Source organism: Litoribacter ruber (assembly GCF_018500185.1).
Taxonomy (GTDB): Bacteria; Bacteroidota; Bacteroidia; order Cytophagales; family Cyclobacteriaceae; genus Litoribacter; species Litoribacter ruber.
Genome location: NZ_JAHBGI010000004.1, coordinates 172192 through 229862, shown reverse-complemented (window position 1 = coordinate 229862; position 57671 = coordinate 172192). Strand labels below are relative to the sequence as shown.

Below are 57671 nucleotides of genomic sequence, written 5' to 3'. Positions count from 1 at the left end.
GCGTAAAGCCTTTTTTCTCAGGGAAGGTCTCCATATGCAAAGTCTGCGTAGGGAAGGCGAACCTTACCCCGATTTTGTTGGCCAACTTCACCGTCTGGATCAACAGGTCATGTCTGCCCTGCAATTCCTCCTGCCAGGTGCCCACTTCAAAAAACACATAGAACATCACATCAAGACTATAGGCTGAAAGGTTGTTGAAGTAAATGTTATAGTAATCTTTTCGTGTAGATGGATGCTTGACCACCATCTCCCTCAATCCCTGCACAAACATATCCACCAGCTCAGGCGGAGTGTCGTAGGTAATGGTCAGGGTAGTATTAAACCTGCGGTACTTCCTAAGCCCATGGTTGTCAATGGTCATATCGGCCAGTTTTCCGTTAGGGACATATACCAGGGAATTCCGGAAGGTCCTCACGCGGGTAGAGCGGAAACCGACTTCCTCCACAGTCCCGTCAATATCCCCGCTGCTGATCCAATCCCCCACCTGAAAAGGCTTGTCGATAAAAATCATCACCGATCCGAAGAAGTTTTTGATGGTATCCTGCGCGGCAAGGGCAAAAGCCAAACCACCAATGGACAAACCTGTAAGGAACGGCACAATATCCACCTGAAGGCCATCTTTCAAAATAAACAAGACCCCGATGACCACCACAAAGGCCTTCATGGTTTTTCGAACCAAAGGAACCAGCTGGTCATCCAGCGTAGACTCCGTCTTAAGAGCCAACTTCTCCAGATAGAGCGAAATAATATCTACCAGCTTGTAGAAAATAATAGTTACAATGAAAGGCTTGGCAGCATTCAGCAGCAGTACCACCCATGAAACCACCTCTATTGGCAACTGTAGGACTCGGATAAAGATCGCCAACAGCACCACAATCAAATAAATACTCACTAACCTGGCTACGGGCAGCAGGTATTTTTCGGCTACTTCCCCATAACCTGATTTCTGCAACACAAAGAAAAGCACCCTATCCACAATAAAGGTGAATGCTTTGTGGGCTGTAAAAATCAACAGGATGAGAAGGAATAGGCCTATCAATTGCCAAAGCTGCAAGCCAACATACTGTTTTTCGCCTAATTGGGGAAGTACATTCAGTAAAGTTGCTGTGCCCAAAGGATAGGTCTCCGCATGTAGCTCCTCGATATGCTCGACCGTGAAGCGGGAAAACTTCCATTCGTCGTCCACCTTTTCCAGGAAAACCCTTGGTAAGCGGTGGGTATCAAAAAAGAACTTTGCTTCTTGGTTATGCAGGCTGTCTCGGAAATCAGCTTGTGTTGGGATTTCTCCCATCCTTACCAGCACACCGTTTCCATCAAAAATCTGCTTTAGCTTAATGGCCAAATCTTGGGCGTCCTTATGCGGTACGCTACCCGTTTCCAAAGCTCTTGCCGCAACCTCCGGCCGGAATGTATCCTGCTGCAGGTTATATAAAAACGTCAGCGTGGTATTATAAGGAGTAGATAAGTTGTCATATTCTGCCGGGTCCACCGGCAACATGGACTGATCGGAAAATACCTGCCCCTGTCCTTGATGCACAATCAATGCTGATACAATCAGACTGAAAAGCAAACATTTCAATAATCTCATTACTTAATTCTTTTAGGCAACTGCCTTAGTACGGCATTCTAAATTCGAAGAATGTTTTTTCGTGGATATTATAGATCCTGTATTCGTTTCGGCTCGATGAAAAACGGATATCGACGGGACTGCCTCCACTCAACGGCTTGGTGTTCAACAGTTCCCCCTTTAAGTTATACAGGTAGATGAATTCCTGATTTCCATCGATGACCACAAAGATATTCTTATCCCCTCCAAAAGAAAACAGTTGAAACTTCAATTCTGGCGAGGAAAGGTTTTTCTCAAACAGCACATTGGTTTCGGTATCCATCACCGTCACCTTGTTGTAATCATGCACCACAAATAAATATCGGTCAGCCGCCTGGTCTTTCACCAAATGAAAGGAACTGCTTCTGTCGGGTCTTAGAAGTTGTTTTCGGTCGGTAAATTCCCCTTTAAAGTTCACCCGGATCACCTCACCCTCATCGGTGACGGTGACCAATTGGCTTTCAGATGTCCGGCCGCGCTGCTGAAGGACATAATTAGTATTCACACCCGAACCCAGTTGCAGAGGCTCCCCAAATTGGTTTTCCCCTTTTCTATTGAACATATGCAATTGTCCGTTTTGATTCAAAGCCACCATAAAATCCCCCATAGCTGGAATGGTGTGATGAGCTGGTTTGCTGGACAAGGGCCCAGAGGTATTTCTGGGTGACCAGCCGTCTAAAATCTCACCATGCTTGTCAAAAAGGTATAGCCCCCCACTTGTAGAGGATGCAAATATCCTGTAATCCCGAGTGTTTTCATAATCCAAAAGGTTGACGAATTGAATCGCTTGGGCATTGGGAAGCTCAAAGGGAAAATTGGGCAAAGGATTGCCAAGACGGTCCAGTCCATATATGTATCTATCTGTGGCGAAAACCATCTGGAGCTTTCCGTTTTTATAATAATCCATCTGGAAAATCTCCGTCTTGATTGGGCCATCAATCCGCTGGCTGAAGACCAAATCCCCATCATGGGTTACCAAATGCACCCTGTCCCATTCATCCTGCACCAAAAATTCCACGTTGCCGTCCGTGAAATTACGTTGGACTTTGGGTCCGTAGGTTAGGTCTGCATTAAAAGTAACAGACAGGTTTTCCTCCAAGAATATATCCTTACTTGCCCTGACGGGTGCCAAACCATATCCCAACTGAATCTGTATGTCTTGGTTTTTTCCTTTGTCCTCCAGCTTAACGGAAAGTACGTCGAAGGCCTTGATCTGGGGGGCGAATTTCTGAAGGGTGGATGACCAAGAAGGGGATGCGTGGTGAAGCAGGCCATTCCAAACCCGCTGAACATTGGCCACAAAGTTATAACCGTAGCTTTTATCCACAGCTTCCATTATCCTTTTCTGGGACAAGGTTTTGCCCCAGGTATTATCATTCTCCAGATCATCCAAAAACCTGCGTACGGCTTGGATATTATTGCCCCAAACCAGAACGTCTTCATGAAAGGTCACGAAGGTGTTTGGGAACCCTATGAATTGTCCCTCGAAAAGATGAGCCGGAAACTCCTCATCCCGAATAGCGAAGATTTCCTTATTTCTATGATAGTCATATACACTGCTAACGGAATTTGTAGCCGAAAAATCCTTCAGGTGCTGGAGCTGAACGGGCATTTCCTTTGTTTTCAACAGTAATATTTTATCACCTGAACCTACACCAGTCTCCTCCATATGAAGAAAAGCCACTTCACCGGTAAGATTCTGGAAGAATTGCTCTTTCGAAAAGCTCTTATCTATATCCCCCGCCAGCGTACTTTTTGCATCAAATGCCTTGTTAGAAATATCATGGATCTGTCGGGGATCATTTACTTTATATTGGGTAAAAAGTGCCGTGCGGTTTGGTGTGATAGCACCAAATACATGTTGCCTATTGCCTTCCAGCCTTGGGAATTTCACCTTGTTTCCTCCCTGATACAAGCTCAGCCCATGAAGATTGATGGCACCGTCGCTGAAACTCACATTCAGGTTGGCGGACATCTTGTTCTTTTGAAACACCTCTACCACATCCATACTTCCATCACGGTTTACGGCTTGGATAAGCCTAGCCAGTCCGGGCGTCCCTAGCCTCAACAAACCAGCGCCATCAGCTGTAGCTTTGGAGTCATACAATTCGCTGAATTCTTCTTTAAAGCTTTTTTGCTCACTGGAACGGGCCCGCCTGATGGCATCTTCTACCAAAAATGAGGTATAGCTGGCTACCAAGGTATTATTGATAAATGCCAGGGAAATGGTCCTGTCCTCTTCCAGCCTATGCTCAAAAATCCTCACTCCGCTATAGGCGCGGGAATTTTTGGTGATATTTTCCAAAAAGCTGTCTTCGAGATTGGAAAGGAATTTTTCACGGTCACTGGTGTTTTTGAAGGCAAGCCCGAAGAGCACGCCCAAATCCTCCCTACCCACGGCATGTAGGGAAAGCCCGAGTTGGCTCCCTTTCAGCGAGCGGTCCAGTTGTCCACCACCACCCAAGAGGCTGTCCAAGGACACGAGTTGGGATTCAAGTTTCTTGAGTGATTCTATTTCGGAAAGTCTTGCCCATATGGGCTGATCCACAAGTTGGTTCCAGGCATGGATGGGGTCAGTGGACTCATAAAGCAAGATGGCATCTGCGGGGACAAGTTCCTCAAAGCGGTAGTTCTTTTTGTGGCTTGAAAAACCAACGTAAAAGACACCGCCGGCAACGATGACCAAAAGACAAAAAGCAAGCAGCAACTTGGCAGTTTTCACTGGTAGGAAAGGTTAGGATTCTGTGAAATTAAAACTGGGAAAAGCCTCTGAAATTATACCCAGCTGCAAATAAATAAAAATTCCCGACCTAATCGGCCGGGAATCCATTAATTTATAGGAATTTGACCTTATTTCTTAGCCAAATTGTCCAACACCTCCATCACTTCTTTCACGTGAGTTCTAGAAGTTTCCAAAAGCGCTTTCTCGTCTTCGTTCAGGTCAAGTTCGATTACTTTCTCGATACCGTTTTTACCCAAGATCACTGGTACACCTAGGTAGCAGTCATCGATCCCGTACTCGCCGTCAAGCTTGATACAAACCGGGAATACTCTTTTTTGGTTTTTGACGATTGATTCCACCATCTGGGCGGCAGCAGAACCTGGCGCATACCATGCAGAAGTACCCATCAATTTCACCAATTCACCGCCACCAAACTTGGTTCTTTCGATGATGGCATCCAATTTATCTTTTGCGATCAATTCCGTAACCGGGATTCCGGCAACTGTAGTGTATCTAGGAAGAGGCACCATGGTATCGCCGTGACCACCCATTAGGATCGCCTGGATTTCTTTTGGTGAAATGTTCAATTCTTCAGCGATAAAAGCTCTGTAACGGGCAGTATCCAAGATACCTGCCATACCCATCACTTTTGTTCTTGGCATATTTGAAGTGATGTGAGCCTGGTAAGTCATCACGTCCAAAGGATTGGAAACCACGATGATGATGGCATCTGGAGAATGCTTGATCACATTTTCGGTTACAGACTTCACAATACCGGCATTGGTTTCGATCAAATCATCTCTGGTCATCCCCGGTTTTCTAGGAAGACCTGAAGTGATTACCACCACATCAGAGTTAGCAGTTTTGCTATAATCATTCGTGCTTCCTACAGTCCTGCTATCATAGACATTGATAGGAGCTTTCTGCCAAATATCCAAAGCCTTGCCTTCCGCAACGCCTTCTTTGATATCTACCAATACGATTTCTTCGGCAATTTCTCTATAAGCCAATACATCGGCACAGGTTGCACCAACATTACCAGCTCCAACTACGGTTACTTTAGTCATATTATATGTTATGGATTAATTTGTTAAAAACTTGAAATGCTCCGCTAAGATATTAAAGAATGCCTGCTTTTTAAAGTTTTCAGAAGAATAGTTGGCGGATAAGTGCCTTACTTTTAAATGAAAAAACATTTTCTCTTCAAAACAGAAATCATCACTCAAACATTTGGGAAAGATTAAAAAAGCCAAAGGAAGATTTGTAGGATTTGAACATCCTTAAATTGTTGTCATTATAGTATTCTGCCAAAGAGGTAATCATTTTCGATTTTATCTGTGAGTTGTTGGCAAAAACCTCTTGGATCGCATAGCTAGGAAACACCATCAGTTCGGCCTGCTCAGAGGCAATGATTGCCGTATAGAGCCGCTTTTTATCCTCCAGGAGGGCATTTTCCCCAAAACAGGCAGGCTCCTCCAGATTCATGATGGTCTCAAAGTCATCCTTGATATCAATGGTCAGCTTAACCTTACCCTGCTTGATGATATAAATTGCCCCGCTCGGGTCATTGCTGAAAAAAACCACTTCATCCTTCACATACTTGCGGTAATGGATAGCCGGCAGAAATCGCTCCAATTCACTATGACTCAACCCTTCAAAGTAGCGAACGTTGGACAAAAAGTCAAAAACTTCCAACTCAGACTCGGTGTATTTTTTCTTAAACGGGTTTAGCATGGTTACTCTTTTTCAGTTTTTTTGATGTGCAATACAGTTTTGCTCCCTTTTTCAACTTTGTAGCGGTCATCCACACGGTAACCTACCACCCACATGACCTCCCCACGGGAGCACAGTACTTTTACCTGACTTTTGTAAATAAGGGGAACTTTCAAATCTATTAAAAAATCACTGATTTTCTTAAAATTCTTCATGCCCAAGGGTCTAAATCTCTCCCCTTCCCGCCAGTTTCTCAACTCCAGAGGAAATTCAACCTTATCCAGGTCAAACATCCCGCTGCTGGGCCTGGTATCCAGCTGGGTGAAAGGTGTAAGCGACATTTCAAACATCTCTCCATTTATCTCAAAACCCTGGTCGGAGGCTGCAATAAGCTGGCTTTCCTTCGAGCTTTCTCGTTTTTTGCCAAGGATCAAAAACTCCCTATCGATATTCAAAACCGCTTGCGAAGAATGGAAACTCCCCCCGGTATTTCTATTGCGTATAGCCTGGGCCAAATCTTCTACCTGAAAATAATTGAACCCAAAATCCCTTAACCAGTAAAAAAGCACACTTTTAAATCCAGGGATCTTCAGCAAGTCAGGTATGGACAACTTTTGGAACGCCCCTTCACTTTGCAAGTGACCCTTCAGCCATTCATTTTGAAAATGAAAATAGGCCCTACCGGTATCTTTCACCCTTCCGAAACTCCTGATCATTACTTCCATGGCAGCAGGATCTTCCTCTGTCAGCAATGGCAGCACTTTATTCCTCAAGAAATTCCTTTTATAGTCGCTGTCCTGATTGGAACTGTCCTCCCTCCAAGAAAGGCCTTCCTGCTGGGCGAAGTCCAGTAATTGCTGTTTGGAAAAAGCCAGAAGTGGCCTAATCAATTCACCTTTTACTTCAGCCATTCCATAAAGCCCTTCAATCCCCGTCCCCCGTAGCAAGTTCAGCATGATGGTTTCCACTTGGTCGTCCAAATGGTGGGCAACGACCGTACCGGCCAGTTTTTGCTCTTCGACTAGGGAATCAAACCAGCCATATCTGAGATCCCTGGCGGCCATCTGGGTGGAAATGCCGTTTTCGTATGCGTAGCCCTTTGTGTTGAAATGCTGCACAAATATTTCTTTTCCCAATTTGGCGGCAAAATCCCTGACGAACTGCTCGTCACCGTCGCTTTCCTTTCCCCGAAGGCCAAAATTACAATGGGCCAAAATGAATTTTATTTTGGCCATTTGCATTAGGTAGGTTAAAACTACGGAATCCAACCCGCCACTTATAGCAATAAGATAGGTTTTGTTGGAATCCAAAAGGTTTTTTTCCCGTATATGACGGATAAAATGGTCAAGCATAAACCAAAAATACCATTTTCTATTAAATTTGGCGTTTAGTCTCAAGAAATGATCATAAAGAATATATTCCTCTGCTGTATATTAATCCTCGCCGCCCTGCCCCAAGCCTGGGCACAAGGCAATAACCAGCTTGAAATCCTGAACGCCGAAAACCTTTACGGTGGCAAAGGAGTGGAGAGATTGCTCGGCGATGTGAGGATGAAGCATCAGAATTCCCTTATCTACTGCGACTCGGCCCATTTCTACAGCCAGGACAATTTTGCCCGGTTATATGGGAAGGTGCGCATCGTGGATCAACAGGACCCTGTGACTACCACCAGCCGCTATGCCGAGTACGATGGGAATACCCGTATCGCCAAACTTAGAAACAATGTGGTTTTCAAAAATGAGGAAACCACCCTTTATACCGACTACCTGGATTACGACCGCTCTACCGGGGTGGCCAATTATTTCAACTTTGGCCGGGTGATCGATGATATGAACGTCCTGACCAGCGACAAGGGCGTTTATGAAACCCAGATTGAGAAAATTACCTTTACCGATGACGTGGAGCTGGTAAATCCGGATTATACCCTGCGTTCAAACATCCTATTCTATTACACCATTCCAAAAACCGCCGAGACGGTGGACATCACCAACATCGTCTCCATCGAAGGAGACAAGCTCAATGCCCGAAAAGGCAGTTTTTACGACACCCAAAACAAGAAGTTCAGGTTCTACGAGGGAGATGTGGAAAATGAGACCAGTATTATTTCCGGGGACATCCTGTATTTTGACGAGGAGGAGCAGTATTACGAAGCCCAGCGGAATGTGAGCATTTACAACAAGGAAAGGAAAATGGAGGTCTTCGGCGAAGAAGGCAAATATTGGGAAAACCGGAAATATTCCAAAGTTTACGGCAACGCCTTGGTGATGAAATATTTCGAGGCAGACACCATGTATCTGATTGCCGATACGCTCATTTCCCAAGACAGCGAGATAGACGCCGAGCGGTACATGACAGCCTTTAAAAACGTAAGGTTGATCAAGGGGGAGCTCTCCGGAAGATCAGATTCCCTGGCCTACATCTATTCGGATTCCACCATCTACCTGTATGATGACCCCTTGCTTTGGAATGACAAAAGCCAGATTAAAGCGGACAGCATCCATTTTACCATTGCCAATGAAAACATTGACCGCGCATACCTGCGCAGGAATACCTTTGCCATCACCAAAGACACCCTCTCCAACTTCAACCAGATAAAAGGGCGAAAGATGACCGGGTTCTTTCTCGACGGCGAAATGCACAAACTCGACGTAGAAGGCAACGGGCAATCCCTCTATTATGCGCTGGAAAAGGACACTTTACTAAAGGGGCTCAACAACCTGCTTTGTGGACGTATTATGATGCATTTTCAGCAGGGGCAGATACAAAGGATCAACCATGCCGGCAAGCCGGAGGCCAATTTCAAACCGCCCCATTTGTTCAAAAAAGAGGATGAGCGCCTGGAGGGCTTTGTTTGGCGGGAAGACGAGCGCCCAACTATGGACATGATGATGGCCTGGAGGACTCCTATCTTCCGAAACAGGGAGGATGAAATCAATTACTTCGAAGAGTATGATATTAGACTTCCATACCCGACCGATGAGATGATACAGCCATATTTGATTCAGGAAATCCCGTTAAACATCCCGATAAGAAGGGACGAATAGCGCTATCTGCCCGCAACGAGCATGTTGCAAATAAATTTCATAGAGGTTAACGAAATTTAACCGATAATGCTTTAAAAGTACAAACCTTCTCAGTAGTTTTATAGTATATATTACTTAGCAACACTATTGATTATCAGGCTTATCGATTAAACTTTACATGAACCGTCTCTGTGTTTTCCTCTGCATGCTTTTAATGCTTGTGCAGTACCCTGCCGAAGCCAGACAGGTACGTGTGCTCAATGATGCCATTGAGTTTACTGGACCGATCAATACTATCCAGCGAAAATCCCTCCTCCTTCAAAACGAATCTAGCTCAGACAAAACTTATACGCTTAAGTTTCTCCGCGGCAACATTGGCTCGAGCCAAAACCTCAAACTTTGCATCGGCGACAACTGCTACAACCTGAAAAAGGATGTGGGAAAAATCAATTTGAACTTAAAAGCCGGCGAGTTGATTACAGACTTATACTTGGAGTTTGAATTGGGCATCACCGAAACCAAAGGCACTTTCGACCTGCACTTCAGCAACGTGGGCAACCCACGGGATGTCTTTATCCTGGAGGCAGTCTACAACGTGATCAATGGCGACAGTGGCAATGAGGTACAGCATAAGGATATCGCCATCGGAGCGGCCTACCCTAACCCAAGCAACAACATTGCACAGATAGATTACGAATTGAAAAACCCGAACGCGCATGCACGTATTGTTGTCAACAGCTTTATTGGTAATCCAGTTTATGACTTTTTGCTGGACCCTAGGCAAAACAGCCTTGTCATCAATGTGGCCGACCTCAATCCGGGGGTATATTTCTACACCTTAATTGTGGATAACAAAAATATTGTCACCAAGAAGCTCGTTGTGAAAAAATAGGACCCGCCAAGCACCTGCCTAGAAATTTGATACAGAATTAAAATCCGCTATATTTGCAGTTTAAATTATGATGAAAAGAGTATCTTTATATATAATCGCTTTACTTATTACCGCAACCGTGAGTTCCTGTGGGAAATTCTACAAACTGGAGAAAAGCACCGATTGGGACAAACTGTATAGTGCCGCTAATGAGTACTATGAAAAAGGTGATTATAATAAAGCAATTATCCTTTACGACAAGGTGTTGCCGGTAATCAGAGGGAGTGAAAGGTCAGAATTGGCGGAATTCAATTATGCGTACTCCCACTTCAGAATCAAGCGCTACATAGAGGCAGCTGGTTATTTCAAAAGCTTTTATGACACCTATAACCGAAGCCCGATGGCTGAAGAGGCGTTGTTTATGAACGCTTATGCACTTTACTTGGACGCTCCAGATTTCAACTTGGACCAGAGAAGTAGCCGTGATGCGGTAAATGCCATTCAGCTTTTCATCAACCGTTTTCCTCAGTCTGACTCATACGAGCGGGCCATGACCATGATCGATGACCTTCAGAGGAGATTTGAGGAGAAAGCTTACCAGGAGTCCAAAATGTACTACAGACTTACCGAAGGGCTTTTCCCAGGTGAGTTTTACAGAGCATGTATCATCAACTTCCAGAATTTTGCTAAAAGCTATCCTGATAGCAAATACAACGAGGAGCTTGCCTACAAACTAGTGGAAGTGAGTGCCGCATATGCCGAAAGAAGTGTCTTCAACAAGAAAGAAGAGAGGCTTAACCAATCCATTAATTTTGCCGACACTTTTAAAAGAAGATACCCCAACAGCGAATTCGGAAAAAAGGTAGAAAATCTATTTACCAAAACCCAGTCAGAGCTAGTGGCCCACCAGAAGCTTAAAAAAGAATACGATGCGCGCACGGCCGCTGCCAAGGAAGCCGCTGAAGAGGAAAAAAGAAACAAAGAGGCTACTGAAGCCCTTAGAAACGCAGATAATCAAGGAAATTAACAAAACAGATAATATGGCCATTAATCCTTCAATTGTAACCAGAGATTTAGAGAAAATCGCAGAAAAGACTGGAAATCTTTACGAATCCCTTCACGTGGTATCTCAAAGAGCCAAGCAGATTTCTTCCGCACAGAAGGAAGAGCTTAACAACAAACTTTCCGAGTTTGCCTCTACAGTAGACAACCTCGAGGAAGTTTTTGAAAACAAAGAACAGATTGAAATCTCCAAGTTCTACGAAAGAATGCCAAAGCCTACTACATTGGCAATGGAGGAGTTTATGGAAGGAAAAGTATATTTCAGAAAAGTAGAAACTCCTGAAGAGTAAGCATGCAATTGCAAGGTAAAAGGATACTATTGGGCGTCACCGGCAGCATTGCTGCATACAAGGCCGCCCATCTTACCAGGTTATTAGTAAAGGAAGGGGCAGAAGTACAGATTATCATGAGTACTTCTGCTCTTGATTTTATTACCCCCCTGACTTTGGCTACCCTATCCAAGAAACCGGTATTGGAGGCATTCTACGACCGCAAAAGCGGTGAATGGAGCAACCATGTTGACCTTGGGCTTTGGGCCGACCTTTTCCTTGTGGCGCCAATCAGCGCCAACACCCTGAGTAAATTTGCCAACGGCGGATGCGACAACCTGCTTACGGCTACCTATCTTTCCGCACGCTGCCCGGTGATGGTGGCTCCTGCCATGGATCTGGACATGTACCAGCATCCATCCGTAAAGGCCAACCTCGACAAAATCGCCTCATTTGGCAACATTATCCTGGAAGCTGAAAGCGGGGAATTGGCAAGTGGCCTAATGGGGCAAGGTAGACTGATGGAGCCCGAACACATTGTGGAGCGGGTCATTGAGCATTTCAGTGCCCAGCAGGACTTTAAAGGAAAAACCGTTCTGATTACAGCCGGTCCTACCCATGAGGCCATAGATCCAGTGAGATTTATTGGAAATCATAGCAGTGGAAAAATGGGAATTGCGCTGGCCAATGCACTTGCACAGCGCGGAGCTGATGTGAAGCTGGTATTGGGCCCCAGTAGCCTTTCCGCTTCCCACGACAACATTACGACCATCCCAGTTAAAAGTGCCGAGCAGATGTTTGAGGCATGCAAAAAGCACCACCCCATGTCTGACTACTGTATTTTTGCTGCAGCAGTAGCTGACTATACCCCTGAAGAGGTCGCCACCCAAAAAATCAAGAAAGACGATGATGACATGGTCATCCGACTCAAAAAGAACGTGGACATCGCTTCCACGCTGGGGAAACAGAAAAAAGAACATCAAGTGCATATAGGTTTCGCTCTGGAAACCAACCAAGAAGAAGAAAATGCCTTGGGCAAGCTCACCCGCAAGAATTTTGACATGGTCGTGCTCAACAGCATGAACGATAACGGGGCGGGATTTCAGCACGACACCAACAAGGTAACTTTCTACTTCAAAGACGGACATAAAGAGCCATTGATGCTTTTGCCCAAAACAGAAGTGGCCACCCAGATCATCCAGGCGATTAAAAAAATCAGTTCGAAAAATTGATTTGACCATATTTCGTTATCTTTAATGAGATTTGAGCCATCACGGGCTCCTGTTAGCTGGCATCCATGAAACACACCTTTCTCATATTGATCTTCTTTTTCTTGGCAAACCAATTGTTTGCCCAAGAGCTGAACTTTACCGTCACCATCAACAGTGACCGGGCAAGGACGCAGGAAAGGGAGATTTTTGAGACCATGAAAAACACCTTTGAGCAATTCCTCAATGGCAGAAACTGGACAGATGATGAGTTCAGGCCGGCAGAAAGGATAAAAGGCAACATGCTTATCACCATCAACGACATGCCCCAGGTGGGGCTTTTCAACGCCACCGTACAGGTGCAGACCGTCAGACCGATCTACGGCACCAATTATGAGAGCCTGATCTTCAATTTTGCAGACCGTAGCTGGACCTTCGAATTTCTGGATTCCCAGCCCCTTGAATTTAACCGAAATACATTTCTCAACAACATTACCTCCCTCCTAGCCTATTATGCCTACGTTGCTATAGGGGTGGATTATGATTCTTTTTCCCCTCGAGGAGGAGACCCCTATTTTGAAATTGCGTCAAACATCGTATCCAATGCCCAGCAATCCCCTCGCCCTGGATGGAGCCAAAGTCCAAGCGATCGAAGAAACCGCTACTGGCTTTCCGACCAGCTTTACACCTCCCAGGTGATGGTTCCGGTTAGGGATGCCTACTATCTCTACCACAGAAAAGGATTGGACTTGTTAGGCAACAAGCCTGAAGAAGCTTACAAAAACATGCTGGAGGCCATCAAAAAGGTCGCCTCGGCTAACGATGCCCAGCCCAACAGTATTTTGGCGATCACCTTTATGGATGCCAAGTCCGATGAGATCAGCAAAGTCTTCAAAAATGCCCCCATGGATATCCGCAAGGAGGCTGTGGACGTTTTGCTCAAAGTGGACCCCAACAATTCAAGAAAGTACAACGATATTTTAAAAGGTTAGTCTCTGCATGCTTACAAATCTTAGCATTTCCAATTATGCCCTTATTGAATCCTTAGAAATGACGCCTGACCCTAGGCTGAATATGATAACCGGGGAAACCGGCGCAGGTAAATCCATCATGCTCGGGGCAGTGGGACTTCTACTTGGCAACCGGGCAGATGTAAAGTCCCTTTTTGATGAGGAAAGGAAATGTGTGATCGAGGGACAATTTCTGATTGAAGAATATGGCCTGAATGACTTTTTTGATGCCAACGATTTGGACTATGAGCGCCACTGCATCATCCGTAGGGAAATAGCCCCTTCCGGAAAATCCCGCGCCTTTATCAATGACACCCCGGTAAAACTCGAAGCCTTAAAGACTTTGGGCAAAGCCTTGATGGACGTGCATTCGCAACATGACACTTTGCTACTCGGCGCCAATGAATACCAGCTTTCCCTATTGGATGCTTTTGCCCAAAACCAGGAAATAAAAACCCAATATTCACAAAGTTACAAGTCCTTTCAAAAAGCCAAAAAGTCTTATGAAAACATTTCAGCCCAGGCTTTTGAGCTAAAAAAAGAAGCAGAATTCAACAAGTTTCTCTTGGAAGAACTTTCAACCCTCCAGTTAAAAGAAAACGAGCAGCAGGAACTGGAAGAGCAACAGGAAATCCTCGACAACGCCGAGGAAATCAAGTCTAAAATCCACGAATCACTGCAAATCTTCAACGGTGAGGAAATGGGCTTGCAAAATCTTATCAGCCAACTCCAACAGCAGCTTAACCAACTTTCCAAGTTTGGGCAGCGCTTTGGGGAGCTGAAGGAAAGGTTCCAGAGCGTAGCCATCGAGGCTATAGACATAGCCGCCACCTTGGAAGATGAGGACGGCAAGATTGAGGTGGATTTTGACCAGTTGGAGACCATCAGAGAAAGGCTTAGCAAGATCTATCACCTGCAGCAAAAGCATGGGGTGGATTCCGTAGAAGCGCTTATGGCGATAGAAAGTGACCTTGCTGACAAGGTGCTCAAAGTGGAGAACCTGGATGACGAGCTGGAAAAGCTTAAATCAGAATTGGAACAGGCAAGAAAGCAGCTTTTTGCCCAGGGGGAAAAGCTTAGCAAATCCAGGCAAAGCATCTTCAAACCTTTTGCCGATGAGGTAACTGGCCTGCTGGCAGGACTGGGCATGGAAAATGCCAAAATTGAAGTAAACCGCAGCGGCATCGACCCCGCCAGTTCCGGCATGGACGAGGTGGAAATCCTCTTTTCAGCCAACAAGGGTGTGAAACCACAGCCCATCAGGCAGGTGGCCTCTGGAGGGGAGTTCAGCAGGTTGATGTTTGCCATCAAATATATCATGGCCGACAAGATGGCTCTGCCGACGCTTATTTTTGACGAAATTGATACGGGAATTTCCGGAGAGGTGGCCCTTCAGATGGTCAAGATGATGCAGGAAATTGCCCTGAAGCACCAAGTTATTTGCATCAGCCATTTGCCACAAGTTGCTGCAAAAGGAGAAAAACATTATTTCGTCTACAAAGACAACAGTACAAACCGCACGATCAGTAAAATCCGCCTTTTGGAAAACGAGGAGAGGATCCAGGAAATCGCCAAGATGATCGCCGGTTCCAACCCTTCGGCCACGGCCTTTGAAAATGCCAAAGAATTGCTCAGCCTGTAAGGGTTAACTTTTATAACTACCTTATTCTCAGATTTATTTTGCCATTTATCGGTGAGTTTCCACTACTTTGTTATGGGTAGAATAGTGGGTTTAAGTTAAAATTATTTAATTTTGCCCTTCATTCAGAACCACCAAATTTAGATATACGATGTCTGAGAATTTATTGAAAGGAAAAAGAGGAATCATCACCGGCGCCTTGGACGAAAACTCCATCGCCTGGAAGACCGCCCTTAAAGCCAAGGAGCAAGGTGCAAAATTCGTTTTGACCAATGCCCCTATCGCCATGCGAATGGGTGCTATCCAAGACTTGGCCAAGGAATGTGACACCATCGTGGTGCCAGCGGATGCCACCTCTGTTGAAGATATTGAGAAGCTTTACGCAGAAGCAAAGGAATTTTTGGGCGGAAACTTTGATTTTCTCCTGCACTCTATCGGCATGTCACCCAACGTAAGAAAAGGTAGAGAGTACGGCGACCTGAATTATGACTGGGTTCAGAAGTCATGGGATGTATCTGCGCTATCATTTCACAAAATGATGCAGGTGGCAGAAAAGCAGGACGTGATGAACGAGTGGGGTTCCATTATCGGCCTTTCCTACATCGCCGCCCAGCGTGTATATCCATTCTACAGCGACATGGCTGAGGCCAAGGCTATATTGGAAAGCATCGCCAGAAGCTACGGTTACCGATTCGGGAAACTAAAAAACGTAAGGGTCAACACCATCTCCCAGTCGCCTACCAAAACTACGGCTGGCACGGGTATCGGAGGATTTGATGCCTTCTACAACTATGCCGAGGCCCTTTCCCCACTTGGAAACGCCCCATCTGAAGCCTGCGCGGACTATATCATCGCCATGTTTTCAGACCTCACCCGCTTTGTGAACATGCAGAACCTCTTCCATGACGGCGGCTATTCCTGCACCGGTATCACAGAGGAAATCGTGGAGAAGTTCAGCGATAAAAAATAAGCCACTTCGCCGATACAAATTGGCCACGAAGGACACAAAGTAAAAAATAAGTTCCACTAAGGCTTCTTCGCGGAGAAGGTTTGGAATAAAATAGGGCATAAAGTCCAAATGAATTTTAAAGAAGTCGCACAAAGGGAATCCTTTATGCGGCTTCTTTTTTTATTGCCCCTCCTCACTTTGTGCCCTTCAAATCCTTCGTGCCCATTGTGCCCTCTATTTAACCTCGTCGCCTATTTAAACTTTGTGTGACTTATTTAAAACTTCGAGAGACTTTGTGACCAATTTACTTTGCGACCAATTTAAGCGACGTTTACTTAAACACCACTTCATGCATTACCAGGCCTTGGGCGGGGACGGAGAAGCTCAGCGGGTTGATTAGCTCACTTTTCAGCGCTTCCTCAACATCTTCCAAACCCAATTTTCCCATGCCCACTTCCACCAAGGCTCCCATCATTTGCCGGATTTGGTGGGTGAGGAAACCGGTGCCCTTCACTTTGTAATAAAATACCTGTTTAGGAGCGAAATACCCCATGGGCTGCTCCAGTGGGTGGATGGATGATTCCAGGATCAGTCTGCGGTAGTTCTCCACCTTTTTCCTGACACAAAACCGTCTGAAATCATGTTCGCCCTGAAATAGGTTCGCGGCTTTTCCCATCATCTCCACGTCCAGTTGCCCCTCGAAATTGACAATATGGGCGGCATTGAAAGGGTGGGGTTTTTCGCCAAGGGAGAAGTAATAGCGGTATTCCTTGTGGGCTACATCCTGGATCACATTAAAAGTGAGGGGTACGGGCTCGATGGCCAAGATCCGGATATCCAACGGCAGGTAATCATTGAGCAACTTAAGAAAGGACTCGGGATCAATGGGCTCGACGGTGAAAAGCTCAAAAGCCCCCCTTTCACAGGACACCCCCGCATCTGTCCGCCCGGCTGGCAGGATGGAGAAATCATCGTGGCCCAAAGTCCTGCCTAAAGTGCGTTCCAACTGCCCCTGAAGGGTTTTCACGCCATTTTGTTTCTGCCAGCCGTGGTATCTATAGCCAAGGTACTGGATCCAAAAAAGGTAGGTATGGGAGCGTCTTTGCATGGGATAAAGGTAAGATTTTAATAAAAGTGCAGTCCTATTTTCAGCGGAAAAATACTAAGGCGGAACGGCAAAACACGAAAAAAATCAATCAAAGCAGATTTTACAATAGTTTTAATATACATAAATAGGTAATATATAATTTTAACATACAGAATTTTTTATACATTTTATTTGGTGTGAAATGCATTTTAACTTAAATTTACATAACTGCAATTAACAATTTTTATGAAACACACAACCAAATTTACTAGGTGGCAGAACCAGGTTCTGGCCCTAGTGTCCGCTGTGCTACTCTTTTCATGTAGCCATTTAGAGCCCTTTCAGATGGAGGGGGATGATGCGTTGAGGACCGGATTCGAATCCTGCGAATTAATCTCTGACCCAGAATTTGGAGAAAATTTCCCTCCAGGACAAGGAGGTGGAGGTAATGTTGCCTGTTCTGATGATTATGAAGAGTCCACGGGAAAGATTGATTATATGATTAAGGTTAATGGTATTGAAATTATTAACCCCAATTTTAAATCTGACTTTGAAAAACAAGGATTTGAAATTGAAGTCTGTGAAGGCAAGATAGTTAGTTATAGGTATCTCGGAGAGGAATGCTTAGGTGATGTTGCAATTATTGTAAAAGGAGGTAGTAACCCAGCCAATGTATTTCTTTTTGCAGGCAATGAAGGTTCTGGCTTTTATCCACCCAATAATGACGGTGGTAAAATGGCTGGTCTTAGTAACTTAACTATATGTTACAATTTTGTTCCTTGTGAAGATGAACCACCTTGCGAAGGATCAGGAGAGTCTGCCACAGGTTCAGGTGATCCTTATAAAGGCAATAATAATTGGTTCCTACATTCTAAGTTTAAGGGGGAAGAAGTTAAGTTAGTATATGGCAGAAATCACCAGCCAATTGGTACAGTTTCTTTTGATGATATCCCTAACTCTTCTAAAATTTTGGTAACGGTAAAACTATCTGATAACGCGATTTTTAATGAAGAATCAGGAGGAGACTTTAAATATCGTTTATTTACAAGTGAAGACTTAAAAGTCGGTGATGTAAGAGGCTTTAGAGGCTGGACAAAGGTTCCGAATGACAATCCAAAGGAAATTTCATTTGAGGTGGATAAGAAAATTAGTGGAAAACCTGTTCTTCGTATAGGCTTACACGCTGAAGTTACTGTTTTTGATTGTGAAAATGATAATGATGAATAATTTAGAGCAAAACATTTAAAACTTTATCGAGTAAACTGCAATTATCCATATCAAAAGGGGGAGCCTATGGCTCCCCCTTTTCTTTTTATGCTTCTGTTTTTTGCAGGACTCTCGCGGCAAGCCAGTCGCCCACTTCGGAGGTTCCGTGGGAATTCCCATCATCCGCAATATCCTCGGTCACAAAACCTTCCTCCAAAGATGCATTCACCGCATCACTGACCACTTGCGCCTCTTCCTTCAGATCAAAGGCATATTCAAACATCATCGCTGCGGACAGCACCATGGCCAAGGGGTTGGCAATGTTTTTCCCGGCTGCCTGGGGATAGGAGCCGTGGATGGGTTCGAAGAGTTTGTTTTCGGTCCCCAATGAAGCCGAAGGCATCAACCCCATAGAACCGCTGATCACGGAAGCCTCATCGGTCAGGATATCCCCGAACAGGTTTTCGGTAATTAGCACATCATAAGCCTTTGGCCATTGCACCAAACGCATGGCCACGGCGTCTACGAACTCATATTCCACCTTCACATCAGGGTATTCCGGAGCCAAGCGTTGGACGGTCTCCCTCCACAACCTGGAAGTGGCCAGGACATTGGCCTTGTCCACGCATGTGAGCAGTTTTCTCCTTTTCTGGGCAAACTCAAACCCCATCCTGGCGAGCCGCTCAATTTCCTCCACGGAATACACGCAGCTGTCAAAAGCCACAGTACCCTGCTCGTTTCGGCCTCGGGGCTCCCCAAAGTATATCCCACCGGTGAGCTCTCTCAGGAACACCAAATCAGTCCCCTCAATTCTTTCCTGCTTCAGCGGTGATTTTTGCAAAAGGGATGGAAAGGTGAAAGTAGGCCTCACATTGGAAAAAAGGCCAAGCTTTTTCCTCATCAGCAGGAGTCCCTGCTCGGGTCTTACCTTTGCTTTTGGGTCATTATCATATCTCGGGTCACCGATGGCGCCAAATAGAATTGCGTCAGCATCTAGGCATACTTGATGGGTTTCATCGGGGTAAGGCAGGCCAGTGGCATCTATGGCCGCAGCTCCCACTTTGGCCTCTTGATAGGTAATCTTATGCCCAAACCGCTCCGCAACTGCATTGACAACTTTTACTGCTTGGTCCATCACCTCCGGACCTATGCCATCACCTGGCAATAAGGCTATTTTCAATTCCATCTTTAATGTCGTTTTTATTGTTTTCGGATCCCAACTGCTCCAATATGTTCAGCATCTTTTCGGTTGCTTTCATAGCGGCCACGGTTTGGTCCCCGTCCAGTCCTTTTGTTTTGAATATTTTATGCGTCTGCCAGGTAATGACAGTTTCCACCAACGCGTCAGTTCTTCCCCCAGGGGGGATAGTAACATGAAAGTCCGTCAGTTTGGGCAGCTCTTTGCCCAAGGATTTGTAGATTTTCTTCAGCGCTTTCATGAAGGAATCATACTGCCCTATTCCTGAAGCATAACTTTCGTAATACTTTCCGTAAATGTTCAATTTAAGCTGCACAGTAGGCTTAAGGTCTTTTGAATGCGTCATGTGATACCCTTCAATCTTGATGTCATGCCGAATGGACTCCTGCTGCAAAACATCCGAAATGATATAAGGCAAATCCTCCGGGGTAATCTTTTCCTTCTGATCGCCAAGCTCGATTACCTTTTGGGTGACCTTTTTAAGCTCAACAGGATTCAAGGAAATGCCAAGCTCACTAATGTTTTTCAGGATATTGGCCTTTCCCGAGGTCTTGCCAAGGGCATATTTTCTGGTTCTCCCAAATCTTTCCGGCAGCAGGTCGCTGAAATACAGGTTCCTCTTTTGGTCCCCATCAGCATGGATCCCCGCCGTTTGGGTAAACACATTCTCCCCAACCACCGGCTTGTTCACGGGGATCCGCAAACCGGCAAATTGTTCCACCAACTTGCTGACCCTGTATATTTTCTTCTCCTCAACAGTCAACTTATGTTGGCCGAAATCATTCAGGGCAGCCACTATACTTTCCAAAGGTGTGTTCCCTGCCCTTTCACCCAAGCCGTTTACAGTGGTGTGAATTCCCTTGGCGCCTGACCTCACCGCATCCAGCGTATTGGCTACTGCAAGGTCATAATCGTTATGTGCATGAAAATCAAAGTGGGCTTCAGGATACTTTCTAGTCAGCTGGCCTATAAAAGTCCTCACCTCTTTCGGCTCCAAAAGGCCTAAGGTATCTGGAAGCATGATTCTTTTGACAGGTAAACCCAGAAGAAAATCAATCAACCCTAAGGTGTAGCTCTTGGAATTTCGCATCCCATTGCTCCAGTCTTCAAGATAGACATTAACCGCTAACCCTTTCTGGATAGCATAATTCACGACTTCCCTGATTTCCTCAAAATGTTCGCCAGGCGTTTTTTTAAGCTGGTGCTCAAGATGATTGAGAGAACCCTTGGTGAGGAGGTTGATTACTTTGGCACCCGCCGAGGCTATCCAGTCTACGGAGACAGGCGTGTCCACAAAGCCAAGCACCTCCACTTTGTCCAACAAACCTTTATCTGCTGCCCAGGAGGTGATTTTGCGCACTCCCTCCAGCTCCCCGTCTGACACACGGGCAGAGGCCACTTCTATCCTATCTACCTGCAGCTCCTCCAGTAGCAACTTGGCAACCTGGAGCTTTTCAGCAGGTAGAAAAGATACCCCTGAGGTCTGTTCACCATCCCTCAGTGTCGTATCCATGATCTCTATTTTGTTGTTAACTGCCATAATATAATTACCAAAGAACCAGTCCCGAAAAGCGAAAGCGAATCGGGAGTCTCAGAGAGTGCTTAGCAAAAGGCTAAAACTCTGTCCCCTTTGCGTCTCTGCGGTTTAATTTTTACCTGCTTTTTTCAAAATCCACTATCTCCTCCTTCAAATTGAGCAGGTAATCAATGTCATCAAACCCATTTTGCATATTGGCTTTCTTATAGGGATTGATGTCAAAAGATTCGCTTTTTCCGGTCGCAAGTAGGGTAATCGTCTGCCGCTTTAGATCTACCTCAAGATTTGTATTCGGGTCTTTTTCAACCGCCTCGAAGATTTCGTCCAAAAACTCCGGGCTCACCGTCACCGGCAAAATCCCCACATTCAAAGCGTTGTTTTTAAAAATATCGGCAAAGAAACTGGAGACCACACACCTGAACCCATAGTCATATATGGCCCATGCGGCATGCTCACGGCTGGAGCCCGAACCGAAGTTTTTCCCAGCAACCAGTATTTTGCCCTGGTAGGTGGGGTCATTTAGCACAAAACCTTTCTTGGGTTGCCCTTCCGAATCGTAACGCCAATCCCTAAAGAGATTATCCCCAAAACCTTCCCTTTCGGTAGCCTTTAGGAATCGGGCGGGTATTATCTGGTCTGTATCCACGTTTTCTGTAGGAAGTGGGACCACCGTACTGGAAAGCACATTAAATTTATCGTAAGCCATCTTAATTAAATTTTAGAACTCAAACATCAAACCCCGGCATAATCCGCCACGGCCAATTCTCTCGGATCGGTAATCACGCCGGTGATCGCTACTGCCGCCACAGTGAGCGGACTGGCCAGCAGAGTCCTGGCACCGGGCCCCTGCCTACCTTCAAAATTCCGGTTTGAGGTAGAAACGGCGTATTTTCCAGCAGGAATCTTGTCATCATTCATAGCCAGACAAGCCGAGCAACCAGGTTGCCTCAATTCAAAACCTGCGGCCTTGAGAATATCAACCAAGCCCTCCTCATGGGCCAGTTTTTCAACCTCCTTGGAGCCAGGCACTATCCAAGCAGTGATGTTTTCAGCTTTTTGTTTTCCTTTGACAAAATTGGCCACGGCACGAATATCCTCAATCCGCCCATTGGTACAGCTACCCACAAAGACATAGTCGACTTTCTTACCTTTGATCGGTTCTCCCGCTTGAAAGCCCATGTAATCCAAAGCCTGCTGATAGGATTTCTTATTGCTGCCCAACAGGTCAGCCCCAGTTGGTATGTTTTCTTTGATCTTGATGCCCATTCCCGGATTGGTGCCGTAGGTAATCATCGGTTCTATATCTGCAGCATCAAAATGGTGCTCCACTTCAAAATCCGCTCCTTCGTCAGTTTTGAGGCTTTTCCAATAAGCCACGGCATCATCCCAAGCTTTTCCCGAAGGGGAATATTTCTTTCCTTTCAAATAGGCAAAGGTGGTTTCGTCGGGAGCGATCAAGCCGCCTCTGGCGCCCATTTCTATACTCATGTTGCAGATGGTCATGCGGGCTTCCATGCTCAGGGAAGTAATGGCCGAACCGGCGTATTCCAGAAAATACCCCGTACCGCCACTGGCTGAGATTTTGGAAATCACATAAAGTATGATATCCTTGGATGTAACGCCTTCACCAAGTTCTCCATCAATGGTGATCCGCATCTTCTTGGGCTTTGCCTGCATGATGCATTGGCTGGCAAAAACCATCTCCACTTCACTGGTCCCAATCCCAAAAGCAATGGCGCCGAAAGCCCCATGCGTGGAAGTGTGACTATCACCGCAAACGATCGTCATCCCTGGTTGCGTCACACCCAATTCGGGTCCGATCACATGGACAATTCCGTGGTGCTCAGAACCGAGGTCATGGAGTTCAATTCCATATTTCCGGCAGTTTTCCCTGAGCCTTTCCACCTGCATCCTGGAAAGTTTGTCCTTGATAGTTTGCTCCTGCCCTTCGGTAGGCACATTGTGATCCGGAGTGGCAATGGTCCTTTCAGGAAAAAGCACCGAATTTCCTCTTTTCTCCAAATTCAGAAAAGCTACCGGACTGGTGACTTCGTGTATAAAATGCTTGTCAATAAACAGGACGTCCGGGCCTTTTTCCACGGATTTCACCACATGGGCATCCCATATTTTATCGAACAATGTCTTTTTTTCCATAATTTAAAGGGTCACTTGTTGTTTGACGGGTAATTTGTTTAGGGCATCCACAAATGCCTGGGCCGAGGCAATGACTATATCCGTATGCGAGGAAAATCCATGATAGGGCTTCTTCTCACACATCAGGCGCATATGCACCTTGCATACATCATCGCTCCCTTTGGCCATGGATTGGATCAGAAATTCATCCAGCTCCACTTCTTGGTCAACATGCTGCTTAATGGCCTTAATGACTGCATCCACCGGTCCGTTTCCTTCAGCAGTTGCCACCGTGGACTTATCTCCGACCTTTAGCTCAACTTTTGAATTGACGGTGGTGCCGTATTCATAACTGACTTTGCCCAGTTCCACAAAGCCTGACTCATCCACATACTCACCTAGCAATTGGTAGAGGTCTTTTCGGCCTATATCTCTTTTCACGTCAGCCAACTGGAGGAAGTCCTGATAGATTTTCTCCAGCTTCTCCCCTTCACAGATAAAACCAAGAAGCTCCAGGTGATGTTTCAATGCTGCTCTGCCGCTCCGTGCAGTCAAAACGATGGAGGACTCCTCCACCCCAACTTCTTGGGGATCCATTATTTCATAGTTCTCACGGTGTTTCAACACACCATCCTGATGGATTCCCGAGGAATGGGCAAAAGCATTTCTTCCCACAATTGCCTTATTGGGCTGAACTGGCATGTTCATCAGTTTGGAAACCAAGCGGCTGGTTTCATAAATCTTGGGTGTTTGAATGCTAGTTTGTACGGGAATGGATTGGTGACACTTGATGGCCATCACCACTTCCTCTAGACTGGTGTTGCCGGCCCGCTCCCCGATGCCGTTCATTGTCACTTCCACCTGCCTTGCGCCGTGCTGCACACCTGCGATGGTATTGGCAGTGGCCATCCCCAAATCATTGTGGCAATGCGTGGCGATGATGGCTTGGTCTATGTTGCGTACGTTTTCTTTCAGAAACCTGATCTTATCTGCATATTGCTCAGGAAGGCAATATCCGGTGGTGTCGGGAATGTTGACCACTGTGGCGCCAGCCTTGATGGCCGCCTCCACGATCCTGGCCAGGTATTCATTTTCGGATCGGCCTGCATCTTCTGCATAAAACTCCACATCCTCCACATATCGCTTGGCAAATTTGACTGCCTGCACAGCTCTTTCAATAACAGCCTCAGGGGTAGACCTCAACTTGTGGTGGATATGATAAGGAGAAACCCCTATCCCGGTGTGAATCCTGGCTTTTTTGGCATATTTCAACGCATCCGCGGCGACTTCGATATCCTTTTCTACCGCTCTGGAAAGGGCGCAGATAATGGGATTGCTCACCGCTTTGGAAATTTCCACAACAGAATTAAAATCTCCCGGGCTGGAAATGGGGAATCCAGCCTCAATCACATCCACTCCCAAAGACTCCAATGCCTGGGCCACCACGATTTTTTCGCGGGTGTTCAACTGGCAGCCGGGAACTTGCTCCCCGTCTCTTAAGGTGGTGTCAAAAATCCATAATTTCTCCATGGTATCAGTTGTTTTCAGGTCTTAACTTACGGACGACAGCCCCGGCTTGCCACATCTCCGACTCCCTCAATTCCTGAAGCTCTCCTTCCAATTTTGCTCTATAATCATCCTTACTATTCGAATCAATCGACTTCACCGCCTCTTTTCCTTCTTTCACACTGCTATACAGTTCTTCAAAAACCGGCTTGGTCGCATCCCTAAATGGCTTCCACCAATCCAACGCACCCCTTTGTGCGGTAGTGGAACAGTTGGCATACATCCAATCCATCCCATTTTCGGCGACTAGAGGCATCAAACTTTGAGTTAACTCCTCCACGGTTTCATTGAAGGCTTCTGAAGGAGTGTGACCATTGGCGCGCAATACTTCATATTGGGCAGCAAAGATCCCTTGGATGGCACCCATCAAGGTCCCTCTTTCTCCGGTAAGATCAGAGGTTACCTCACGGTAGAAATCTGTTTCGAAAAGGTAGCCGGAGCCGACTCCTATCCCTAGCGCGACTACACGATCTTTGGCCTTGCCGGTGGCATCTTGATAAATGGCATAAGAGGAATTCAACCCCCGGCCTTCCACAAACATCCGCCTTAGCGATGTGCCAGACCCTTTAGGTGCGACTAGGATCACATCCACATCTGAAGGAGGTACGATTCCGGTTTTGTCTTTATAGGTTACCCCAAATCCGTGAGAAAAATAAAGGGCTTTGCCAGACGTCAAGTGATTCTTTACCGTAGGCCAAAGGGCGATCTGTCCGGCATCAGACAGCAAATATTGCAGGATTGTGCCCCTCTGGGCAGCTTCTTCAAGTTCAAAAAGTGTTTCCCCTGGCACCCAACCATCTTCCACGGCCTTGTCCCAGGTTTTAGAATTTTTCCTTTGACCAACAATCACATTAAAACCATTATCCTTTAGGTTCAGGGCCTGTCCTGGCCCCTGCACCCCGTAACCCAATACGGCGATTACTTCATCCTTTAATGTTTCCTTAGCTTTCTCCAGGGGAAATTCCTCTCTGGTTACTACGTTCTCTTCAACTGTTCCGAATTTAAGCTTCATAGTTTTGATGGTTTGATTATTGTAAATATTGATCTAAAGTTTGCATGGGTTTGGACACCGCTACTCTTCCGGAGCGTGCAAATTCCATGATGTTGAATTTCTTTAATATGCCCAGCAGCTCCTGGGTATCTTCCTTATGGCCGGTCATTTCAATGACCACAAAGTCCTTCTCAGCTGAAATGATGCGGGCATTGTACTGCCTGATCACCTTTTCCAAGCCTGGATCCAGGCTGCTCACTGGAAGTTTATAAAGTGCTATTTCTTGAAAAACCACCTGGTCATCTTTGTAATAAAATGCTTTGATTACATCGATTATCCTTTCTATCTGATTGACCAGCTGAACGATCTGCTCATCAGTACTAGTCACCTCTATGGTCAATCTATAAATACCGTCCTCCCTACTTTCTGAGGCGGTGATTCCGTTGATATTGACTCCCCTTCGGGTAAAGATGATGGTGATGCGATTGAGTATTCCGATGAAATTTTCGGTGAATACTGAAATGGTGAATTTTTTCATACGCTTAGCTTAACCTGATTTCGTCTACCGAACAGCCGGTGGCTACCATTGGAAAGACATTGTCCTCTTTGGCCACCACTACCTCGAGAAAATATGGTCCTTCATGCAAAAACATGTCTGCTACCGCTTCGCTCAAATCTTCCCTTTGCTCTACTTTGCTACTTTTAATTTTATAAGCCTCTGCGATTTTGATGAAATCTGGGTTTTCAAGCTCCGTGAAACTGTACCTTTTATCGAAGAACATCTGTTGCCATTGGCGCACCATGCCCAGGTAATTGTTGTTGAGCAGGATGATTTTAACTGGCGCCTTGGTCTGCATGATGGTGCCCAATTCCTGTACAGTCATTTGAATGCCTCCATCCCCGACCACACAGATTACTTGCCTTGAAGGATTGTGCAATTGGGCACCAAGTGCGGCCGGAAGACCGAATCCCATCGTACCTAGCCCACCAGAAGTGACTTGGGTCCGGCTGTTTTTGAAATCAAAATACCTCCAGGCAATCATTTGGTGCTGCCCTACATCGGTGACCAAAACAGCATCATCATCCTTGAACTCATTCACATATCGGATCACCTCCCCCATGGTAAGGCCGGTTTTGGTAGGTGAAAGGTCCCGGGCAACTACTGAGGCCTTTTCCTCCTGCTCCAGCTGCCTAAATTCATTTAGCCATTCATGGTGCGAACTGGGATGAACCTGGTCAATCAAAAGCGAAAGGCTTTCTTTGCAATTGCCCAACACAGGCGCATCAGCCTTCACGTTTTTGTTTATCTCCACAGGATCCAGTTCCAAATGGACCACCTTGGCTTGGGTGGCATAGCGGGACAGATCGCCGGTCACCCGGTCATCAAATCTCATCCCGATAGCAATCAACACATCGCATTGATTGGTCAGGATATTTGGTGCATAGTTTCCATGCATCCCAAGCTTTCCAACATACAGTGGATGGTCCTCCGAAAACGCCCCCGATCCCAGCAGGGTGCATGCAGCGGGAATACCCGTTTTCTCCAAAAAGGCCCTCAATTCCTCTTCAGCCTTTGCCATCAGTACTCCTTGGCCGAATAGGACAAATGGTTTCTTTGCACCGTTGATCAATTCAGCGGCTTTTTCCACCATTTTGGAATTTACTGGAGGATAAGGTTTGTATGAACGCACGCTAAAAGTCGGGGCATAAGTAAATTCCCCAAGGGCAAATTGTGCATCTTTAGTGATGTCGATAAGCACCGGGCCGGGCCTGCCCGAACGGGCAATATGGAAGCCTTTACTGATGGCAGGTGCTATATCCTCCACCCTTCTTACCTGAATGTTCCATTTGGTGCCTGGCATGGAAAACCCCACCACGTCAGTTTCCTGAAAAGCATCTGTCCCCAGTAGGTGGGACGCAACCTGCCCGGTGATGCATACCAGAGGAGTGCTGTCTATGAGCGCATCGGCCAGGCCGGTGATCAGGTTGGTTGCCCCAGGACCCGAGGTCACCATGCATACGCCCACCTTCCCCGAAACCCGGGCAAATCCTTGGGCGGCATGGATAGCGCCTTGCTCATGTCGAGTGAGCACATGGTCCACTTGATCAATATAGTCGTAAAGGGCATCATACACCGGCATGATGGCCCCACCTGGGTATCCAAACAAGGTGGTCACTTTTTCGGCCACCAAAGACTTGATTACAATCTCCGCTCCTCTGATTCTGGTATCGTTCATAGCTTTTGGATGAGGTTGGTTTAACTTATCTGTCCGTCACGCAGCCTTCAGAAGCTGATGACACTAGGGTTTGATATTTTTTCAAGGTTCCCTGAAGAGGGCTTTTCTTTGGAGCTTTCCACACTCCCTTTCGCTTATCTAATTCTTCTTGGGAAAGTTTAACCTCAATAGAGTGGGTTGCTGCATCAATGGTGATTTTGTCGCCGTTCTTTAATAAGCCTATCGGCCCCCCTTCATAGGCTTCGGGTGTCACGTGCCCTACCACAAAGCCATGCGTACCGCCAGAGAACCGGCCATCAGTAATGAGCGCGACATCAGCGCCCAGTCCAGCCCCTATGATCATGGATGTAGGCTTCAGCATTTCCGGCATTCCGGGACCGCCTTTGGGGCCCACATAACGGATGACTACCACGTGGCCCTTTTCGATTTTCCCATCCCGGATGGCATGATTGGCTTCTTTTTCACTGTCGTAAACTTTGGCTGTGCCAGAAAAAGAGCTTCCTTCCTTCCCAGAAATCTTCGCCACGGATCCCTTTGGCGCCAAATTGCCATGTAGAATGCAAAGGTGGCCAGTTGGTTGGAGCGGCTGCTCAAGGGGGTGGATCACGTTGATTTTGGAAGCAACAATTGGGGCAACATCGGCAAGGTTTTCAGCAAGCGTTTTGCCCGTCACGGTCAAGCAATCCCCGTGAAGTAAACCTTCGTTTAGTAAGTATTTCATAAAGGCAGGCAAGCCGCCCTGCTCGTGCAGATCCTCCATAAGGAATTTTCCGCTTGGCTTGAAGTCGCCCACTACCGGTGTACCATCATTTATCCGCTTGAAATCCTCCAGCCCGAACGCCACTCCTGCTGTTTTGGCAATGGCCAAAAGGTGAAGCACCGCATTGGTACTTCCACCCAAGGCCACCACAACTCGCACGGCATTTTCGAGGCTTTTTCTGGTGATTATTTTCTTTGGAGTAAGGTCTTTTTCTAGAAGTATCGCTATGTATTCGGCTGCCTGCTGGCACTCAATGGCTTTTTCAGGGGATTTGGCGGGATTGCTAGCGCTGTGGGGAAGGGACATCCCCATTGCCTCTATGGCTGATGACATGGTGTTGGCGGTGTACATCCCACCGCAGGCCCCGGCTCCCGGGCAAGAGCTTTTAATCACCCCCATGTAATCCTCATCTGTCAGCAAGCCTTTCACCCTTTTGCCGTAGGCTTCAAATGCGGAAACCACGTTTAGTTTTTCCCCCAAATAATTTCCTGAGCTGATCGTGCCGCCATATACCAAGATGGCCGGGCGGTCCACTCTGAGCATCCCCATGATGGCCCCGGGCATATTTTTATCACAACCTGCCACTGCCACGACGGCGTCGAAGGAATGTCCCAGTATGAATGCCTCAATGGAGTCGGCAATGATCTCACGGGAAGGCAGGCTGTAATGCATTCCTGAAGTGCCCATGGATATGCCGTCACTAATTCCGATGGTGTTAAATTTAAGCCCTGTAAGTTTTTGCTTATCCATCCCAGCCTTGATTTGCTCAGCAAAACCATCCAAGTGCATGTTACAAGGATTGCTTTCGTATCCGCAACTGGCCACTCCCACAAAGGGTTGCTTCATCTTCTGATCCGAAAGGCCAGTGGCGTAGAGCATGGCCATTCCCGCAGGATGCTCCTGATTGTCACTAACTTCCCAACTGTGTTTTTTAAGCTTATTCATAGGTTTGGTTGATAGAGGGGTATAAAAAAAAGTGCCTTATGGATGAGGCACTTCATTTAAGTTAATAGTATAGGGCTGCCTCATCTGCTATTGAAATAGAGAATAATAAAAATAAAGAAACCAAATAGGGCTTTTGCGTGAGACATTACTGTGTTTTACTGTTTGACATTACAATCTTAAACATCATTTCTCAAACAACCAATATTAAATTCTTAATACAGACATTTTGTCAAAATATATTATTTCCTTATTTCCATATTTTCCTAAAATAATTTAGCAAGGATGTACATTGGCAAAACCGCAATTATTAAAACCCATCAAAAAATAGCAAAGGCCAAAATTTTCTACTAATTTAAAAAAACAGCAAAAATCTAAATCGGTATGATTTTTATTTTCAAAAAACACCCCATTTTTTTGCTTAAACAACAAAGAAGATAATTCCCAAATAAACCCAACTTCATGACTATTTTCCTGATTATGGCTGGAATGTTCCGGTTATCTGCCTTTGTCTTTCATTTTAACTTCCTCCAAAGAATTAAATGTTGCTGGTGGCATCATTCAGGATAATCCCATAGCTTTGACACTTGGTAGAAAAAATTAACAGAACAGATGCTAAGTTTTCCAAATGCAAAAATCAATTTAGGCCTTCATGTTACCGGCAAGCGTAAAGATGGCTATCATGAAATCGAGACCTGCATGGTGCCTATTCCATTGTTTGATGCATTAGAAATCATACCTGGCAAAAAGACCGAATTCCAGTCTACTGGCCTGCCCATACCCGGAAAAGAAGCGGACAACCTCATTCTAAAAGGACTTAAATTGATGCGGAAAGACTTCAATGACCTGCCCCACGTCCACATCCATTTGCACAAAAACATCCCGATGGGCGCAGGCCTCGGCGGAGGCTCGGCTGATGGTGCATATGCGCTGAATTCCTTCAACACACTTTTTGACCTACATTTGGAAAGCTGGTTTTTGGAAGACTATGCGGCACAACTAGGAAGTGACTGCCCGTTCTTTATAGAAAACACGCCAAAAATTGCCACAGGAAGAGGCGAAATCCTGGAGCCTGCGGATGTGGATCTGAAAGGAAAGTGGATCCTCTTGATCAACCCTAGTATCCACATAGGAACCAAAGAAGCCTATCAGGGCTTGACTCCCCAAAAACCAGTAAAGTCATTAAAGGATGTTTTACAAGACAGATCAACTTGGAAGGAAAATTTAGTGAATGATTTCGAAAGAAGTATATTTGAGAAATACCCCCAAATAAAAGAAATCAAGGACAAGCTCTATGGACAGGGCGCATTTTATTCAGCCATGTCGGGTTCGGGAGCTACAGTTTTCGGCTTGTTTGAAACTGAGCCGACTATTGTCACATGGCCAGAGGATTACTTCACTTTCAAAGCCCAGCTTTGATTATTGCAAACGAAGCAGCTGTTTGGTTTTTCTTCTTTTGTGGAAATAATTGAACACGGGATATAGGCATACGGAGAGCAAAATGATGCCTGTTCCCACATAAAAACCAGAAGTCATTTTCTCGCTTTCGCCGAAAATCATAAAGGCCAAAATGATTCCATACACTGGTTCCATATTTACCGTGAGGTTGATGGCATACGCGGTCAACCTTTTCATCAGCTCAACAGAAGCCGAAAAGGCATATACAGTACAAACTCCAGCCATCAGAATCAGCCACAACCAATCAAGCCCCTGCCATCCTAGCTGCAACCCATTATCAGTCAAAAATGTGGTGTAAATTGGAAAAAGCATCAGGGTGAAAAGACAAGCGCCGCCCATCTCATAAAAGGTCAAGATATAAGGACTGTGCTTTTTGGTAAACTTGCTATTGATAATAGTGAAAACTGCCCCCAGAAAACCTGAACCAACTGCCATGGTCAAGCCCACCCAGTACCCAAACTCAAATCTGAAGATCACATAAAGTCCTGCAATCACCATCAGCCCTAATACCAACTCGTACCATTTCACCCTTGACTTATTGGCCAGCGGTTCCAAAAAAGCTGTCCAGAGGCTACATGTGGCAAATCCGGCCAATGCCACCGAGACATTCGATATCCTGGCAGCCCAGAAAAATAGTATCCAGTGCATGGAGATAATAAAACCGGTGCTGACTATGGATATCAAGGTTTTTGGAGGCAATCTAAACTGTGCTTTTCTATACCAAAGGATGGCTCCCATGATTAGACAGGCCAGAAAAGTCCTGTAAAAAACAATCTCCACAGCTGGAAATGAGAGAAGCACGCCCAAAATTGCTGTAAATCCCCAAATTAACACCACTAGGTGCAATTTCAGATAATCCTTTACCGAGGACTCCATTTACCTAGGAACGGTTTTATACATCACAAAACCCGTAACCATAAATACCAGGTTTGGTAACCAAACGGTGAGGAGGGGATATTGGGATCCTGATTCCGCGAAAGTTCTGGAAAGCAGGAAAAGAATAATATACACAAACGCCAACCCAAAACCCATGGCTATCTTGAATCCGGATCCTCCACGGGTCTTTTTGGAAGACACAATCACCCCAATAAATGTCAGGATCACAGCGGCAAAAGGCGACATAAACCGTACATACCGTTCGATCCTATAAAAATTGACGTTATCGGCACCTCTTTCTTCCAGGATTACAATCTGTTTGGAAAGCTCTGGCAGAATCAGGGTTTCATGATGGTTTTTGGGCAGGTCAAAATCTTTAGGCGTAATTGAAAGCACCGTATCCATGTTTTCTCCTACGGAGTACTCCTCTTTCATATCCCGCAACTCCCTAAGTCTCCAGTTTTTCACCGTCCAAGCCCTCTTGGCTGTATCCCACACAATCCGGTCGGCAGAAAGTTTTTTCAATAATTGCCCATCTTCAACCTGCTCCATGGTAAACGAATAACCAATGTTTCCCGATGTATAATACCTAGAAAGGTAAGCATAGGTGTCTGGAGAAATCTTGATGTGGATATTTTGCTTATCAAAGGTTCTGTTATCCTCTAGATACTCTGCCTTGAAATTATAAACCCCGGCGGTGGCGATGGGCAGCACCCAGCCGTTCAGCAGAAAACTGGCCACACCGATCAAAACGGCAGAAGCCAAGAAAGGCACCAGCATGCGGGTAAAACTGACACCAGAACTCAAGATGGCAATAATCTCGGTCCTCCCGGCCATTTTGGAGGTGATGAAAATAACTGAAATAAACACCGTAATGGGAGTCAGAAGGTTATTGAGGTACAGCCCATAATTGAGCATGTATTTCAATATCTCGTTTCCTGGCACGTTGTGACGGATAAATGCATCATTTTTCTCGGTAAAATCCAGTACCAAGACAATCAGAATCAACATCAACACCACAAAAAAGTAGGTCTTGAGAAAATCCTTAATGATCAGTTTATCGAGTAATTTCATTCAGTTTGGGGGATTCACTATAACTCAACGCATTAAAAGCAAAAACAATCACTTTTGCAATCAATGTCCAAATTTCAAAATTAGTTTCACTTATCTACAACCTCCTGCTCACTTTCTCCACCATCATATTTTTCCAGGTGGCAAATTCCCCAGACTTGATTTTTTCCCTTGCCTGGCCGACCAGCCATAAGTAAAAACTTAAATTGTGGATACTGGCAATCTGGGCCGCCAGTATTTCCTTACTGATCACCAAATGTCTTAAGTATGCCTTGGTATAAAAGTTACTCACATAACTGTTAAAGCCGCTGTCAATGGGAGAAAAATCATCCTTCCACTTTTCATTCCGCATATTGATAATGCCTTCAGTGGTGAAGAGCATGCCGTTTCGGGCATTCCGGGTTGGCATTACGCAGTCAAACATATCCACGCCCAAAGCGATGCCTTCTAGGATATTGGCTGGGGTACCCACTCCCATAAGGTATCTGGGCTTATCCGTAGGCAGTATCTCCGTAACCAGCTCTGTCATTTCATACATCATTTCCGCAGGTTCTCCAACTGAAAGCCCACCGATTGCGTTGCCCTCTCTGCCGCATGAAGCTATGAATTCCGCCGACTGCTTCCTTAAATCCTTATACACACTGCCCTGAACAATCGGGAACAGGGTCTGGCTGTAACCGTACTTTCCTTCTGTACTATCAAATCGGTCAATGCATCTTTTCAGCCATCTATGCGTCATTTCCATGGAATTGCGCGCATAGCCAAAGTCACATGGATATGGGGTACATTCGTCAAAAGCCATCATAATGTCCGCCCCAATTGTCCGCTGAATATCCATGACACCCTCCGGAGTAAAATTGTGCTTGGAGCCGTCTATATGGGATTTGAACATAACGCCTTTCTCGGTGATCTTGCGAGTTCCCGAAAGGGAAAACACCTGATACCCCCCACTGTCGGTAAGGATAGGCTTGGACCAGCCGTTGAATTTGTGCAACCCACCCGCCTTCTCCAAGACATCCAATCCCGGCCTAAGGTAGAGGTGATAGGTGTTGCCAAGGATAATCTGGGCCTTCACATCATAGGTAAGCTCCCGCTGATGCACGGCCTTCACGGATCCGGCAGTACCCACAGGCATAAAAATAGGTGTTTCTATATCTCCATGATCCGTTTTCACCACTCCGGCTCTCGCCTTGCTTTTCGGATCTGTATTTTCAAGTATAAATTTCATAATCTTTTTAACCAATCCTGCCCTGCCCTTTAATGTCCTAAATGATAAATTGTTGGGACAGGGGTCTTTTCCTCACAGATTTGTAAGCCACAAAAATATAAGCTTATACTTAAAAGAGTTGTGGAAATTGATTTTATATTTACGCTTTATCCATTAACAACATGATCTTTCAGGTTTTGGGGTTACTTTTCCTAACCGCGCTTTTATTTCAGTTTATCTACCTAGTCTGCATTTATGGACGTTTGGCCTTCTTTTTCCGTCCTGTAAAGGAAAACCTGAATGATGCCAACCCAGAAGCAGTCACTATGCTGATAGTAGCCAGAAATGAATATCAAAACCTTCAAAAGCTGATCCCTGAATTGGCCAAGCAGGACTATCCGAAGTTTGAGCTTATGGTGGTGAATGACCAATCCACTGACCAGACTGCTGAGCTACTGGAGGAATTTATGGAAATCTATCCAAACCTGCGCACGGTAACCGTCAACTATACCCCCGCCCATGTCACGCCCAAGAAATACGCCCTTACCTTGGGCATCAAGGTAGCCAAGCATGATGTAATTCTTCTCACTGATGCAGACTGCACCCCTGCATCCAAAAACTGGGCAAAACTGATGACTGCCCCGGTAAGGCTCCAAAACAAAACATTCGCAATCGGCTATGGGGCTTACCGCAAGGATAAAGGCTTTCTCAATTGGCTCATCCAGTACGAAACGGTTTTCACGGCATTGCAGTACTTCTCTTTTGGGCTTTGGAAATCCCCCTACATGGCAGTGGGGAGAAACCTTTGCTACCGCAAAAGCTTTTTTATGGAGAAGAAAGCTTTTAAGAACTTTTGGCATATATTGGGTGGTGACGATGATCTTTTCGTCAACCAGTACGCCAACAGTTCGAACACCAGCATGGTCATAGACCCCGAAAGCATCACCGTTTCGGAACCTAAAAGGACTTTTAGTTCTTATAATATTCAGAAGAAAAGACATTTCCAGGCAGGGAAATATTACAAGACCTTGGATAAACTCAAAATCGGTCTCTTTGCATTTAGCCACCTGTTGTTTTGGGCATCAGGAATTGCATTGATGGCCGTTTCAAAGGACCCGATGATGATTGCCGGCATCGGGGCACTGTTCTTAATCAGGACAACCATCGCCTACGGGGTGTTCCGTGGCGCATATCGGAAATTGGAAGGCCAAACCAAAGTGTTTTGGACCATATTTTTCGATTTGATCTATTTGGGTTATTTTTGGGTCATGGGTACCAAAGGATACCTATCAAAAACAGTTAGATGGAAATAAACGAAAGAGGTTTCTCAGATAAAGCACTAGAAGATTTTGAACTGATCGACAGGGCTGTCGGGCAAAAGGACCAGCAGGCCTTTGCCACTCTGATGAAAAGATACAAGAAAGCAGTTTACTTCATGATCCTCAAAATGATCAGGGACGCCGACGATGCCGACGACCTGACCATGGAGGCTTTTGCCAAGGCATTCAAAAATCTGCATAAATTCAAAAAGGACTACACCTTCAGTACCTGGCTGTTCCGGATTGCTACCAATAATACCATTGACTTCATCCGGAAAAAGAAGCTGAAAACCATGAGTCTTAACAACACCCTGACCGATGATGGCGGAAACAGCGTCAATATCGACGTGGAAGACGATGAGAATAACCCTCAGGATGAATTCATCAAATCCCAAAGGATTGAAATGGTCAGGATTTTTGTGGACAAATTGCCGGCTAAGTATCGGAAATTGGTTCAGCTGAGATATTTCGACGAGCTTTCTTATGACGAGATTGCCGAAGAGTTGGACAAACCGCTCGGCACGGTCAAAGCCCAACTGCATAGATCCCGTGAGCTACTTTACGAAATCGCTCAGGGGAAAAACAAGCATATATAAAAAAAGTAACCACAGAGGACCAGAGGACATAAAGAATTTGGGTATAAGTTCTGCGGTTTCTAAACACACATATAATTAAATTTAAATAACCACAGAGGACCAGAGTACACAGAGATTTAAAATTTTGTACCTCTGTGCCCTTTGCGCCTCTGCGGTTTCTTTTTCTATGAATTCACAATTAGAAACTATATTCAAATACTTCCCAAACCTCACCGATAAGCAAAAGCAGCAGTTTGAACAACTGGAGGAACTGTATGAGGACTGGAACAGCAAAATCAATGTGATTAGCCGCAAGGATTTTGAGAACTTTTACACCAAGCACGTATTGCATTCCTTGGGAATAGCCAAAGTGATGGAGTTTCAACCTGGCACCAAGGTGCTGGACATCGGTACGGGTGGAGGCTTTCCGGGCATCCCGCTGGCGATCATGTTTCCCGACACGCACTTTCACCTGGTCGATTCCATCGGAAAAAAGATCACGGTGGTAAAGGACGTCGTAAAACAACTGGGACTACAAAATGTGGAAGCTCAGCAAACCCGGGCAGAAGGCCTTGTCCGCCGCTATGACTTTATCATCAGCCGTGCTGTTACCAGATTTGCCAATTTTTACCCTTGGGTAAAGGGCAAGTTCAAAAAAGAGGATATCAACGAATACCAAAACGGCATCTTTTACCTCAAAGGAGGTGACGTCGATGAAGAAATGGAAGAAGTCCACTGCTCCTATGTAACTTACCACTTGGAAGATTATTTCGAAGACGAATTCTTCGAAACCAAAAAGGTGGTATATGTGCCATGGGAGGGGAAGCGGTAATTTGTGTACTAAGTACGATGTACTATGTACTAAGTAGGATTTTAGGTTGTCCCGAGGCTGTGCCTCGGGACCATTAAATTTGATGCTTTGCCTCATTTCATTCCTGCTTTCCCCCATTTTTTTGTATTTTAGCTATCTCAGCTGATTTTTTCCTCATGCTATCTCAGTTGACCTGATCCTACGCTAATTATTCATGCATGCTAATGGATAATGTAAAACAAAACAAGACTACCCCAGGCACCCATAAAAGTCCTTTTGGGGATATCCATTATGAACTTTTGCAGAGTGAGGATAAACCCATGGTGGTTTTTATTCATGGTGTGGGAATGGACCACAGGACCTTCGATTTGCAGGTCAAAGCACTCCAATCGGACTATAGTGTTCTGGTTTGGGATTTGCCCGGGCATGGCAAGTCTACACTGAAAAATTACAACAAGCGGTTTACAAGACTGTCAGCAGAATGCCTGAATGGGCTAATAGAAGAACTTAAGATACCTAAAGCATTTTTTGTGGGGCAATCCTTGGGCAGCATGATTGTCCAGCATTTTGAAAGGATGTATCCGGAAAAAGGTGCAGCCACCATCCATGTGCCTGGCATCAGATTGAAGTCGCATATTGGACCTTGGGCGAAAAAACTTGTGCCTTCGCTGATGTTCATGCTTAAGCTAATCCCCGCAAATATGTTTTATTCGGCTTTCGGCAAACACCGGGCTGAAAAGAAAGAGGTTCAGGACTATCTGTCGGAAACCATGAGGAGAACCGGTAAAAAACTGGCCTTGAAAATTACTGAGGACATGGTTTATGACTTGATAGACCAATCCCCCGCCCCTCAGAATTCCCCGTCCCTTATCACTTATGGCAAAAAAGACCTGTTTTTTATAAGAAACGCGGCCGAACAGTGGCACAAGGAGGCCCCAGGCAGCAAGTGTGTCGAGATCCAAAGTGCCAACCACATTGCCAATCAGGATAATCCTGAAGCGTTCAACAAGGCATTGATTGGTTTTTTAAAAAGCCTTACCATTGCAAACAAATAAATATGTTTATCCAAATAAACAATTCACCCTTATTTTTGTATATTTGAATAAACAATGAACCCCCTGTATAATAAATATCGTTCGCTTCTAAACACTATCAAGCTTAACTTTAAGCGCTCCCTGATTGGTGAAATCAACTGGCAGAGCAGGGGCATCTGCATTACCGGGGCCCGGGGGACGGGGAAATCCACCTTGATGCTCCAATATATCAAAGAGAACCTCTCTCCTAGTGAAGCTTTATACCTATCCTTGGACGACCTTTACTTTAAGCAACACAGTTTGGTTGAGGTAGCCGAAAGCTTTATCCAACAGGGCGGAAAATATTTGTTTCTGGATGAAGTCCATAAGTATGATGACTGGCAATTAGCAGTGAAAAATATTTATGACTTTAATCCAGAGTTAAAACTTATCCTCTCGGGCTCCTCCATCTTGGCCCTCCAAAAATCTGTGGCGGATCTCAGCCGAAGGTTGGTCTATTATGAGCTTCCTGAACTCTCCTTAAGGGAATATATTGCAATAAAAAGCAATCTGGGACTCCCCCGTTATTCCATTGCGGATATTTTGACCCATCATATGGAAATATCCAATGAGCTTTCGTCCAAAGTACCTTTGCCATTGGCTGAACTTGCAAAACATCTTCAATTTGGAGCCTATCCCTTTTTCTTGGAGGGGGAGCAGGATTTTTTTGCTAAGATAACCCAGCTGATCAACTTGATTATCGACTATGATCTGCCTTTCGGGAAAGATATAACCGTAGCCACCCAGTCAAAACTGAAGAAGCTCCTTTATATCCTTTCCACTTCCGTTCCTTTTACGCCCAACATTTCCAAACTTGCGGAAAAGACCGAGACCACCAGGTTACAATTGTTGGAATTTCTTCATCTTCTTGAAGCCTCCCGGTTGGTCAGAAACTTAAGGAGCTCAACCGTCGGGGTCAGCATGATGAACAAGCCGGACAAAATTTACCTGCACAATACCAGCCTTATCCATGCGCTGGCAGAAGGCACACCCGAAAAAGGCAACATCAGGGAAACTTTTACCATGGCACAGTTACAGAATGCAGGCCTGAAAATAACCTTTCCAAAAAACGGAGATTTCCTGGTCAATGGGAAATACCTTTTCGAAGTCGGGGGCAAACAGAAAAACCAAAAGCAGATCCACGCAGAGAAGGATATCTATATCATCGCAGATGACCTTGTCCATGGTTATGGAAATAAAGTACCGATGTATCTATTGGGCTTCCTATATTAATTCCCCAAAACCTTTCATTTCCACCTTGAAGGATATATCAATGCTCACCCCACCCTGTTGCTATTGAAACTAAAAACGTCTATTTTGTATGGAATTCCCCATAAATGGTATAAAAATGAAACAAACGCTTTTTTTGGTTTGCTTATTGGGCCTTTTAAACCAGGTTGGTTTTGCCCAGGATTTTGACAGAGAGAAGTTGGACCGTTATTTTGAAGCCCTTGAGCAAAACGACAAGTTTATGGGCAGTGTGGCCGTGTCACAAAACGGTGAGCTCATTTACACCAAATCTGTTGGGTTTTGCGACTTGGAAAACAATGAAAAACCGGATCAAGATTCCAAATATCGCATAGGCTCCATATCAAAGACATTTACGGCAGTATTGACGCTATTGGCGGTAGAGCATGATAGACTGCAACTCGACCAGACTCTGGATGATTTTTTCACCACCATACCCAACGCTGACCGCATTACCATCACCAACCTATTGAACCATCGGAGCGGCATCCATAATTTTACCAGTGACCCGGATTACCTCACTTGGCTTACTGAAGCCAAAACAGAACAGGAAATGGTGGAGATTATCACCAATGCAGGAAGCGATTTTGAGCCCGGCAGGCGGGCAGCGTACAGCAACTCCAATTATGTGCTGCTTTCCTATATCCTGGAGAAAGCCTTCGAGCAATCTTATGAAAATATTTTAACGGAATATATCACCAGGCCTGTTGGTTTGGAAAATACTTTTTTAGGTGGAAAAATCAACCCCAAAAACAATGAATGCAATTCTTATCGCTTTGCCAACAGTTGGAAAATTGAACCCGAGACGGATATTTCCATTCCATTGGGTGCAGGAGGGATCGTTTCTACTCCAAGCGATTTGGTAAAGTTTAGTGATGCTTTATTTGCGGGTAAAATACTTCGGGAAGAAAGCCTTGAGAAGATGAAAACTATAGAGGACAATTTTGGGAGGGGGCTTTACCAGATGCCCTTCAACGGCAGAACGGGACTGGGGCACAGTGGGGTAATAGACGGATTTTCATCCACATTTATCCATTATACTGATGGTGGGATATCCTACGCGATGATTTCCAATGGCACAAGTTACAAAAACAATAACATATCCATTGCCGTATTGAGAGCAGTCTATGGAATGCCTTTTACCGTTCCTGAGTTTAAGGCTTTTGATGTCAGTCCCGAAGAGCTCGACCAGTATGTGGGGACCTATACCTCCTCTCAATTCCCTTTGGATATCACCATCACCAAAGAAGATGGGGTATTGAAAGGCCAAGCCACCGGTCAATCTGCCTTCCCTCTTGAAGCAACCGCAAAAGACAAATTTGAAAATAGCCAACTCGTTTTGGTATTGGAATTTAATCCAGAAGAAGAAAAGATGGTGCTCAAACAGGGCGGCGCGGAGTTTGAAATGAAAAGGGAGAATTAACATTAAAATGAGGCGGACTTAATAACCCCGGAAAAAGCATGACTACAGTTAAAAAATTTGGATTATATTTTTTATTTTCCTATATTTTATTAAACACTTTACTTTTCCCGCTAGAACTCTTACCCTATTTGGATATAGTAAATGTATGGTTAAACTACCCAATAGAGCAATTATCTAAAATTTTATGGGTAGACACCTCGTATATGGACAATAAATTTGACTTAGAAGAAGTAGATATTAGTGATAGCTTTTCAAATTACTTACATTGGATAACAAAAATTTCACTGGCACTTTTCTTAAGCATATTCTTATTGTTTATTAAGATTCCACATTCAATACCCTCAAATGCCCAAAGTTTTCTGTTCACGTATATAAGATACTATTTAGCCTTTTACATGATTACCTATGGATTGGCTAAAATCTTTCTTATTCAATTTTTCTCCTTAAATCTGACTAGCTATATAGTGCCAATAGGAGACTATTCTCCATATGGGTTGCTGTGGGCATTTATGGAAATATCCGAGCCATACCAGATTATTGGAGGAATTCTTGAATTTTTAGGAGGTATTTTGCTCTTTTTCAGAAGAACCACGCTCATTGGGGGTCTAATTATTCTGGGAGTTATGTCCAACGTAGTAATGTTTAACCTTTTCTATGGGTTACCGGTGAAAATTATTTCGGTAAATTACCTTTTCATGACATTTATTTTAATCTCCTATAATGCTGATAAATTATTCAATTTCTTTATTTCAAAAAAACAGGTATATTTAAAAGAAATACCTGCTATAAATAATCTAATTTCTAAATCTAAAATTTACTTCCCTCTAAAGTCTTTATTAGTAATTTATTTGCTATACTTTTCATTGCATAATTCATACAGCAATTATGAATTTCTAAAATTAAATAAAGAGGAGCCTGTTATTTCTGGAATCTATCGAATAGAGTCAACTTTTAAAAATGGTCAAGACATTTCTAACCTAATTGATGAGTCAAGAAATTATAAATACTTGATATTTGATCTGAATTATTTAGGAAATATCTATATGCAAGCCACCAATTATCAGGATGAGAGTTCAAACTACTATATAAACAAACCTGACGAAACAAGTTTTGATTGGACTAGTAAAAAAGACAGCACCAATCAATTTGCCTTTGACTTCAATATTGAACAAGAGAAAATTTACCTTATAGGGATTTGGCAATCTGATACATTGAGGATTTCTGGTAGAAAATTAGGCAAAGATAATTTCCCTCTTATGGATAGGAAAATCCGTCTGTTAAGAGGTGATTGAATTGAGAATAGGATAGAGGATATAATAAAAATGAATTTAGACATCAAAGTTTTAACCCCAGCCGACCTAGGGACTTTTCAGGAGCTTTTGGATGTGTTTGACCATGTCTTTGAGTATAAGCCTTACACCCGCCCAGATTCCAATTACCTCGTAGAAGTACTAAGGAAAGATGGGTTTATAGCAGTAGTAGCCACTGTTGATAACCAAACCGTCGCCGGGCTAACCGCCTACGTGCTTACCCAGTACCATTCCACTAAGCCCCTCCTGTATATCCATGACTTGGCGGTGTTCCAGCCCTTCCAGAGAAAGGGGATCGGCAGCAGGTTGTTGGAATTTTTAAAAGAGCATTGCGTAAGAAATGGCTTCCAGGAGATGTACCTTCAGGCCGAACTCGAAGACAAATATGCTCTTGACTTCTACCGGAGCACCGGTCCAAGCGATGAACTCCAGGCGGTGAATTTTAATTACATGACAACAGAAGATTAACTGCCATTAGAAATTAACCACAAAGTCTCAGATGTTCAAAAAAGTAACACACAGTATAATTGGATACACCCTACTTTACCCGATCGAACACCTCATCCAAATCCAATTTAAATCCTTTTATACAAGATGACTCTATTACATCTCCTGTGGTATACAACTTTGAGGCTTTGTAATATCCATGATGAAGAGTGTAAATCAAAAAATTCTGTGTTTCAGGTTGTATAACCCAATATTCCTTAACTCCACTTTCCTGGTAAACCTCATATTTGTCCTTTAGCTCTTTGCGATTGTCTCCGGGAGAAAGGATTTCCACCACTAAATCAGGAGCCCCTATGCAACCTGCATCATCCAGTTTACCTGGATCGCATATCACGCAAATGTCAGGTTGCACAACAGTGGTAATGTCCTCGTTCTTTTTAGACCCAAAGGGCAATCGAACATCAAATGGCGCGACATAAACTTGGCAGGTACCTCGATCCAAGTAATTATAAAGGGGCATAGAAACCTCCCTTGAAATTTCTTGATGTATCCTCTTTGGTGCCGAAGGCTGCCGAAAAACCTTCCCCTTTATCAACTCTACCATGCCGTCAATCTCCCAAGTCAGGTAATCTGCATAAGTGTACCTCCCACATTCGGAAAACGGCTCCTCTAACTGACTGTTTTTCTCCCCCTTTTCCATCTTTTCCTTACCCTTTATATAAAATACTAAAGTAATGAAAATCAAAGTAAAATCCTCTTACTATAAAATCATAATGAACTATAAACCAACCTCTTCACACGATAACCTTTATTATTATGTGACAATTTCCGCCACTCTTCTGGTAGATGAATTGGATAAATCTTAATTTAGAATCCCCAAATCAAAGGAAGCTGCATGTACTTAATTTTTGACACCGAAACCACAGGTTTACCCAGAGACTATAACGCCCCCATAACAGACCTGGATAACTGGCCACGGCTGGTCCAGCTCGCGTGGCAGTTGCACGATGAGCGCGGTAAGTTGATCTCCAATCAAAACTACATTGTGAAACCGGAAGGTTTTACCATTCCCTACAATGCGGAGAAGGTCCATGGTATTTCTACCGACCGCGCCTTGAAAGAAGGGCATGACCTGGAGAAAGTATTGAAGATTTTCCATGAGGACGTAGAAAAGGCTAAGTACTTGGTCGGCCACAATATTGGCTTTGACATCAATGTCTGCGGCTCGGAATACCTGAGGAAGGAAGTTCCGATGAAGCTGATGGACATGCAGGAGCTGGATACCAAGGATATTTCCACAGAATTCTGCGCCATCCCTGGAGGAAAGGGCGGAAAATTCAAATGGCCAACCCTTACGGAACTTCACCATAAACTTTTTAATGTTGGCTTTGATGACGCCCACGATGCAGCCTATGATGTGGACGCCACGGCCAAATGTTTCTTTGGGCTGATCACCCAGGAAGTGCTGGCTCCTGAGCCTGGCATTTCTCATGATGAGGTGATATACGAAGCACCGAAATTGGATATTGCCAATTTTGCCAACGCCAAAGATACCACAAAGCAGGCCGCCAAGGATGTACTGAAGGCTGCTGGCAAGGCTGATATCAGTGATTTGGTGGACGTACCGTTTACACACCTTCACGTTCACACACAGTTTTCAGTTCTTCAGGCTACCTCTGAAATTCCTGCACTTATCAACAGGGCAAAGGAATTGGGCATGCCTGCTATTGCCATGACCGACCATGGTAACATGATGGGGGCTTTTAACTTTGTGAAAGAAGCCTTAAATGCAGACCTTACCCCAATCCTCGGCTGTGAGTTTAATGTGTGTCGTGACCGTAAAAACAAGTCCCAAAAAGACAATGGCTATCAAACTGTCCTGCTTGCCAAAAATAAAGCAGGATATCATAATTTAGCCAAACTAGCTTCTTACGCCAATATTGAAGGGTTTTATTACGTCCCCAGGATTGATAAGGAAGTTCTTGTTCAGTATAAAGGGGATTTGATCGCCACCACAGGAGGTTTATTTGGGGAGATCCCATTCTTGATCCTCAACGTGGGGGAAACCCAGGCGGAAGAAGCCTTTGTGTGGTGGAAGGAGCAGTTTGGAGAGGATTTTTATGTAGAGTTAAATCGCCACGGGATTCCGGAAGAAGAAAAAGTAAATGAGGTTTTACTTCGATTTGCCCATAAATATGGTGTGAAATATTTCGCTGCCAATAATACCTATTACAACCAAAAGGCGGATGCCAACGCCCATGACATCCTTCTGTGCGTAAAGGATGGGGAGAAAACCGATGGGCCGGATAGAAAGGAAAAAAGATACATTGGGAAAATGGGCCGGGAATTCCGATTCGGATTTCCCAATGAGGAGTTCTACCTAAAGAGCCCTGATGAGATGAAAAAGCTCTTTGTCGATCTTCCCGAAGCTATCATCACTACCAATGAGATTCTTGGCAAAATCGAGCGATATAAACTAGCTAGGGAAGTTTTACTTCCCAAATTTGACATTCCTCAGGAGTTTGTTGACCCACAGGACGATATTGATGGAGGCAAACGGGGAGAAAACGCCTTCCTCCGTCACCTCACCTATGTAGGCGCCGAAAAGCGTTACGGTGAAATTACGGATGTTATCCGCGAAAGACTTGATTTTGAATTGGCCACCATTGCCAACACCGGTTATCCGGGTTATTTCCTTATTGTGCAGGATTTTACCACGGCCGCACGAGAAATGGGCGTTTCGGTAGGTCCTGGGAGGGGGTCGGCGGCAGGTTCCGCAGTTGCCTATTGTGTAGGAATTACGAATGTGGACCCCATCAAGTACGATCTCCTTTTTGAGAGATTCCTAAACCCAGATAGGGTTTCCCTTCCCGATATTGATATTGACTTTGATGATGAAGGACGTCAAAGTGTAATCGATTATGTAATCAAAAAATACGGCGCCAACCAAGTGGCCCAGATCATCACCTATGGTACCATGGCAGCAAAATCTGCTATCAGGGATACCGCAAGGGTTTTGAACCTTCCCTTAAGTGAAGCTGATAAACTGGCCAAGTTGGTACCAGACATCAAGCTAAAGGCACTTTTTGATTTAGCCAATGACAGAGCCAAATTAGTAAACAAGCTTAAAAACAATTCTGAAAGTGTCGCCCAGGCAGAAGAGCTGATCAGGATATCCAAAGGAAGAGATGAGACCGCCAGAACCATAAACCAAGCGACCGTCTTAGAAGGCTCGGTGCGTAACCTAGGCATCCACGCCTGTGGGGTCATTATTACCCCGGCTGACATTACCAATTATGTCCCTGTAGCCCTTGCCAAGGACTCGGACATGTTCTGTACTCAATTTGACAACGCCGTGGTGGAAAACGCCGGCCTGCTCAAAATGGACTTTTTGGGGCTTAAGACCCTTACCCTGATTAAGGATGCGGTCAAAATCGTAAAGGAGCGCCACGGGATTGAACTTGATCCGGAAGCTTTTCCTATTGATGACGAGAAAACTTATGAGCTTTTCCAACGGGGAGAGACGGTTGGGATTTTCCAATATGAATCCGCTGGTATGCAAAAATACATGCGGGAGCTCAAGCCAACGGTGTTTGCCGATTTGATCGCCATGAACGCCCTTTATCGACCAGGACCGTTGGAATATATCCCGAGCTTTATCAAGCGTAAGCACGGTACCGAGCCGATTACCTATGACTTGGATGATATGAAGGAATATCTGGAAGAGACATATGGTATTACCGTTTATCAAGAGCAAGTGATGCTCCTGTCGCAAAAGCTGGCCGACTTCACCAAAGGTGAGGCAGATGTACTGCGTAAGGCCATGGGTAAGAAGCAAAAAGATGTACTGGATAAAATGAAGCCTAAATTTGTCGACCAAGCAGCTGCCAAGGGTCATGACAAGAAGAAGCTGGAAAAAATCTGGAAAGACTGGGAAGCATTTGCATCTTACGCTTTTAACAAATCCCACTCGACCTGCTATGCCTGGATTGCATACCAGACCGCTTACCTGAAAGCCCACTACCCTGCCGAATACATGGCCTCTGTGCTTTCCAACAACATGAATGACATCTCCCAAGTGACTTTCTTCATGGAGGAATGTAAGCGTATGGGAATTGAGGTATTGGGACCGGATGTAAATGAATCCAAGCGGGGCTTTACGGTAAACCAGGAAGGACAGGTACGTTTCGGATTGGCGGCTATTAAAGGTGCTGGTGGAACAGCCGTGGACTCGATAATCGCCGAAAGATTAGAAAAAGGGCCATACAAGAATCTCTTTGATTTCACCAAAAGGGTAAACCTAAAAGCGGTAAACAAAAAGACCTTGGAAGCCTTAGCCATGGCTGGTGGATTCGATTGCTTTAAGGAATATCATAGACGTCTTTTCTTGGAGGCACCAGATGGTGAAGTGACTTTACTTGAAAAAGCCGTCAAATACGCCCAAAAAGTAGCCGCAGAAGCTGACAGCTCACAGGTAAGCTTGTTTGGTGGAGGCAGCGGTATGGAAGTGCCATTGCCGAGTATTCCACAGATGGAGCCCTTTAGCCAACTGCAGCAACTGAACATTGAAAAAGAAGTGGTTGGGCTTTATATATCTGGACATCCCTTGGATCAATTCAGGGTGGAATTTGAGTCATTTACCAACACCCCCCTGCCAGAAATAAACAACATAGAGGCTCTCAGAGCTAAAGGAGAAATAAAGGCCGCTGGAATGGTGACATCCTTTGCCCATAGGACTACCAAAACGGGGAAACCTTTTGGCACCCTTACGATGGAGGATTACCACGGAGGGCATACGTTTTTCATCTTTGGAGAGGATTATATAAGGTTTAAGGAATACTTTATGACGGGGTGGTTCTTATATCTGACAGGTTCTGTCCACCCTAATAAATGGAAGGAAAACGAGTTTGAGTTCAAGATCAATAACATGTCACTACTCGATGAACTCAGGGCAAAGATGGTAAAGGGCCTACGGGTGAATATTGATTTGGATGATTTGACCTTAGACTTGATGGAAAGACTTGAAAAAGTGACCCAGAAATATAAAGGAGAAGCCAAACTGTATATCAACGTGATCGATAAAAAGGAAAATATCACGCTGGATCTCATGTCCACCAAATATACCATTGACCCAAGTAATGAAATGATTGAGGAGCTGAGACTGATGCCGGAGGTGATGTATAAGATTATTTAAGACCGAAGACCGAAGACGGGAAACCGGAGTAAATAAATATGTTCTTTCTAAGTAAAATTTTGAACTTATTCCCAGCTAAAAGGCTTTTCTATTATATTTGAAAAAAGAATCTAAAACACAACCAATAAATAATATGGCTAAAGCAATCGAAATCACGGACGCTAATTTTGAGGAAGTAATCAAATCTGAACAACCTATCTTGGTTGATTTTTGGGCCGAATGGTGCGGACCATGTAAAATGATCGGACCTGTAGTGGAAGAAATAGCGGGTGAATATGAAGGCAAAGCAGTGGTAGGTAAAGTAGACGTAGACTCCAATCCTAACGTAGCTGCCAAATTCGGTATCAGAAGTATCCCTACTTTATTGTTCTTCAAGAACGGAGAAATCGTAGATAAGCAAGTAGGTGCTGTACCTAAGACTGTATTGGCTCAGAAGCTTGATGCACAAATGTAATTGAAGCAAAAACTTATAAAAAAGCCTGATGGTAGATTACCATCAGGCTTTTTTCATGTCAGAAGAACCGAGTGGTTAATTCACCGCAAAGCTTTTTAAGGTAGCGCAAAGCCAAAGTGTTATTTTAAATTTTCAATAATAATCAATATAAACGTTGCAAACTTTACGTCTTTACGAGAAATATTATTGATAAAGAAGCTACTTTTTAATCGTGTTTTCAAAGCTTTCTTCGGGCCTTTGAAGCTCGGATACACCACCGGAGACGATGAATTTCATCACGTCGGCATTGTTGATATTTTCCACTATTTTGATGTTTTCTTTTGGGACCATATAAAGGTTACCAGAAAAATTATAGGAGTGTGGAAAGTAAACGGCGGCTAGCCCAGGTTCTTCTATCATGGCCATGTCCTCTTGAGTCAGGAAACCCAGCCTGTACATGTTATCGGACAGTTTAACAGTTACGGTTACATTAAACTTCTTTTTGTCCCCTACAAAGGCCTGCATGAGGTCTTTGATACTGGTGTAGACTATATTGACCAATGGGATTTTAAACAGCCATTTTTCGACCAGGTCAAATATGGGTCTAGTCACGAAAATACTCGCCATATAGCCTACAAAAGTAATAAAGGCAAGCATAATCAAAATACCCAATCCAGGAACAGGAAGGGGTATGATGCTATCCAAAAACACCACAATGGAGAAAATGATGTAAATGGTCAAGGCCAAAGGCACAACAAAGAGCAACCCCCTCAGGAAGTATTTCAAAAAGCGCCGAGTAGTAAAAGATGACATGGTTTTTAGAGAAAAGTGTAGATAAAAATACGAGGAAAAACAATGCCAATATTATTTTGGGATAAAACTTTAAAATGGTGAAATGGTAAATTATGAATTATGAATACCAATTGAGGTATTATATTGGTTCACCCACCCATCTTAAGAGCGAAGCTTTGAAGGAGAGTCACGAGAATAAGAGCGGAAAATGTCAGAAAAGCGCCAAAACTCCTCCTCAAAACTGCGGGACTTGCTGCGGTGCACTTTGTAATTGATACCTAGTACTTAGATCCCTTTCGTTGCTACAATATTAGAAACCTGAGGTAAAAAGAAAATGTAGATAAGTAAACGCAAAAAGCCCCTTCACCAAAGTGAAAGGGCTTTTTTAATGTATTTCTAGATCTTAAAGATCGATACCCATAAAGGACATGAAGGCAATGCCCATAAGTCCAGTGATAAGCATCGTGATACCAAGACCTTTCAATCCGTTAGGCACATTTGAATACTTCAGTTTCTCTCTGATGGCAGCCAAAGCTACAATGGCTAAGAAGAAACCTGTACCAGAGCCCGCACCGTATACCGCAGCCTCAGCCAAAGTATAATCTCTACCGGCCATGAAAAGGGAACCACCAAGGATCGCACAGTTTACCGCGATCAAAGGAAGGAAGATACCCAAAGAACCATATAGAGCCGGAGCGAATTTTTCGATGATCATTTCCACCAACTGTACCATGGCCGCAATAACGGCGATGAACATGATGAATCTAAGGAAAGTTAAATCGATAGTGGCAAATTGCTCACCCAAGAAGGCCAAAGCACCTTCCTTTAGGATAAATTCGTTCAACAACCAGTTAACCGGTACGGTCACTGATAGAACGAAGATTACTGCTGCACCTAGACCAAGGGCTGTAGATACCTTCTTGGAAACCGCCAAGAAAGAACACATACCTAGGAAATAGGCAAATACCATGTTATCAATAAAGATTGATCTGATAGCTAAATTAAATAATTCCATTTCTTAGATATATTTTTAGTGTTCTACATAACCAGTTTTGGTACGCTGTACCCAAATGATCAACCCAAGGATGATAAATGCACCTACTGGAGAAACCATCAGACCGTTTGTGGCCAAAGAGAAGTCATCGCCAAACAAAGCAGATACATTGTCAAACACAGGATATCCAAATACGGAACCTGATCCCCAAAGCTCTCTGAAGAAAGCTACTGCAAGAATGATCCAGGAGTAACCCAGGGCACTACCGAAACCATCCAAGATGGAATCATATGGCTTGTTACCCAAAGCGTAAGCTTCCAAACGACCCATTACAATACAGTTGGTGATAATCAACCCGATAAATACGGATAGTTCTTTGTACATGTCGAATGCAAATGCTTTCAACACCTCGTTTACCAAGGTTACCAAAGAGGCAACGATAGCAAGCTGTACGATAATCCTAACCCGTGAAGGGATGGTGTTTCTCATCAATGAAATGGTAAGGTTGGCCATTACCATTACAAAAATCACAGAAAGAGCCATTACCATGGTGGGTTGCATCTGTGTGGTCACCGCTAGTGCAGAACAGATACCCAAAACCTGAATGGTGATTGGATTGTCATCCACCAAGGGATCTGTGATCAATTTCTTCCTTCTCTTAGACAAGAGCGCCTCTGATGGCTTTTTTACTTCAGCTGTTTCTGTACTCATTATATTGAAATTGAAACGTTCAAAATTAATTTAAAGCAACAGGAGCGTCACCGGTTCTTTTTCTTTCCAAGTAGCTCTTGTAGTGGCTCAAGTAGCGCTCCAACATTTTGTTTACACCTTCAGCAGTGATTGTAGCACCAGAAAGGCCGTCAACTTTATGCGGATCGGCTGAGTAATCTTTACCCTCACCTTTTTGCATTCTTACTGCTTCAAGTTCTCCAGCTTCGTTGAAGATCTCCTTGCCTCTATACCTGGCCTGCACGTCTCCTGAAGTGATTCTTGCACCCAAACCTGGCGTTTCCGCTGCGTGGGCAAAAGTCACACCCTCGATGGTGTTAAGGTCAGTCTGAAGGGCTACATAGCCCCAGATTTCATCCCAAAGACCATTTCCATAAACCGGAAGAATGATAGACTGAACGTCTTCTTCATTTCCTTCAGCGTGGAAAATAAACACGGGATAAAGTCTTTCTTCAGGGGCTCTTTTGAAGTTTTTAGCGATGTTTACATTTTCAGCAACCAATGGGTTACCTTCTTCATCTTGCTCTACTTCTTCACCGTTGATGTTTACTACCTTTGAAGAGATTCTGCTCTCATAATAGCTAATTACTTCTTCGGCTTCCATTCTGTTCAATTCCTCTGCCGGCATTACCGCACCAAGGATTTGCTTTTTGGTATCCAATTCTTCAGCTTTCTTCTGAATCGGTCCCAACAGCTCTGATGTACCTGACAAAAGTAGTCCAAGAACTACAGTAAGGATAACAGAGAATGTGATGATATATGCGTTAGACTGTTGCACGTTGTAACCTCCTTTTCTTGTTTGCTTGTACTACATAGTGATCGATAAGTGGTGCAAATACGTTCATGAACAAGACCGCAAGCATGATCCCTTCAGGATAAGCCGGGTTAGTTACACGGATGATCACGGTAAGCACACCGATCATAAAACCGTAAATCCACTTTCCTGTTTCGGTTTGGGATGCAGAAACTGGGTCAGTAGCCATAAAGACAATACCGAAAGCAATACCTCCCATTACCAAGTGGTAATGTGCTGGCATAGCCATATATTCGTTTACTGCAAGAAGCTCCAATACGAAGCCCATCAACCAAGCACCACCGAAGGCACTAGCGATGATTTTCCAGCTGGCAACTCCTGTCAAAATAAGAATCGCAGCACCGATTAGAGCCATCAAAGTTGATGTCTCACCAATAGATCCTGGGATAAATCCAAAAAACATATTTGCAAAGCTGAACATGTCGTCCATGATTCCAGCATTGTGCGAAGCAAGTGCTGAAGTAGCAGTTACTCCTTCCTGTCCAGCCTGATAAGCAACAGCAAGTGCTGTAGCACCTGAGAAACCATCAACTGGCATTTTATCTCCTACGTAAGTCCAAACCTGGTCACCAGAAATCTGCATTGGGTAGGCAAAGTAAAGGAAAGCCCTTGCGGTCATGGCTACGTTTAGGATATTCATACCTGTACCACCAAATACCTCTTTGGCGATTACCACGGCGAAAATTGTCGCCAAGGCCACTTGCCATAAAGGAATAGTGGCAGGTACTACCAATGGTATCAACATCCCTGTTACCAAGAAGCCTTCATTGATAGGGTGTTTACGTACCACGGCAAATATGGCCTCTACCAATCCCCCGGCAGCGTATGATACCAATACAATAGGAAGTACTAAGATAGCACCTAAAAGAAATTTATCTCCGAAGTCCGCTGCCTCACCTACTGCCAGGTAGTGCATGTTTCCGGTATTATAGATACCGAAGAGCAAACATGGGATCATAGCGATCACCACGGTGATCATCATTCTTTTTAGATCTATGGCATCCCTGATTTGGGCACCTCTCGGATTAGTTGTATGATTAGGGGTAAACAGGAACGTCTCACCTGCTTCATACAAATAATACAAGTTCTCCAATTTGCCGCCCTTATGGAAAAGCGGCTTCTGCTTATCTAACAGATCGCGTAGAAACTTCATATTAATTAACTATATTGTATTAGTTCAATTCCTTTTCTTAAAATCTCCTGTACAGGATGCTTGGACACGTCCACAAATTCACAAAGGGCAAGATCCTCTTCGATCAATTCATAGATTCCAAGCTCTTCCATCTCATCATAATCCTCAGCCATGATAGCTTTAAGAAGATAAACTGGATAGATGTCCATTGGAGTCACGTTCTCAAATACGCCTGTCTGCACGAAGGCTCTCTCCTCACCTCTCATGTTGGTGTCCAACACGAACTCTTGGTTTGGCTTCAAAAAGCTGAAAAGCCCCAATGCCCGGTGGTAGCTAAGTCTAGCCGAAGTCGGTTTCATCCAGCCTAGGAACTCGTATTCATCCCCTTCAGGAAGTACAGTGATTTGATTGTCGTAATAACCTACATAGCCATCGCTGTTGATTCGCTGACCTGTAAGCACGTTACCAGAAACTACTCTGAATTTTCCTTCTTTGGTATTTCCTGCCAAAAACTTATCTACGCAAGCTCCGATATAGGTTTTAGCATAAGCAGGTTTGGTAAGGTGTGACCCGGTGATGGCAACGATTTTGGAAGCATCATAAACTCCATCCATGAACAATTTACCGATCTGTACAACTCCGTATGGATTTACTGTCCAAGCGACATCGCCCTTGTTGATTGGGTTGATGTGGTGGATCTGCACCCCTACGTTTCCAGCCGGGTGGGGACCAGAAAACTTGTTGATTTGCACATTCTGAACGTTGTTGTATACTGAAGGTACTTCAGCGCCATCCTCCAAGTTGAGGTGCACTACCCCAGGAGTAAGCTTTTTCAACACGTTGATACCTACCTGGAAATATTTTTCTTGGCCCTTCAATAAGAAGCCATAATCTGGGGCTAATGGATGGGTGTCAAAACCTGAAATAAAGATAGCTTTAGGCTCATCTTCCGGATTGGCGACTACACCAAAGGGTCTCTGGATAAGCTGGGGCCATACACCGGTCATGGCCATGTGGTTTACCACATCTTCTCTTTTTAGAGATTTGAGATCCGAGTCAGAATATTTGGTGAATTGTTCAAATTCAAAGGTTTGATCAGCCTTGATTTTGATCTCAAGCAACCTCCTTTTTTCACCTCTTTTAATCTCTACGATTTCACCTGATACAGGAGATACATATTGAACTCTGTCAAGTTTTTTATCAAACAAGATCGGGGTACCTGCTTTCACAGTATCACCCTCATTGACAATTACTTTAGGGCGTTGCATCCCTATGAAGTCTGTAGGTTTGATCGCAAAGGTCTGAGCTGGCTGGAAATTTGCAAGCTGCTTGTCAGCTTTTCCGGCAAGCTTAATATCAAATCCCTTCTTAAGCTTTATTAGTTTTGACATATTTATTTTTTGAACTATATGGTCCCTTTAAAAACGCCTCAAATCTAAGAAAATACATTAGTTATTAGAAGATAATTGCCCGATTATTTCCACTAAATAGGTATACTTGGCAATTATTTTGTTTGAGACGCATCTAATTTACGCTGTTATCAATCCTTCTTTCTCCCAATTCTGCACATGGTTCATCACCTGCTCCATCAGCCACATCGGGGTGGAAGTAGCCCCGCATACGCCAACCTTATCATCACATTTGAACCACTCTTTGTTTATTTCTGACTCATTTTCAACAAAATAGCTTCGTTCATTTTGCTCTTTACAAACCTGATAAAGCGCTTTTCCATTACTACTTTTCTTACCTGAAACAAAAATGATCACATCGTTATCCTGTGCAAATTTACGAAGCTGTGGCTCACGGTTGGAGACCTGCCTACAGATAGAATCGTTGGCGTTGAAGTCAACTTCTTCTACTGCTCCTTTCGCTTTTTCTATTCTTTGGGAGATTTTTTCTTTCAGGTCATAAAAACCTTTCGTGCTTTTAGTGGTCTGGCTGAAAAGGGTGATCGGGCGGTTGTAGTCAATTTTTTCCAAGTCATGCTCCTCCATCACCACGATAGCATTCTCCCTGGTCTGGCCGGTCAGGCCGATTACTTCAGCATGTCCCTTTTTACCATAAATGACAATCTGCCCGTTTTCCTTTGCCATTTTATCGTAGGCATTTTTGACCCTGTGCTGGAGTTTCAACACTACAGGACAGGAGGCATCAATGAGCTCGATGTTGTTTTCTATCGCCGTTCGGTAGGTTTCCGGCGGCTCTCCGTGGGCACGGATGAGTACTTTGCAGTCGCTGATTTCCTTGAGCTGCTCGCGGTCGATGACCACCAGTCCCTTTTGGCTCAGCCGGTTGACTTCCATGTCATTGTGGACTATATCTCCCAGACAGTAGAGCGTGTCAGCACCTTCCATCTCGTCCTCGGCCATCTTAATGGCAAACTCCACCCCAAAACAATATCCAGAATTTTTATCTATAGTTACCTGCATGACATAGTCGTTTAAGCCTCGATTTTCTCTTTGGCCAATTTTACAATTTGGGTTACTTGGTCGTCAAAATCCAAGTAACTTGTATCAATCTCCACAGCATCATCGGCCTTTTTCAAAGGGCTGATATCCCTGCTGGAATCTATTCTGTCTCTTTCCCCAAGGTTGTGGACAATTTTATCCAGCTCCACTAAATCGCCTTTTTCCAACAGCTCCTGCTGCCTTCTTTCTGCCCTGATGATTAGATCGGCTGTCATGAACACCTTCAGGTCCGCATCGGGAAACACTACTGTTCCAATGTCGCGGCCGTCCATTACCACCCCTTTGTGCCTGCCGAGCCGCTTCTGCTGAGCCACCAGTTCCTGGCGCACATCTTTCAGTTTGCTCACTTCACTGACCCTCTCCGATACCTTCATGGTTCTGATCTGCTTTTCAACATTCAATCCGTTGAGGTATGTTTCCTGAAAACCTGTCTCCTCGTTCTTGTGAAACTCAATTTTCAATGTCGAAAGAGCCTTGAGCACTTCCTTGGGATTGGTAAGATTGGTAAAGCTATTGATAAAATGGAGCGTCACCGCTCTATACATGGCTCCTGAATCTATATAGGTATAATTCAAAGTTTTAGCTACTGCCTTGGCTGTTGAACTTTTACCACAACCAGAAAAGCCGTCAATAGCAATTACAATTTTCTTCATCCAATCTTTGTTAATTCGGGAAAAGGCTATTTTCCGGTGCAAATATAAGAGTTTTTAATCTTTTATGAGAACTGTGGCAAAGGTATCTTCAAAAGTCCAAAAAGCGTAATTTTCGCGGCATTTAATGACAACTTTCCGAAAGTCCTCCTACTTTCGTATTTTTGGGTTTCAGGCCCACCTTGAAGGCCTAAATGAAATTTTATTTCCCGCTTAATCCCATTTTTATGAAAAGCTTCTCTATTTCCGGCCAGTTTGTCGATATACCTAACCGCCAGATCTTTCCTGCAGAGATCAGTGTCGAAAACGGCAAAATATCACAGGTAAAAAAGACCGATCACGCTCCGGATGTGTATATAATGCCTGGCTTCATCGATGCCCATGTGCATGTGGAGTCGTCTATGCTGGTACCCTCTGAATTTGCCCGCCTTGCGGTGGTCCATGGCACGGTGGCCACTATATCTGACCCACATGAAATCGCCAATGTTTGCGGGATGAAGGGAGTGGAATACATGATTGAAAACGGAAAAAAAGTGCCTTTTAAGTTCTACTTTGGTGCTCCTTCATGCGTGCCCGCCACGCCGTTTGAAACTGCCGGAGGGGAGATTACTGCTCAAGACATTGACAATTTGATGGCCAGGAAGGAAATCACTTATCTGGCAGAAATGATGAATTGGCCAGGAACTGTAAACCGGGATGCTTTGGTGATGGAAAAAATCGGCATTGCCCAAAAATATGGGAAGCCGGTAGATGGTCATGCACCTGGACTGAAAGGGGATGTTGCAGCGAAATACATTTCCGCTGGCATTAGTACCGACCATGAGTGCTTTACTCAAGAAGAGGCTTTAGACAAACTCAGGCATGGAATGAAAATTTCCATCAGGGAAGGTAGCGCTGCCAAAAACTTTGAAGCTTTAATTGGCCTGATTGATAAACATGCCGACATGATCATGTTCTGTTCCGATGACAAACACCCGGACAATCTCGCCGTGAGCCATATCAACCACTTGGCCGCAAGGGCTGTGGCCGAAAACATGGACCTGTTTGATGTGCTCAAAGCTGCCTGTCTCAACCCTATCAGTCATTACAATATGGAAGTGGGCTCATTGAATGAAGGTGATCCGGCGGATTTTATCGTAGTGAAAGACCTGGAGAAATTTGAAGTGATCAAAACCTTTATTGATGGGCAACTGGTGGCTGAGAATGGCAAAACCCTCATCGAAAGCGTGCCGAATGAAATCATCAACAACTTCAAAACAGGTAAAAAGGCCGTTGAGGACTTTCAAATAGAAGCAAAAGGCCAGGCCGTAAGAGTGATAGAAGCTTTGGATGGTCAATTGATTACCCCTGAAATTAAGGGTGAAATTTTGGTCAAAAACGGAAAAGCAATTTCCAATCCGGAGCGGGACATTCTTAAAATCACGGTGGTGAACCGTTATGACGATTCCGCTCCCGCAGTAGCTTTTATCAAAAACTTTGGCCTTACCGAAGGGGCGATTGCTTCCTCTGTTGGCCACGATTCGCATAACATCATCGCCGTAGGGGTAGATGATGATAGCATAGCCAAAGCAGTTAATCTGATAATTGAGGCCAAGGGTGGCGTGTCTGCCGTCAACGCTAACAATTCCATGGTTTTGGCCTTACCTGTAGGCGGAATCATGTCTGCTGAGGATGGCTATAAGGTAGCCGATCAGTATACTGCTATAGATAAAATGGCCAAGGACATGGGATCAAGTCTGCAGTCTCCATTCATGACCTTAAGCTTTATGGCCCTCCTGGTCATCCCTGACCTCAAACTGAGCGACAAAGGATTATTTGACGGTCAGAAATTTGAGTTCACAAACCTTTTCTTATAACAAAAACGGTCAGGATTGAAGTCCTGACCGTTTTTGTTATTTCCTATAAAGGCTTGATTTTA

General features: G+C 44.6%; 49 protein-coding genes (2 of these 49 only partly in view). 21 read left to right on the top strand and 28 right to left on the bottom strand.

The annotated features are described in order from the left end of the window. From KIH41_RS07625 to tilS, 5 genes are all read right to left on the bottom strand, one after another. On the bottom strand, positions 1-1588 hold the 5' portion of the coding sequence (locus tag KIH41_RS07625; protein ID WP_213943512.1) for a mechanosensitive ion channel family protein. The gene continues 77 nt to the left of window position 1, outside the view; the window shows 1588 of its 1665 coding nt (coding positions 1-1588); the start codon lies at positions 1586-1588; its stop codon lies off the left edge, out of view. Between the two features lie 25 nt (positions 1589-1613). Further along, positions 1614-4328, bottom strand: a complete 2715-nt coding sequence (locus tag KIH41_RS07620) for a hypothetical protein (protein ID WP_214162051.1) — start codon at positions 4326-4328, stop codon at positions 1614-1616. 128 nt (positions 4329-4456) lie between these two features. Next, positions 4457-5395: a malate dehydrogenase gene (gene mdh, locus KIH41_RS07615; protein WP_213943510.1), complete on the bottom strand. Its 939-nt coding sequence runs from the start codon at positions 5393-5395 to the stop codon at positions 4457-4459. A gap of 151 nt (positions 5396-5546) precedes the next feature. Then, positions 5547-6062, bottom strand: a complete 516-nt coding sequence (locus tag KIH41_RS07610) for a Crp/Fnr family transcriptional regulator (protein ID WP_213943509.1) — start codon at positions 6060-6062, stop codon at positions 5547-5549. 2 nt (positions 6063-6064) lie between these two features. Further along, positions 6065-7393: a tRNA lysidine(34) synthetase TilS gene (tilS, locus tag KIH41_RS07605; RefSeq protein ID WP_214162050.1), complete on the bottom strand. Its 1329-nt coding sequence runs from the start codon at positions 7391-7393 to the stop codon at positions 6065-6067. A 48-nt stretch (positions 7394-7441) separates the two neighbouring features. Between tilS and KIH41_RS07600 the strand changes: the two genes are divergently transcribed. The 8 genes from KIH41_RS07600 (at position 7442) to KIH41_RS07565 (ending at position 16093) form a co-directional block, all read left to right on the top strand. After that, positions 7442-9085 (top strand): OstA-like protein, encoded by a 1644-nt coding sequence (locus tag KIH41_RS07600; protein WP_214162049.1) that lies wholly within the window; start codon positions 7442-7444, stop codon positions 9083-9085. Positions 9086-9242: 157 nt separating this feature from the next. Next, positions 9243-9956 (top strand): T9SS type A sorting domain-containing protein, encoded by a 714-nt coding sequence (locus KIH41_RS07595; RefSeq protein ID WP_213943506.1) that lies wholly within the window; start codon positions 9243-9245, stop codon positions 9954-9956. A gap of 70 nt (positions 9957-10026) precedes the next feature. Beyond that, a complete protein-coding gene (locus KIH41_RS07590) occupies positions 10027-10962 on the top strand; it encodes an outer membrane protein assembly factor BamD (RefSeq protein WP_213944167.1) in 936 nt (311 codons plus the stop codon). Between the two features lie 13 nt (positions 10963-10975). After that, positions 10976-11287, top strand: a complete 312-nt coding sequence (locus tag KIH41_RS07585) for a DNA-directed RNA polymerase subunit omega (protein WP_213943505.1) — start codon at positions 10976-10978, stop codon at positions 11285-11287. 2 nt (positions 11288-11289) lie between these two features. Continuing rightward, positions 11290-12498, top strand: a complete 1209-nt coding sequence (gene coaBC / locus KIH41_RS07580; RefSeq protein ID WP_214162048.1) for a bifunctional phosphopantothenoylcysteine decarboxylase/phosphopantothenate--cysteine ligase CoaBC — start codon at positions 11290-11292, stop codon at positions 12496-12498. A gap of 65 nt (positions 12499-12563) precedes the next feature. Next, on the top strand, positions 12564-13466 hold the full coding sequence (gene porD, locus KIH41_RS07575) for a type IX secretion system protein PorD (protein WP_214162047.1): 903 nt from the start codon (positions 12564-12566) through the stop codon (positions 13464-13466). 7 nt (positions 13467-13473) lie between these two features. After that, the gene (gene recN / locus KIH41_RS07570) at positions 13474-15126 is read left to right on the top strand and encodes a DNA repair protein RecN (protein WP_214162046.1); all 1653 of its coding nucleotides are present in this window, start codon (positions 13474-13476) and stop codon (positions 15124-15126) included. A gap of 148 nt (positions 15127-15274) precedes the next feature. Beyond that, positions 15275-16093 (top strand): enoyl-ACP reductase FabI, encoded by an 819-nt coding sequence (locus tag KIH41_RS07565; protein ID WP_214162045.1) that lies wholly within the window; start codon positions 15275-15277, stop codon positions 16091-16093. Positions 16094-16403: 310 nt separating this feature from the next. On the opposite strand, the gene truA is transcribed toward KIH41_RS07565, so the two are convergent. Further along, positions 16404-17180, bottom strand: a complete 777-nt coding sequence (gene truA / locus KIH41_RS07560) for a tRNA pseudouridine(38-40) synthase TruA (RefSeq protein ID WP_214162044.1) — start codon at positions 17178-17180, stop codon at positions 16404-16406. Positions 17181-17405: 225 nt separating this feature from the next. Here truA and KIH41_RS07555 point away from each other — a divergent pair, with 225 nt between their 5' ends. Beyond that, complete coding sequence (locus KIH41_RS07555; RefSeq protein WP_214162043.1) at positions 17406-18386, top strand: hypothetical protein; 981 nt, start codon at positions 17406-17408, stop codon at positions 18384-18386. Positions 18387-18471: 85 nt separating this feature from the next. Here KIH41_RS07555 and leuB read toward each other — a convergent pair whose 3' ends face one another. The 9 genes from leuB to ilvD form a co-directional block, all read right to left on the bottom strand. Then, entirely contained in the window at positions 18472-19551 is a 1080-nt protein-coding gene (gene leuB, locus KIH41_RS07550) for a 3-isopropylmalate dehydrogenase (protein ID WP_214162042.1), read from the bottom strand. Next, positions 19520-21103 (bottom strand): alpha-isopropylmalate synthase regulatory domain-containing protein, encoded by a 1584-nt coding sequence (locus tag KIH41_RS07545; RefSeq protein WP_214162041.1) that lies wholly within the window; start codon positions 21101-21103, stop codon positions 19520-19522. Before KIH41_RS07545 ends, leuB begins: the two co-directional genes overlap by 32 nt. A 112-nt stretch (positions 21104-21215) precedes the next feature. After that, on the bottom strand, positions 21216-21806 hold the full coding sequence (gene leuD, locus KIH41_RS07540) for a 3-isopropylmalate dehydratase small subunit (protein WP_214162040.1): 591 nt from the start codon (positions 21804-21806) through the stop codon (positions 21216-21218). A 26-nt stretch (positions 21807-21832) separates the two neighbouring features. Further along, positions 21833-23254, bottom strand: coding sequence for a 3-isopropylmalate dehydratase large subunit (gene leuC, locus KIH41_RS07535; RefSeq protein WP_214162039.1), 1422 nt, complete (start codon positions 23252-23254; stop codon positions 21833-21835). 3 nt (positions 23255-23257) lie between these two features. Further along, positions 23258-24763, bottom strand: a complete 1506-nt coding sequence (locus tag KIH41_RS07530; protein ID WP_214162038.1) for a 2-isopropylmalate synthase — start codon at positions 24761-24763, stop codon at positions 23258-23260. Positions 24764-24767: 4 nt separating this feature from the next. Then, the gene (gene ilvC / locus KIH41_RS07525; protein WP_214162037.1) at positions 24768-25811 is read right to left on the bottom strand and encodes a ketol-acid reductoisomerase; all 1044 of its coding nucleotides are present in this window, start codon (positions 25809-25811) and stop codon (positions 24768-24770) included. Positions 25812-25827: 16 nt separating this feature from the next. After that, positions 25828-26328 carry an acetolactate synthase small subunit gene (gene ilvN, locus KIH41_RS07520; RefSeq protein ID WP_214162036.1) on the bottom strand — a complete coding sequence of 167 codons (501 nt, stop codon included), beginning with the start codon at positions 26326-26328 and terminating at the stop codon, positions 25828-25830. Positions 26329-26332: 4 nt separating this feature from the next. Further along, a complete protein-coding gene (gene ilvB / locus KIH41_RS07515) occupies positions 26333-28027 on the bottom strand; it encodes a biosynthetic-type acetolactate synthase large subunit (protein WP_214162035.1) in 1695 nt (564 codons plus the stop codon). 25 nt (positions 28028-28052) lie between these two features. Continuing rightward, positions 28053-29732 (bottom strand): dihydroxy-acid dehydratase, encoded by a 1680-nt coding sequence (gene ilvD / locus KIH41_RS07510; RefSeq protein ID WP_214162034.1) that lies wholly within the window; start codon positions 29730-29732, stop codon positions 28053-28055. Positions 29733-30341: 609 nt separating this feature from the next. Here ilvD and ispE point away from each other — a divergent pair. After that, on the top strand, positions 30342-31148 hold the full coding sequence (gene ispE / locus KIH41_RS07505) for a 4-(cytidine 5'-diphospho)-2-C-methyl-D-erythritol kinase (protein ID WP_214162033.1): 807 nt from the start codon (positions 30342-30344) through the stop codon (positions 31146-31148). On the opposite strand, the gene KIH41_RS07500 is transcribed toward ispE, so the two are convergent. The 3 genes from KIH41_RS07500 to tgt form a co-directional block, all read right to left on the bottom strand. Next, positions 31149-32063, bottom strand: coding sequence for a DMT family transporter (locus KIH41_RS07500; RefSeq protein WP_213943488.1), 915 nt, complete (start codon positions 32061-32063; stop codon positions 31149-31151). Continuing rightward, positions 32064-33137 carry an LptF/LptG family permease gene (locus KIH41_RS07495; protein WP_214162032.1) on the bottom strand — a complete coding sequence of 358 codons (1074 nt, stop codon included), beginning with the start codon at positions 33135-33137 and terminating at the stop codon, positions 32064-32066. 94 nt (positions 33138-33231) lie between these two features. Further along, positions 33232-34362, bottom strand: coding sequence for a tRNA guanosine(34) transglycosylase Tgt (gene tgt / locus KIH41_RS07490; RefSeq protein ID WP_214162031.1), 1131 nt, complete (start codon positions 34360-34362; stop codon positions 33232-33234). 161 nt (positions 34363-34523) lie between these two features. On the opposite strand from tgt, the gene KIH41_RS07485 reads away from it, so the two are divergent. From KIH41_RS07485 to KIH41_RS07450, 8 genes are all read left to right on the top strand, one after another. Further along, positions 34524-35654 carry a glycosyltransferase gene (locus KIH41_RS07485; RefSeq protein ID WP_214162030.1) on the top strand — a complete coding sequence of 377 codons (1131 nt, stop codon included), beginning with the start codon at positions 34524-34526 and terminating at the stop codon, positions 35652-35654. Continuing rightward, a complete protein-coding gene (locus KIH41_RS07480) occupies positions 35645-36256 on the top strand; it encodes an RNA polymerase sigma factor (RefSeq protein WP_213943483.1) in 612 nt (203 codons plus the stop codon). The genes KIH41_RS07485 and KIH41_RS07480 overlap by 10 nt, the downstream gene beginning before the upstream one ends. Positions 36257-36422: 166 nt before the next feature. Next, the gene (gene rsmG / locus KIH41_RS07475; protein ID WP_213943482.1) at positions 36423-37067 is read left to right on the top strand and encodes a 16S rRNA (guanine(527)-N(7))-methyltransferase RsmG; all 645 of its coding nucleotides are present in this window, start codon (positions 36423-36425) and stop codon (positions 37065-37067) included. Between the two features lie 203 nt (positions 37068-37270). After that, positions 37271-38101 carry an alpha/beta fold hydrolase gene (locus tag KIH41_RS07470; protein WP_214162029.1) on the top strand — a complete coding sequence of 277 codons (831 nt, stop codon included), beginning with the start codon at positions 37271-37273 and terminating at the stop codon, positions 38099-38101. A 54-nt stretch (positions 38102-38155) separates the two neighbouring features. After that, on the top strand, positions 38156-39352 hold the full coding sequence (locus tag KIH41_RS07465; protein WP_214162028.1) for an ATP-binding protein: 1197 nt from the start codon (positions 38156-38158) through the stop codon (positions 39350-39352). A 115-nt stretch (positions 39353-39467) separates the two neighbouring features. Next, complete coding sequence (locus KIH41_RS07460) at positions 39468-40790, top strand: serine hydrolase domain-containing protein (RefSeq protein ID WP_214162027.1); 1323 nt, start codon at positions 39468-39470, stop codon at positions 40788-40790. A gap of 38 nt (positions 40791-40828) precedes the next feature. Next, entirely contained in the window at positions 40829-42082 is a 1254-nt protein-coding gene (locus KIH41_RS07455; protein WP_214162026.1) for a hypothetical protein, read from the top strand. Positions 42083-42112: 30 nt separating this feature from the next. Beyond that, on the top strand, positions 42113-42568 hold the full coding sequence (locus KIH41_RS07450) for a GNAT family N-acetyltransferase (protein WP_214162025.1): 456 nt from the start codon (positions 42113-42115) through the stop codon (positions 42566-42568). A gap of 70 nt (positions 42569-42638) precedes the next feature. Here KIH41_RS07450 and KIH41_RS07445 read toward each other — a convergent pair whose 3' ends face one another. After that, a complete protein-coding gene (locus KIH41_RS07445) occupies positions 42639-43247 on the bottom strand; it encodes a Uma2 family endonuclease (protein ID WP_214162134.1) in 609 nt (202 codons plus the stop codon). 195 nt (positions 43248-43442) lie between these two features. Here KIH41_RS07445 and dnaE point away from each other — a divergent pair, with 195 nt between their 5' ends. Together dnaE and trxA are read left to right on the top strand one after the other, a co-directional pair. Then, on the top strand, positions 43443-47741 hold the full coding sequence (gene dnaE, locus KIH41_RS07440) for a DNA polymerase III subunit alpha (protein WP_214162024.1): 4299 nt from the start codon (positions 43443-43445) through the stop codon (positions 47739-47741). 97 nt (positions 47742-47838) lie between these two features. Next, entirely contained in the window at positions 47839-48195 is a 357-nt protein-coding gene (trxA, locus tag KIH41_RS07435) for a thioredoxin (RefSeq protein ID WP_262897961.1), read from the top strand. A 198-nt stretch (positions 48196-48393) separates the two neighbouring features. Here the strand turns inward: trxA and KIH41_RS07430 are convergent, their stop codons facing one another. From KIH41_RS07430 to cmk, 8 genes are all read right to left on the bottom strand, one after another. Then, a complete protein-coding gene (locus KIH41_RS07430) occupies positions 48394-48987 on the bottom strand; it encodes a DUF502 domain-containing protein (RefSeq protein WP_213943473.1) in 594 nt (197 codons plus the stop codon). Between the two features lie 382 nt (positions 48988-49369). Further along, positions 49370-49981 carry an NADH:ubiquinone reductase (Na(+)-transporting) subunit E gene (gene nqrE / locus KIH41_RS07425; protein ID WP_143962316.1) on the bottom strand — a complete coding sequence of 204 codons (612 nt, stop codon included), beginning with the start codon at positions 49979-49981 and terminating at the stop codon, positions 49370-49372. 15 nt (positions 49982-49996) lie between these two features. Then, positions 49997-50671 (bottom strand): NADH:ubiquinone reductase (Na(+)-transporting) subunit D, encoded by a 675-nt coding sequence (locus tag KIH41_RS07420; protein ID WP_213943472.1) that lies wholly within the window; start codon positions 50669-50671, stop codon positions 49997-49999. A gap of 25 nt (positions 50672-50696) precedes the next feature. Beyond that, the gene (gene nqrC, locus KIH41_RS07415; RefSeq protein ID WP_213943471.1) at positions 50697-51467 is read right to left on the bottom strand and encodes an NADH:ubiquinone reductase (Na(+)-transporting) subunit C; all 771 of its coding nucleotides are present in this window, start codon (positions 51465-51467) and stop codon (positions 50697-50699) included. After that, positions 51454-52656: an NADH:ubiquinone reductase (Na(+)-transporting) subunit B gene (locus KIH41_RS07410; protein WP_213943470.1), complete on the bottom strand. Its 1203-nt coding sequence runs from the start codon at positions 52654-52656 to the stop codon at positions 51454-51456. The genes nqrC and KIH41_RS07410 overlap by 14 nt, the downstream gene beginning before the upstream one ends. Before the next feature lie 5 nt (positions 52657-52661). Continuing rightward, a complete protein-coding gene (locus KIH41_RS07405) occupies positions 52662-54026 on the bottom strand; it encodes a Na(+)-translocating NADH-quinone reductase subunit A (protein WP_213943469.1) in 1365 nt (454 codons plus the stop codon). A 138-nt stretch (positions 54027-54164) separates the two neighbouring features. Continuing rightward, positions 54165-55064: a 4-hydroxy-3-methylbut-2-enyl diphosphate reductase gene (locus KIH41_RS07400; RefSeq protein WP_214162023.1), complete on the bottom strand. Its 900-nt coding sequence runs from the start codon at positions 55062-55064 to the stop codon at positions 54165-54167. An 11-nt stretch (positions 55065-55075) separates the two neighbouring features. Continuing rightward, positions 55076-55756: a (d)CMP kinase gene (gene cmk, locus KIH41_RS07395; protein WP_213943467.1), complete on the bottom strand. Its 681-nt coding sequence runs from the start codon at positions 55754-55756 to the stop codon at positions 55076-55078. 224 nt (positions 55757-55980) lie between these two features. On the opposite strand from cmk, the gene ade reads away from it, so the two are divergent. Next, complete coding sequence (gene ade, locus KIH41_RS07390; RefSeq protein WP_214162022.1) at positions 55981-57609, top strand: adenine deaminase; 1629 nt, start codon at positions 55981-55983, stop codon at positions 57607-57609. Between the two features lie 43 nt (positions 57610-57652). Here ade and KIH41_RS07385 read toward each other — a convergent pair whose 3' ends face one another. Further along, positions 57653-57671 carry the 3' portion of a 3-keto-disaccharide hydrolase gene (locus tag KIH41_RS07385; RefSeq protein ID WP_213943465.1) on the bottom strand. Its footprint extends 593 nt past the window's final position, so the window shows 19 of its 612 coding nt (coding positions 594-612); the start codon falls outside the window, past its right edge; the stop codon is at positions 57653-57655.

Coding starts and splice junctions, on each gene's coding strand:
- mdh (WP_213943510.1), bottom strand. CDS start 5,395: ATGACTAAAGTAACCGTAGTTGGAGCTGGTAATGTTGGTGCAACCTGT.
- KIH41_RS07610 (WP_213943509.1), bottom strand. CDS start 6,062: ATGCTAAACCCGTTTAAGAAAAAATACACCGAGTCTGAGTTGGAAGTT.
- tilS (WP_214162050.1), bottom strand. CDS start 7,393: ATGCTTGACCATTTTATCCGTCATATACGGGAAAAAAACCTTTTGGAT.
- KIH41_RS07600 (WP_214162049.1), top strand. CDS start 7,442: ATGATCATAAAGAATATATTCCTCTGCTGTATATTAATCCTCGCCGCC.
- KIH41_RS07595 (WP_213943506.1), top strand. CDS start 9,243: ATGAACCGTCTCTGTGTTTTCCTCTGCATGCTTTTAATGCTTGTGCAG.
- KIH41_RS07590 (WP_213944167.1), top strand. CDS start 10,027: ATGAAAAGAGTATCTTTATATATAATCGCTTTACTTATTACCGCAACC.
- KIH41_RS07585 (WP_213943505.1), top strand. CDS start 10,976: ATGGCCATTAATCCTTCAATTGTAACCAGAGATTTAGAGAAAATCGCA.
- coaBC (WP_214162048.1), top strand. CDS start 11,290: ATGCAATTGCAAGGTAAAAGGATACTATTGGGCGTCACCGGCAGCATT.
- porD (WP_214162047.1), top strand. CDS start 12,564: ATGAAACACACCTTTCTCATATTGATCTTCTTTTTCTTGGCAAACCAA.
- recN (WP_214162046.1), top strand. CDS start 13,474: ATGCTTACAAATCTTAGCATTTCCAATTATGCCCTTATTGAATCCTTA.
- KIH41_RS07565 (WP_214162045.1), top strand. CDS start 15,275: ATGTCTGAGAATTTATTGAAAGGAAAAAGAGGAATCATCACCGGCGCC.
- truA (WP_214162044.1), bottom strand. CDS start 17,180: ATGCAAAGACGCTCCCATACCTACCTTTTTTGGATCCAGTACCTTGGC.
- KIH41_RS07555 (WP_214162043.1), top strand. CDS start 17,406: ATGAAACACACAACCAAATTTACTAGGTGGCAGAACCAGGTTCTGGCC.
- leuB (WP_214162042.1), bottom strand. CDS start 19,551: ATGGAATTGAAAATAGCCTTATTGCCAGGTGATGGCATAGGTCCGGAG.
- KIH41_RS07545 (WP_214162041.1), bottom strand. CDS start 21,103: ATGGCAGTTAACAACAAAATAGAGATCATGGATACGACACTGAGGGAT.
- leuD (WP_214162040.1), bottom strand. CDS start 21,806: ATGGCTTACGATAAATTTAATGTGCTTTCCAGTACGGTGGTCCCACTT.
- leuC (WP_214162039.1), bottom strand. CDS start 23,254: ATGGAAAAAAAGACATTGTTCGATAAAATATGGGATGCCCATGTGGTG.
- KIH41_RS07530 (WP_214162038.1), bottom strand. CDS start 24,763: ATGGAGAAATTATGGATTTTTGACACCACCTTAAGAGACGGGGAGCAA.
- ilvC (WP_214162037.1), bottom strand. CDS start 25,811: ATGAAGCTTAAATTCGGAACAGTTGAAGAGAACGTAGTAACCAGAGAG.
- ilvN (WP_214162036.1), bottom strand. CDS start 26,328: ATGAAAAAATTCACCATTTCAGTATTCACCGAAAATTTCATCGGAATA.
- ilvB (WP_214162035.1), bottom strand. CDS start 28,027: ATGAACGATACCAGAATCAGAGGAGCGGAGATTGTAATCAAGTCTTTG.
- ilvD (WP_214162034.1), bottom strand. CDS start 29,732: ATGAATAAGCTTAAAAAACACAGTTGGGAAGTTAGTGACAATCAGGAG.
- ispE (WP_214162033.1), top strand. CDS start 30,342: ATGCTAAGTTTTCCAAATGCAAAAATCAATTTAGGCCTTCATGTTACC.
- KIH41_RS07500 (WP_213943488.1), bottom strand. CDS start 32,063: ATGGAGTCCTCGGTAAAGGATTATCTGAAATTGCACCTAGTGGTGTTA.
- KIH41_RS07495 (WP_214162032.1), bottom strand. CDS start 33,137: ATGAAATTACTCGATAAACTGATCATTAAGGATTTTCTCAAGACCTAC.
- tgt (WP_214162031.1), bottom strand. CDS start 34,362: ATGAAATTTATACTTGAAAATACAGATCCGAAAAGCAAGGCGAGAGCC.
- KIH41_RS07485 (WP_214162030.1), top strand. CDS start 34,524: ATGATCTTTCAGGTTTTGGGGTTACTTTTCCTAACCGCGCTTTTATTT.
- KIH41_RS07480 (WP_213943483.1), top strand. CDS start 35,645: ATGGAAATAAACGAAAGAGGTTTCTCAGATAAAGCACTAGAAGATTTT.
- rsmG (WP_213943482.1), top strand. CDS start 36,423: ATGAATTCACAATTAGAAACTATATTCAAATACTTCCCAAACCTCACC.
- KIH41_RS07470 (WP_214162029.1), top strand. CDS start 37,271: ATGGATAATGTAAAACAAAACAAGACTACCCCAGGCACCCATAAAAGT.
- KIH41_RS07465 (WP_214162028.1), top strand. CDS start 38,156: ATGAACCCCCTGTATAATAAATATCGTTCGCTTCTAAACACTATCAAG.
- KIH41_RS07460 (WP_214162027.1), top strand. CDS start 39,468: ATGAAACAAACGCTTTTTTTGGTTTGCTTATTGGGCCTTTTAAACCAG.
- KIH41_RS07455 (WP_214162026.1), top strand. CDS start 40,829: ATGACTACAGTTAAAAAATTTGGATTATATTTTTTATTTTCCTATATT.
- KIH41_RS07450 (WP_214162025.1), top strand. CDS start 42,113: ATGAATTTAGACATCAAAGTTTTAACCCCAGCCGACCTAGGGACTTTT.
- KIH41_RS07445 (WP_214162134.1), bottom strand. CDS start 43,247: ATGGAAAAGGGGGAGAAAAACAGTCAGTTAGAGGAGCCGTTTTCCGAA.
- dnaE (WP_214162024.1), top strand. CDS start 43,443: ATGTACTTAATTTTTGACACCGAAACCACAGGTTTACCCAGAGACTAT.
- KIH41_RS07430 (WP_213943473.1), bottom strand. CDS start 48,987: ATGTCATCTTTTACTACTCGGCGCTTTTTGAAATACTTCCTGAGGGGG.
- nqrE (WP_143962316.1), bottom strand. CDS start 49,981: ATGGAATTATTTAATTTAGCTATCAGATCAATCTTTATTGATAACATG.
- KIH41_RS07420 (WP_213943472.1), bottom strand. CDS start 50,671: ATGAGTACAGAAACAGCTGAAGTAAAAAAGCCATCAGAGGCGCTCTTG.
- KIH41_RS07410 (WP_213943470.1), bottom strand. CDS start 52,656: ATGAAGTTTCTACGCGATCTGTTAGATAAGCAGAAGCCGCTTTTCCAT.
- KIH41_RS07405 (WP_213943469.1), bottom strand. CDS start 54,026: ATGTCAAAACTAATAAAGCTTAAGAAGGGATTTGATATTAAGCTTGCC.
- KIH41_RS07400 (WP_214162023.1), bottom strand. CDS start 55,064: ATGCAGGTAACTATAGATAAAAATTCTGGATATTGTTTTGGGGTGGAG.
- cmk (WP_213943467.1), bottom strand. CDS start 55,756: ATGAAGAAAATTGTAATTGCTATTGACGGCTTTTCTGGTTGTGGTAAA.
- ade (WP_214162022.1), top strand. CDS start 55,981: ATGAAAAGCTTCTCTATTTCCGGCCAGTTTGTCGATATACCTAACCGC.